Annotated in this window: 47 protein-coding genes and 3 pseudogenes (1 of these 50 cut by a window edge); 17 read left to right on the forward strand and 33 right to left on the reverse strand. The window is 75.3% G+C overall.

All coding sequences use genetic code 11. The features are described from left to right. The first annotated feature begins 47 nt into the window (after positions 1-47). A complete protein-coding gene (locus ACFVYI_RS31520) occupies positions 48-320 on the forward strand; it encodes a hypothetical protein (protein ID WP_387891909.1) in 273 nt (90 codons plus the stop codon). A gap of 121 nt (positions 321-441) precedes the next feature. Here ACFVYI_RS31520 and ACFVYI_RS31525 read toward each other — a convergent pair whose 3' ends face one another. The 6 genes from ACFVYI_RS31525 to ACFVYI_RS31550 are packed head-to-tail and all read right to left on the reverse strand — an operon-like array spanning position 442 to position 13,158. Continuing rightward, positions 442-4,701, reverse strand: coding sequence for a CHAT domain-containing protein (locus tag ACFVYI_RS31525; RefSeq protein WP_387891911.1), 4,260 nt, complete (start codon positions 4,699-4,701; stop codon positions 442-444). Beyond that, a complete protein-coding gene (locus ACFVYI_RS31530; RefSeq protein ID WP_387891912.1) occupies positions 4,701-8,228 on the reverse strand; it encodes a hypothetical protein in 3,528 nt (1,175 codons plus the stop codon). Before ACFVYI_RS31530 ends, ACFVYI_RS31525 begins: the two co-directional genes overlap by 1 nt. 29 nt (positions 8,229-8,257) lie before the next feature. After that, positions 8,258-8,863, reverse strand: coding sequence for an FHA domain-containing protein (locus ACFVYI_RS31535; protein WP_387891914.1), 606 nt, complete (start codon positions 8,861-8,863; stop codon positions 8,258-8,260). Then, positions 8,851-9,591, reverse strand: coding sequence for a 4Fe-4S cluster-binding domain-containing protein (locus ACFVYI_RS31540; protein WP_387891916.1), 741 nt, complete (start codon positions 9,589-9,591; stop codon positions 8,851-8,853). Before ACFVYI_RS31540 ends, ACFVYI_RS31535 begins: the two co-directional genes overlap by 13 nt. Then, entirely contained in the window at positions 9,588-11,759 is a 2,172-nt protein-coding gene (locus ACFVYI_RS31545) for an AAA family ATPase (RefSeq protein ID WP_387891918.1), read from the reverse strand. Before ACFVYI_RS31545 ends, ACFVYI_RS31540 begins: the two co-directional genes overlap by 4 nt. Further along, positions 11,749-13,158 (reverse strand): hypothetical protein, encoded by a 1,410-nt coding sequence (locus tag ACFVYI_RS31550; protein WP_387891920.1) that lies wholly within the window; start codon positions 13,156-13,158, stop codon positions 11,749-11,751. Before ACFVYI_RS31550 ends, ACFVYI_RS31545 begins: the two co-directional genes overlap by 11 nt. A gap of 276 nt (positions 13,159-13,434) precedes the next feature. Between ACFVYI_RS31550 and ACFVYI_RS31555 the strand changes: the two genes are divergently transcribed. Both ACFVYI_RS31555 and ACFVYI_RS31560 read left to right on the forward strand, forming a co-directional pair. Beyond that, positions 13,435-14,154, forward strand: coding sequence for a hypothetical protein (locus tag ACFVYI_RS31555; protein WP_387891922.1), 720 nt, complete (start codon positions 13,435-13,437; stop codon positions 14,152-14,154). A 3-nt stretch (positions 14,155-14,157) separates the two neighbouring features. Next, positions 14,158-14,823, forward strand: coding sequence for an RES family NAD+ phosphorylase (locus ACFVYI_RS31560; RefSeq protein ID WP_387891924.1), 666 nt, complete (start codon positions 14,158-14,160; stop codon positions 14,821-14,823). A 629-nt stretch (positions 14,824-15,452) separates the two neighbouring features. Here the strand turns inward: ACFVYI_RS31560 and ACFVYI_RS31565 are convergent. Both ACFVYI_RS31565 and ACFVYI_RS31570 read right to left on the reverse strand, forming a co-directional pair. Continuing rightward, positions 15,453-15,623, reverse strand: a pseudogene (locus ACFVYI_RS31565) (MerR family transcriptional regulator); the annotation flags it as partial. Next, positions 15,611-16,141, reverse strand: a pseudogene (locus tag ACFVYI_RS31570) (alpha/beta fold hydrolase); the annotation flags it as partial. The pseudogenes ACFVYI_RS31570 and ACFVYI_RS31565, both read right to left, overlap by 13 nt. A 328-nt stretch (positions 16,142-16,469) precedes the next feature. Here ACFVYI_RS31570 and ACFVYI_RS31575 point away from each other — a divergent pair. The 3 genes from ACFVYI_RS31575 to ACFVYI_RS31585 all read left to right on the forward strand — a co-directional run bounded on the left by ACFVYI_RS31575 (position 16,470) and on the right by ACFVYI_RS31585 (position 18,502). Beyond that, positions 16,470-17,057: a hypothetical protein gene (locus ACFVYI_RS31575; protein WP_387891926.1), complete on the forward strand. Its 588-nt coding sequence runs from the start codon at positions 16,470-16,472 to the stop codon at positions 17,055-17,057. A gap of 108 nt (positions 17,058-17,165) precedes the next feature. After that, entirely contained in the window at positions 17,166-17,744 is a 579-nt protein-coding gene (locus tag ACFVYI_RS31580) for a sigma-70 family RNA polymerase sigma factor (RefSeq protein ID WP_387891928.1), read from the forward strand. Continuing rightward, positions 17,741-18,502: an anti-sigma factor family protein gene (locus ACFVYI_RS31585; RefSeq protein ID WP_387891930.1), complete on the forward strand. Its 762-nt coding sequence runs from the start codon at positions 17,741-17,743 to the stop codon at positions 18,500-18,502. The genes ACFVYI_RS31580 and ACFVYI_RS31585 overlap by 4 nt, the downstream gene beginning before the upstream one ends. Before the next feature lie 239 nt (positions 18,503-18,741). Here the strand turns inward: ACFVYI_RS31585 and ACFVYI_RS31590 are convergent, their stop codons facing one another. The 6 genes from ACFVYI_RS31590 to ACFVYI_RS31615 form a co-directional block, all read right to left on the reverse strand. After that, positions 18,742-18,978 (reverse strand): hypothetical protein, encoded by a 237-nt coding sequence (locus tag ACFVYI_RS31590; protein WP_387891932.1) that lies wholly within the window; start codon positions 18,976-18,978, stop codon positions 18,742-18,744. 88 nt (positions 18,979-19,066) lie between these two features. Next, a complete protein-coding gene (locus ACFVYI_RS31595; protein ID WP_387891934.1) occupies positions 19,067-19,480 on the reverse strand; it encodes a hypothetical protein in 414 nt (137 codons plus the stop codon). A 188-nt stretch (positions 19,481-19,668) separates the two neighbouring features. Beyond that, positions 19,669-20,946, reverse strand: a complete 1,278-nt coding sequence (locus ACFVYI_RS31600) for a VWA-like domain-containing protein (protein ID WP_387891936.1) — start codon at positions 20,944-20,946, stop codon at positions 19,669-19,671. Continuing rightward, on the reverse strand, positions 20,943-22,205 hold the full coding sequence (locus ACFVYI_RS31605; protein WP_387891938.1) for an AAA family ATPase: 1,263 nt from the start codon (positions 22,203-22,205) through the stop codon (positions 20,943-20,945). The genes ACFVYI_RS31600 and ACFVYI_RS31605 overlap by 4 nt, the downstream gene beginning before the upstream one ends. 206 nt (positions 22,206-22,411) lie before the next feature. Then, positions 22,412-23,842: a hypothetical protein gene (locus ACFVYI_RS31610; RefSeq protein WP_387891940.1), complete on the reverse strand. Its 1,431-nt coding sequence runs from the start codon at positions 23,840-23,842 to the stop codon at positions 22,412-22,414. Positions 23,843-24,031: 189 nt separating this feature from the next. After that, a complete protein-coding gene (locus tag ACFVYI_RS31615) occupies positions 24,032-25,351 on the reverse strand; it encodes a hypothetical protein (RefSeq protein WP_387891942.1) in 1,320 nt (439 codons plus the stop codon). Between the two features lie 404 nt (positions 25,352-25,755). Here ACFVYI_RS31615 and ACFVYI_RS31620 point away from each other — a divergent pair, with 404 nt between their 5' ends. Then, positions 25,756-26,601 (forward strand): methyltransferase domain-containing protein, encoded by an 846-nt coding sequence (locus tag ACFVYI_RS31620; protein ID WP_387891944.1) that lies wholly within the window; start codon positions 25,756-25,758, stop codon positions 26,599-26,601. Positions 26,602-26,610: 9 nt separating this feature from the next. Here the strand turns inward: ACFVYI_RS31620 and ACFVYI_RS31625 are convergent, their stop codons facing one another. Next, a complete protein-coding gene (locus ACFVYI_RS31625; RefSeq protein WP_387891945.1) occupies positions 26,611-27,243 on the reverse strand; it encodes a TetR/AcrR family transcriptional regulator in 633 nt (210 codons plus the stop codon). Between the two features lie 196 nt (positions 27,244-27,439). Here ACFVYI_RS31625 and ACFVYI_RS31630 point away from each other — a divergent pair, with 196 nt between their 5' ends. Genes ACFVYI_RS31630 through ACFVYI_RS31640 form a run of 3 tightly spaced genes read left to right on the forward strand, consistent with a single transcriptional unit; the run spans position 27,440 to position 29,978 of the window. Continuing rightward, positions 27,440-28,198 (forward strand): SDR family oxidoreductase, encoded by a 759-nt coding sequence (locus ACFVYI_RS31630; RefSeq protein WP_387891946.1) that lies wholly within the window; start codon positions 27,440-27,442, stop codon positions 28,196-28,198. Positions 28,199-28,203: 5 nt separating this feature from the next. Beyond that, positions 28,204-29,010 (forward strand): SDR family NAD(P)-dependent oxidoreductase, encoded by an 807-nt coding sequence (locus ACFVYI_RS31635; protein WP_387891947.1) that lies wholly within the window; start codon positions 28,204-28,206, stop codon positions 29,008-29,010. Beyond that, positions 29,007-29,978 carry an NADPH:quinone oxidoreductase family protein gene (locus ACFVYI_RS31640; RefSeq protein WP_387891948.1) on the forward strand — a complete coding sequence of 324 codons (972 nt, stop codon included), beginning with the start codon at positions 29,007-29,009 and terminating at the stop codon, positions 29,976-29,978. Before ACFVYI_RS31635 ends, ACFVYI_RS31640 begins: the two co-directional genes overlap by 4 nt. A gap of 55 nt (positions 29,979-30,033) precedes the next feature. Here the strand turns inward: ACFVYI_RS31640 and ACFVYI_RS31645 are convergent, their stop codons facing one another. Next, positions 30,034-30,900, reverse strand: a complete 867-nt coding sequence (locus ACFVYI_RS31645) for an NAD(P)H-binding protein (RefSeq protein ID WP_387892006.1) — start codon at positions 30,898-30,900, stop codon at positions 30,034-30,036. Positions 30,901-30,995: 95 nt separating this feature from the next. Between ACFVYI_RS31645 and ACFVYI_RS31650 the strand changes: the two genes are divergently transcribed. From ACFVYI_RS31650 to ACFVYI_RS31670, 5 genes and pseudogenes are all read left to right on the forward strand, one after another. Next, the gene (locus ACFVYI_RS31650; protein WP_387891950.1) at positions 30,996-31,409 is read left to right on the forward strand and encodes a winged helix-turn-helix transcriptional regulator; all 414 of its coding nucleotides are present in this window, start codon (positions 30,996-30,998) and stop codon (positions 31,407-31,409) included. A 383-nt stretch (positions 31,410-31,792) separates the two neighbouring features. Next, positions 31,793-32,191 carry a hypothetical protein gene (locus tag ACFVYI_RS31655; protein ID WP_387891952.1) on the forward strand — a complete coding sequence of 133 codons (399 nt, stop codon included), beginning with the start codon at positions 31,793-31,795 and terminating at the stop codon, positions 32,189-32,191. Between the two features lie 175 nt (positions 32,192-32,366). Next, a pseudogene (locus ACFVYI_RS31660) lies at positions 32,367-32,882 on the forward strand (AAA family ATPase); the annotation flags it as partial. A 1,530-nt stretch (positions 32,883-34,412) separates the two neighbouring features. After that, positions 34,413-35,312: a LuxR C-terminal-related transcriptional regulator gene (locus ACFVYI_RS31665; RefSeq protein WP_387892007.1), complete on the forward strand. Its 900-nt coding sequence runs from the start codon at positions 34,413-34,415 to the stop codon at positions 35,310-35,312. 236 nt (positions 35,313-35,548) lie between these two features. Then, positions 35,549-35,710 (forward strand): hypothetical protein, encoded by a 162-nt coding sequence (locus tag ACFVYI_RS31670; RefSeq protein ID WP_387891954.1) that lies wholly within the window; start codon positions 35,549-35,551, stop codon positions 35,708-35,710. Positions 35,711-35,971: 261 nt separating this feature from the next. Here ACFVYI_RS31670 and ACFVYI_RS31675 read toward each other — a convergent pair whose 3' ends face one another. The 4 genes from ACFVYI_RS31675 to ACFVYI_RS31690 all read right to left on the reverse strand — a co-directional run bounded on the left by ACFVYI_RS31675 (position 35,972) and on the right by ACFVYI_RS31690 (position 40,403). Continuing rightward, positions 35,972-36,409, reverse strand: coding sequence for a hypothetical protein (locus ACFVYI_RS31675; RefSeq protein WP_387891956.1), 438 nt, complete (start codon positions 36,407-36,409; stop codon positions 35,972-35,974). A 279-nt stretch (positions 36,410-36,688) separates the two neighbouring features. Further along, a complete protein-coding gene (locus tag ACFVYI_RS31680; RefSeq protein WP_387891958.1) occupies positions 36,689-37,978 on the reverse strand; it encodes an alpha/beta hydrolase family protein in 1,290 nt (429 codons plus the stop codon). Between the two features lie 155 nt (positions 37,979-38,133). Beyond that, positions 38,134-39,375, reverse strand: a complete 1,242-nt coding sequence (locus ACFVYI_RS31685) for an acyl-CoA dehydrogenase family protein (RefSeq protein WP_387891960.1) — start codon at positions 39,373-39,375, stop codon at positions 38,134-38,136. After that, the gene (locus ACFVYI_RS31690) at positions 39,375-40,403 is read right to left on the reverse strand and encodes a phosphotransferase family protein (RefSeq protein WP_387891962.1); all 1,029 of its coding nucleotides are present in this window, start codon (positions 40,401-40,403) and stop codon (positions 39,375-39,377) included. Before ACFVYI_RS31690 ends, ACFVYI_RS31685 begins: the two co-directional genes overlap by 1 nt. A gap of 99 nt (positions 40,404-40,502) precedes the next feature. On the opposite strand from ACFVYI_RS31690, the gene ACFVYI_RS31695 reads away from it, so the two are divergent. Continuing rightward, entirely contained in the window at positions 40,503-41,594 is a 1,092-nt protein-coding gene (locus ACFVYI_RS31695) for a hypothetical protein (protein WP_387891964.1), read from the forward strand. A 42-nt stretch (positions 41,595-41,636) separates the two neighbouring features. Here the strand turns inward: ACFVYI_RS31695 and ACFVYI_RS31700 are convergent, their stop codons facing one another. The 13 genes from ACFVYI_RS31700 to ACFVYI_RS31760 form a co-directional block, all read right to left on the reverse strand. Next, positions 41,637-42,536, reverse strand: a complete 900-nt coding sequence (locus tag ACFVYI_RS31700; RefSeq protein WP_387891966.1) for a Gfo/Idh/MocA family protein — start codon at positions 42,534-42,536, stop codon at positions 41,637-41,639. A 52-nt stretch (positions 42,537-42,588) separates the two neighbouring features. Next, a complete protein-coding gene (locus tag ACFVYI_RS31705) occupies positions 42,589-43,257 on the reverse strand; it encodes an O-methyltransferase (protein WP_387891967.1) in 669 nt (222 codons plus the stop codon). A gap of 94 nt (positions 43,258-43,351) precedes the next feature. After that, positions 43,352-44,023: a DedA family protein gene (locus ACFVYI_RS31710; protein ID WP_387891969.1), complete on the reverse strand. Its 672-nt coding sequence runs from the start codon at positions 44,021-44,023 to the stop codon at positions 43,352-43,354. Between the two features lie 264 nt (positions 44,024-44,287). Continuing rightward, positions 44,288-47,395 (reverse strand): discoidin domain-containing protein, encoded by a 3,108-nt coding sequence (locus ACFVYI_RS31715; protein WP_387891971.1) that lies wholly within the window; start codon positions 47,393-47,395, stop codon positions 44,288-44,290. Between the two features lie 262 nt (positions 47,396-47,657). Next, on the reverse strand, positions 47,658-48,497 hold the full coding sequence (locus ACFVYI_RS31720) for a hypothetical protein (RefSeq protein WP_387891973.1): 840 nt from the start codon (positions 48,495-48,497) through the stop codon (positions 47,658-47,660). A 182-nt stretch (positions 48,498-48,679) separates the two neighbouring features. Then, positions 48,680-49,471, reverse strand: coding sequence for an ABC transporter permease (locus ACFVYI_RS31725; protein WP_387891975.1), 792 nt, complete (start codon positions 49,469-49,471; stop codon positions 48,680-48,682). Beyond that, the gene (locus ACFVYI_RS31730; RefSeq protein WP_387891976.1) at positions 49,468-50,454 is read right to left on the reverse strand and encodes an ATP-binding cassette domain-containing protein; all 987 of its coding nucleotides are present in this window, start codon (positions 50,452-50,454) and stop codon (positions 49,468-49,470) included. Before ACFVYI_RS31730 ends, ACFVYI_RS31725 begins: the two co-directional genes overlap by 4 nt. A 248-nt stretch (positions 50,455-50,702) precedes the next feature. Next, on the reverse strand, positions 50,703-51,071 hold the full coding sequence (locus tag ACFVYI_RS31735) for a DUF1048 domain-containing protein (RefSeq protein WP_387891978.1): 369 nt from the start codon (positions 51,069-51,071) through the stop codon (positions 50,703-50,705). 2 nt (positions 51,072-51,073) lie between these two features. Further along, a complete protein-coding gene (locus ACFVYI_RS31740; RefSeq protein ID WP_387891980.1) occupies positions 51,074-51,403 on the reverse strand; it encodes a PadR family transcriptional regulator in 330 nt (109 codons plus the stop codon). Between the two features lie 162 nt (positions 51,404-51,565). Then, a complete protein-coding gene (locus ACFVYI_RS31745) occupies positions 51,566-53,518 on the reverse strand; it encodes a serine/threonine-protein kinase (RefSeq protein WP_387891981.1) in 1,953 nt (650 codons plus the stop codon). Between the two features lie 183 nt (positions 53,519-53,701). Then, the gene (locus ACFVYI_RS31750; RefSeq protein WP_387891982.1) at positions 53,702-54,553 is read right to left on the reverse strand and encodes a class I SAM-dependent methyltransferase; all 852 of its coding nucleotides are present in this window, start codon (positions 54,551-54,553) and stop codon (positions 53,702-53,704) included. A gap of 148 nt (positions 54,554-54,701) precedes the next feature. After that, positions 54,702-55,496 (reverse strand): spermidine synthase, encoded by a 795-nt coding sequence (locus ACFVYI_RS31755; protein ID WP_387892008.1) that lies wholly within the window; start codon positions 55,494-55,496, stop codon positions 54,702-54,704. Between the two features lie 71 nt (positions 55,497-55,567). Further along, on the reverse strand, positions 55,568-56,524 hold the full coding sequence (locus ACFVYI_RS31760; RefSeq protein ID WP_387891984.1) for an alpha/beta hydrolase: 957 nt from the start codon (positions 56,522-56,524) through the stop codon (positions 55,568-55,570). 267 nt (positions 56,525-56,791) lie between these two features. Here ACFVYI_RS31760 and ACFVYI_RS31765 point away from each other — a divergent pair, with 267 nt between their 5' ends. Continuing rightward, positions 56,792-56,797, forward strand: the 5' end (the start) of a protein-coding gene (locus ACFVYI_RS31765; RefSeq protein WP_387891986.1) for a selenium-binding protein SBP56-related protein. 1,416 nt of this gene lie beyond the right edge of the window; 6 of the gene's 1,422 nt are visible here — the first part of the coding sequence; the start codon lies at positions 56,792-56,794; the stop codon falls past the right edge of the window.

Below are 56,797 nucleotides of genomic sequence, written 5' to 3' on the forward strand. Positions count from 1 at the left end.
CCCCCGACTCGCGGGGCGGCCGCCCGGGCCGACCAGGGGAGGCAGGAATGGCGGAGATCCTCGGAGCGGACGGGCGGACCGTCGATCTGACGGGCTACCGGGTGGAGGGCCCCGACGGCCGGATCGGCCGGGTGGACCGGCACTCGGACTTCGTCGACGAGCGGCACCTGGTCGTCGACACCGGTTTCTGGGTGTTCGGCCGGGAGGTGATGGTCCCGATGACCGCGGTCACCGCCGTCGACGAGGAGCGGCGCACCGTCTCGCTCTCGCTCTCGCACGCGGAGATCGACCGTCTGTACCGCGCGGAGACCTCCGGCTGACCGGGCTGCCCGCCGAGGACGCCCGGGACGGCGTGCGGCTCCCCGCCGCCGACGCACCGGCCCGCCGTGAGGCGCACCGGCCCTGCAAGGGCCCGCCGAGGACGCCCGGGACGGGGCCCGGTCAACCGCCCTGGTAGCCGAAGGCCGCCCAGACGTCGAGCCTGCCCGGATCGCCCCGCACCAGCGCGGCCAGCTCGGCCGGGGTGCCCTCGGGCAGCCGCCGGTCGGGGTCGAGCGCCCAGAGCTGGGTCCGCCGCAGTGCCTCCACCGGCGGGTCACCCGCCGTCAGCCGCCCGTGCAGGACGTACATCAGCAGGCCCACCATCGCGTCGTTCACCTCCCAGCGGGAGCCGATCACACCGGTCGCCCCGGCGGCGAGGAAGGCGGTGGAGAGGGTGAGCGCCTCGTCGAGGTCGCCGGCGGTGAGGTCGCTGACGCAGGCGTCCAGGACGACCAGCCCGCCCGGGGAGCCCGGCGGGCGGCCCTGGGCCTGCCGCAGGATGTCACCCACCGGAAGCCGCCCCGCGCCCCCGCCCCGCACCGCGCCCCGACCGGGGGCCAGGGCGAGGTACGCGTCGAGCGGCGACCGCCCCGACGGCAGCGCGTGGCAGGCGAGGTGCAGCACCGAGGCCCCGGCCCGCCCGGGTGCGGGCAGCGTGGCGAGCACCTCGCGCGGCGTCCCCTCGCCCTCCGCGCCCTCGACGTAGCCGAGCAGCGTCCCGTGCGGGTAGTGCACCTCGTGCAGGTACTCCGCCTCGATGTCGGCGAACAGCAGGTCCCTGGCCGGGTCACCGACGATCACCGGCCGCTCGCCGAGCGGCAGTCGGGGCCGCCCGACCACCTCGCAGAACTGGCGCGCGGAGGCCGCGTAGGAGAGCACCGCCCGCTCGACCGCGCGGACCGGCCGGCCGCCGTCGCGCAGCCCGCTGCTGAGCAGCGCGGCGTGCCAGGGCACCCCGCCGAACTCGCCGAACGGCACCAGCACCAGCCGGGGGTGGCGCCCCGCCGCCCGGAGCGCCGGGTGCCGCAACAGCGGCCGGACCACCGCGGCGCCGGCCCAGTCGCAGAGCTCGGCCAGCGCGGCCTGCCAGCGGCGCAGCGCGGCGACCCGGTCGGGGTGACGCTTCGGCAGGCCCGCTTCGAGGGTGGCCTGGCGGTCCCGGTGCGCCTGCCGGTAGGCCGTCAGCAGGCCCAGCGCGTCCGAGCGGACCAGGGTGAGGCGCTGCAGCTCCACGCCCCCGGCGGCGGTCACCAGCACCGCCTCGCCGCTGCGCCCGGCGCCCGGCGGCACCAGGTGGACGAGGGCGTCGGCGCCGGCCGCACGCAGGCTCCGGGCGATCTCCTCGACCGTCGGCGGCGCCATCAGCGCGGCGCCGGCCGGCGAACCGGCCAGCGCGGTCAGCGCCCGCCGCCGCAGGTCGTCGGGCATCGGGACGCCGGCGCCGCCCGGCAGCGAGCCGAGCAGCAGCCCGGGGGCGGGCAGGCCGAGCACCGCCGCCATGGGGCCGTCCTGCCCGTCCGTCCCGCCGGGCGCCGGGCGCAGCGGCGAGGCGGCCGCGCTGCCGCGGCCGTCCGGGTCGCCGCGCTGCCAGGCGTCGGCGAGGTCCTGGTGGCCGGCGCTGCGGAGCAGGTCGGGGACGTCGGTGGTGGCGGTGGAGGCGTGCAGCACCAGACCGCGGCCGAGTTCCAGCGCCTCGACGGCTGCGCACAGGTACGCCGCCGGGCCGTCGCCGCCGTCCGCGAACGCCGCCGGGCCGTCGTCCCCGGCCGCGTCCTTCGACGCCTCCTCCAGGTCGGCCAGGCACCAGCGGGCGATGACCAGGGCCCGGGCGGCGGTGTCCCGGGCCACCGTCAGCGCCGAGTCGGCGGCCGCCTGGAGCAGGGTGGCGGCGGCGGTCTCGCGCAGCCCGGCCAGGCCCACCTCCCGGCTGAGCGCACGGTCGCCGGGGCCGAGACGCGCGCGGTGGGCGTCGGCGAGCAGGGCGCTCACCGAGGCCAGCACCTGGGTGGGCGCGCCGCGCCGCAGCCGCTCCCGGACGGCCCCGGCCGTCGCCACCGCCTCGGCCGCGTCGGCCGCGCGCCCGGCGTGGCGGTAGCGCATCAACAGCAGGGTGGCGCGCATCAGGTGCCCGCGCGTCCCCTCCAGGCCGCCCGGGTCGGTGGTGGCGAGGAACTCCTCCAGGTAGCGCAGGGCGGCCTCAGCGCGGTGCTCCGAGAAGACCGGCACCAGGGCGAGCATGCCGAGCGCGGACGCGGCCCGCATGGCCAGCACAGGCTTGTGGAGGTGGTCGGCCGGCGTCTGCTCGGCTGCCTCCACCATCAGGCCGACGGCCCGCACCCGGCGGTCCACGTCCCCGGTGAACAGCGAGTGCGTCGCGGCGGCCGCACCGAAGTCGCCGAGCGCCATCAGCCGCTGCGGGTCGTCCGCCGGGATCGCCAGGACCAGCGGCTCCAGCCGCTCCACCACCCGCCCCATGGTGGCGGTGTCGCGCGCGGTCAGGGCGATGTGGAACTCCAGCATCAGCCGGGACCGCTCGAACATCGGGCGTTCGCGCAGCACCGGCACGATGCCGGCCATCTCCCGGCCGGGGCCGTCCACGACCGCCAGCAGTTCGTCGTAGTAGCGCAGGGCCGCCTCGACGTCCTGGTGGTCCCCGCCCAGTTGGAAGCGCTGGTGCAGGCTGGTGGCCAGGTTCTGGAGGTAGACCAGCCGGTTGGCGTCGTCCGGCGGGGCCGCGCGGAAGGCCGCGCGCTGGCTGCGGATCGCCGCGTCCAGGTCCTCCGGCGCGTTGGTGAGGGTGAACCGCTTGGCCAGCGCGGCCGCCAGCGCGCCGTGCACCTGCTGCTCGGCCCCGGGGGTGCTGGAGGGGCGGGCCTGCGACTCGCCGATCAGGTCGACCACCCGGTCCAGCGCCGCCCGGTCGGTGGTGAACTCGCCCTGCACGATCTCGGCGTGGGCGAGCTGACTGAGCACATCGCTGCGGGAAATCCCGTACTCCACCTCGCTCGTCATCAACTCCCGGGCCCGGCGCAGGTGGTGGACGGCCTCCTCGACGGTGTACAGCTCCGGTTCGTGCTCGCGCGCGGTGTTGGCCAGCATGCCGAGCAGGGCGTGCGCGGCGGCGCGTACCGGGGCGTCGGCGGCCATGCCGGCCAGGGCCTCGCGCAGCACGGCCACCGCCTCCCGCGACTCCGCCGTCGCCACGCCCCGGTCCAGGGGGGCGCGTTGGGCGAGGGCGGCGGCGAGCAGGAACCGGGCGCTGCCGCCGCTCCGGTGCTCCGGCGGGAGCAGCCGGCGCAGGTCGAGCAGCCGGGCGAGGTAGTGGTCGGCGTCCTCGGGCCGCACCTTGCCGCCGCCGAGCGCCTGGTAGGCGTCCACCAGGCGCAGCACGGCGCGCAGCCGGACGGCGCTGTCGGGGCCGGTGGTCGCGGCCAGCAGTTCCAGGTGGTGGACGGCCTGTTCGGTGTACCCGTGCCGCTCGTCGCCGTCGGCCCGCTCGGCGGCTTTCAGCAGCAGGGTGACGAGCCGCTCCCGGGCGTCCTGCTCGACGGAGTCGGCGGCCCCGTCCGGGCCGGCCACCCCGTCCGGACCGGCGGCGTCGTCGGGACCGGGTCGCGGCGGCGGTCCGCCGGGGTCGGTCGGGGGGAGCGGGCGGTGGTCGACGGCCAGGCCGCTCAGGACGGCCGCCGCCGCGGCCAGGTCCGCCGCGGCGCCGTCGCGGTCGTAGCGGTCGGCGAGGGCGCAGCCGAGGGTGACCGCCGCCACCCGGCCCCGCTCGTCCGTTCCGAGCCGGGCGGCGTCGCCGGCCCCACCTGCACCGGCCCCGCCCTGACCGGCACCGTCGGGACCAGCCCCGCCGAGCGCCGCCCAGGCACCGGGCGACAGTGCGTCCGGGCGGGCGACCAGGAGGGCGTCGATCGCCCGGTCCACGTCGTCCGGCCGCGCGGCCGGGTCGGGCGCCCCGCCGGTGACGCCTTCCTCGTGCCGGGCGTGCAGCAGCAGGCCGAGCCGGAGGGCGGCGTCGGCCCGCTCCGAGCGGTCCGGGTCGAGCAGCGCCGTCGCGAGCGCCAACAGCTCGACGGCCTCGGCCCGTTCGGCCAGGATGCCGCGCCGGAACTCCTCGTCCTCGGCGATCTCGGCCGTGCCGTGGGCCTGCCAGTACCGCACCGACAGCGTGAGGCCGAGCAGGAACCTGACCTGCGCCCGCTCGGCCGGGGCCGCCGCCGGCCCGGCGTCCTCCAGCAGGCCGCGGGCGGTAACGAAGGCGCTGAGCGCGCCGGACAGCGCCCGGGCACCGGCGGGCGACCCGGCCCGGTCCTCGTACTCGGCCAGCAGCGCCCGCCCCCGGGCGACCAGCGCGTCCGCCTGCACCCCGGTCATCAGCCCGCCGACCGCCGCACCGCCCAGAGCCCCAGGTAGCCGGCCGCCGGCAGCGCGACCAGGACGGCGGCCCAGAACGCCGCATGCCCCCAGAGCTGCGCGAGCGAGCCGAACCAGCCCTCCAGCACCGGGATCCGCAGCGCCTCCAACGGGCCGAGCGGCGGCGGCCAGGCCCCGAGCACGACCGTGCCCAGCGCCCAGAGGCCGAACAGCCTGCGGGCCGCCCGGGGCGCGGCCGTCGCGGCCAGGCCGGACAGCACGGCCAGCAGCAGCAGGAAGCCGGCCTGGTAGGCGGCACCGCTCCGGCCGGTGCCCCAGGACTCCGGGGTCGGGTGCTGTTCGGTGACGGCCAGCCGGATCTCGACCGCCGCCCAGAGCAGCGCGGTCAGGGCGAGGGTGGCGCCGAGCACGAAGAGCAGCCGGTCGCGCCCGCCGTCGCGGCCGGTGCGCCACCGCTGCGGTGCGCCGTTCCCCCGCCGCTGACGGCGGTCGGCCAGCCGGCGCCGGTCACCGGCGGCCTGCTCCTCGGCCTCGCGGGCGGGGGTGAGCAGCCAGGTGTCGGCACGGTTGTTGAGGACCAGGGCCATCAGGACGGCGGCCACCGAGGCGATCCCGGCCCACGATCCCAGGCCGCCCTCGAACAGCACCACCCGGTCGACCACCTCCTGCGGCGGCCTGAGCACCGTCATGGGCGGCCCCAGCCGCAGGTAGCCGATCGCGAAGACGGCCGCGACGACCAGGGCGAGCACCCGTCGGCCGATCCGGGCCGGGAAGCCCGCCACCGCCGCGGCGACGGCCAGCATCGCGCCGAGCTGCCCGACGGTCTGGCGCGCGGCCAGCTCGCCGGCGGTCTTCAGCGGGCCACCGAACACCCCGTTGGGCAGCACGGCCGCCCCGGCTCCCGCGTCCACGGCGAGCCGCCAGACGGCGCCCGACCAGAGCACCGGCGCCAGAGCGACCGTCAGCAGCACCGCCGCCAGCGCCCGCCGGGGCAGTGCCCGGCGGGCGGCCGTCCACCGGGTGCGCGTGCGGACCTTCTGGGCACCGCCCCGGCGGCCCTTGTCCGTACCGGCGGCGCGCAGGCTCCGTACGTGCAGGACGGCGGCCGCCACCAGGACGGCGCGGCCGTCGGTCGTCCCGGGGTCGGCGGCCAGGGCGCGGCGGCGCAGCGCCGACCAGTTCCGCCGGAAGCCGCTCCGGGCCGTGCGACGCGCCCGCCCCCGGACCGCTGCGGCCGCGTCGGTCGCCGCGGCGGAGGCGGTGTGCACGCCCGCCGGCAGCCCGCCCAGCGCGGGCGGCAGCGGCGAGAACCGCCCCACCAGCGTGCGGCGCTGCCGGGGCTGGACGGTCAGCAGCAGGGCGAGGCGCCGCGCGGTGGTCCGCTCCTCGGCGCTGAGCCGGCTGTCGCCGCTCCCGCCGCCGAGCGCCCGGGCCTCCCGGTCGACGGCGTTCAGCACCGTGTCCAGCTCGGTGAGCGCCCGCAGCCGGGCGCAGTTCCCCTGCGCGCAGTCGGGGTGGCCGCAGTGGAAGCGGGCGGCGAGCGCGGGCGCTCCGGCGGCGACCAGTTCCCTGACGAAGTCGGCTCCGGCCCCGTCGTCGGCGAGCCGGGCCAGGCCGGCCGTGTCGATCGGCCGGCCCCGGTACGCCGGGACGGCCTCCGGCGCGAACACCGCGCCGACGGCGAGCACCGCGAGCGCCGCCGCCTTCGTCCGGTCGGCCGGCCGGGCCCGCTCGACGGCGGCCAGCCGCTCCGGCTCCAGCGGGTTGTCCTTCACCTCGTCGCGCAGCCAGTCGCGCAGCCGCCGGGCCCCGCCGTTCTCCAGCCAGGCCGCCGCCTCCACCGACCGCGCGAGCAGCGCGACCGCCAGCATCACCGGGTCGTGGAACTCCTGGGCGCCGAAGACGATCGGCTCGTGCGCGGGCCCGGCCGGGGCGGCGACCGGGTCCGCGACCCGGCTGCGCACCACCTCGGGGCTGCCGCCGCCCAGCCACTCGCGGACCTGTACGGCGGTCCAGCGGTCGGCCGGGTCCTTGGTGAACAGCCCCTGGAGCAGCAGCCGGCGGCGCTCGTCGGTGACGGGTGCGAGGTCGACCTCCGCGTCGATCACCAGCCGCTGCTGCAGCGCCTCGTCGCTGATCAGCCCGCCGTCCTCGCGGTGAAAGCGGGTCCGGCCGGTGAACAGCTCGAACAGGATGGTGCCCAGCGCCCACCACGGACCGGCCCGGTGGTTCTGGCCGGCGAGCTGCTCGGGCGCCATGTAGGCGACGGTCACCTGCATGTCGGGCGAGAAGCGCCGGCTGGCGGTGAGCTTGGCGACACCGCCGAAGTCCGCCACCACGAACTCGGCCGCCGCCGACCGGCCCCGCCCGGCCCGGCGGACCAGGATGTTGGCCGGCTTGAAGTCCACCGGGTTGCGACGGACCTCGCTCTGCCAGAAGTCGAGCAGCGCGACCAGCTCCCGGACGATCCGCTCGGTCTCCCCGGGACGGCCCAGCCGGCCCCGCGTGCGCAGGCTCGCGACGTGGTCGGCGAGGGTCACCGGGAGGTACTCCATCGCCATCCAGTCGAGGAGCACCCCCGCGTGCTCGACCCTCCCGTGCCCCAGGACCTCCGGGACGTGCCGGTGGAACGCCGGGTCGCTCAGGTGCTCCAGCAGCTCGGTGTCGGCGCGCACTCCGGGGTTTCCGACCTTCACCGCGGCGTCGCCGCCGCCGTCGGTCCGGGCCGCGTGCCAGACGGTGCCCTCGCTGCCGGAACCCGCGACGCCGTAGGGCAGGAAACGGTCCAGCAGGGCCGGGGGGAAGCCGCCGGTCGCCTCCGCGGCGGTTCCTCCTGTCCCTGCGCCGCCGCCGGCCGGAGCTGAGGACGGTGCCGGGGCCGGCGGTTGGCGGCGGGTCCGGGCGTCGGGCGGCGGGTCGGTGCGACTGCTCTGGAGGCGGGTCCGCGGGCTCGGGACGGCGGCGGGGCCCGGGCGGCCGGGCCGCTCGCCCTGCCGACGCGTCGGCGGGCTCGCGTTCGCGGCGTCCGTCCGGTCGGCCTGCTGCGCCTTGCCCCGCTTCGCCTCCGTGGCCGTACTGTCGGCCGGTGCGCGCCGGGCGTCGCCGGGGGTCTGCCCGGCGCGCTCCTCCGGGGTGCCCGCACCCCGCCGCCCGCCCTGCAACCGGGTCGGCGGGCTCGCACCGGCACCGCGCCCGGCGTCCCCGCCGGCCGGCCCGCCGCTCGCCCGGTCGCCCGGCGCCTGCCCACCGGTCGCCTGCCCACCCCTCGACCGCGCCGGGTCGGCCCGGTCGCCGCCCGGCTGCCCGCCGCCGTTCGCGCCCGCGCCCGCGCCGCCGCGCTGGAGGCGGGTGCGCGGGCTCTCGTCGCCCGCCGGCCCAGCTCCCCGATCCGCACCGGCCCGACGCTCGCCGCGCGGGACCGGGGGACGTCCCGCGCCCTGGCCGCCCGAACCCCGCGCCGGATCCGGAGCGGACCCCGGCGCCTGCCGGCGGGTGGGCGGACTCGGCTCCGCAGGTTGGTCGGCCATCGCGCCGCTCTCCTCCTCGCTCCCTCGGCTCACCGGGGAGCGCCGAACTCGTCGATCTCGATCACCTGGACGTCGATGTCCTCCGCGAACCGCAGCCGATCGCCGGGCCCGACCCTGGTCGGCCCGGCGACGCGGCGGTCCTCGACGAACGTGCCGTTGGTCGAGCCCGCGTCCTCGACGTACAGCACGCCGTCGATCCAGCGCAGCCGGGCGTGGTGCCGCGAGAGCTGGTCGAGGCCGGCCAGGCCGGGGATCGCCGCGCAGTCGGGTTCGTCGCGGCCGATCGCCAGCCCACCGCCCCCGCGCAGGTGCTCACCGCGCACCGGCAGCAGCGCACCGCCGATCACCAGGGCCAGCCGGACCACCGGCCGCGCCGCCGGCCCGGGCCCGGGCGACTGACGCCCGGAGCGCACCGGACGGGTCGCCGCCTCGGCCACGCGAGGACCGTCCCGGCCTGCCGCCGGTCCTGCCGCCCGACCTGGCTCCCGACCTGGAGCCGCGGTCACGACGGCCTCCTCGGCCGGGTCGTACCGCTCCAGCTGCTGGAACACGTGGACGGGGCAGTAGCCCCGGCCGGCGGAGGTCGGGCACTCGCCCGGCGCGCCCACCGGGCAGCGGTAGATCACGGTCGCCACGACGTCTCCCGCAGGGTCACACCGCGGCCGACGAGGTCGCGTTCGATCCGGCCGAGGTCGCCCGGGCGCGGCACCCCGACCACCCGGACCTCACCCTCGGTGACCATCACCTGGAGCTCGGGCCGCTCCGGCCGGTGGGTCAGATAGGGCGTGTAGCGCTCGCGGCCGAGGGCCGTCCGCGGTTCGAGCCGCTGGTTGGCCGAACCGCGCCAGACCAGCCGGGTCGGCTGCCCGGCCCGGTAGCGACCGGTGATGACCGCGTCGGCGCCGGTCAGCGCGGCCGCGGCGGCCGGGTCGGCGGCCAATTCCTCGGGCTCCCAGCCGGTGTACACCAGCAGGTCAGCGGCCCGACCGGCCCGGCGGCGCTCCTCGTCGGCGACGGCCAGCAGGGCGGCAAGGGCCTGCGGCTGCTCCAGCGGCTCGCCGCCGCTGACCGTGAGGCCGTCGATGCCGTCGGCCAGCGCCGCCCGCCAGAGCAGGGCGAAGCGCTCGGCCGTCAACTCCCGCCCGCCCGAAGGCGCCCAGGTGTGCCGGGACATGCAGCCGGGACAGGCCAGCGTGCAGCCCTGGAACCAGACGCCCAGCCGCCGACCGGGCCCGAGCGAGGTCACCGGGCGGTACACCTGACTGACCCGGGCCCCGGGCCGCTCACCCGCTCCGGCGCCCGACGGCTCGCTCACCCGGGCACCCGGCCGCGCGCCCGCCGCGCCGCCCGAAGGCTCGCTCATCCGGGCCAACGGTTCACCTCCACCGTGTAACCCTCGCCGTCCCCCTCGCCCTCCACCGCGGTGACCTCGATGCGCTCACCGCGCTTCGGCGGCGTCCGGAAGATCTCCTTGGCCAGCGGGTTGACCAGCGCGGACTCGACGGCGGTCAGCACGCCGCGGCCGCCGTGGTCGAGCCGCCGCTCCGCCTCCACCCTGAGCACCTCCCACGCGTCGTCGCCGACCGTCAGTTCGGCGCCGTGCACCTCGCGGATCCGGCCGGCCACCGAGGCGATCGCCTTGTCGAGGATCTTCGGCACCCACTTGTTCTGCATGAAGTCCATGGGGATGAAGTTGTCACCGAAGCGGTTGCGCAGCTCGGGGCGCTTGATCTGCTCGTTGAAGAACAGGTCGAAGGCCTCCCGCAGGGCCTGCCGGACGGTCACCGGGTCGTCGTGCCGGTTGAGCTGACGCCGTCGACCGCGCCCGCCCTGGTCGGCCTGCTCCCGGTCCGTGCCCGCCGCACCGCCCTGGGGCTGCTCCGCCTCGGCGGCCCCCCGGCCCTTCGGCTCCTCGCCGACGACCGTCGCCGCGACCCCCAGGTTGGAGGTGAAGATCAGCACGCACTCGGTGAAGTAGACGGTGGCGCCGCGCCCGTCGGTGAGCCGGCCGTCCTCCAGGATCTGCAGGAAGAGGTCGAACAGCCGGGGGTTGGCCTTGTCGATCTCGTCGAAGAGCAACACGCTCATCGGGTTGGCCCGGACGGCGTTGGTCAGTTCACCGCCCGCGTCGTGCCCGACGAAGCCGGGCGGCGCGCCGATCAGACGGTCCCGCGCGTGCTTCTCGGCGAACTCGCTCATGTCGAAGCGGATCGGCCGGGCGTCCTTGCCGAGGATCATCTCCGCGACGCCCTTGGCCAGTTCGGTCTTGCCGACACCGGTCGGCCCGGACAGGAACAGCGTGCCGCGCGGCCGGTTCGGCGAGCTGGAGGACTGTGCGCCGTTGAGTCCGGCCGCCGAGCGCATGAAGATCTCCAGCGTGCGGCGGACGGCGTGCGGCTGTCCGATCACCTGGCCGTTGAGGAAGCGCTCGCCGTCGGCGATCCGCTCGCGCAGGGCCGCGCCGGCCCACGGATTGTCGAGCACGCCGATCCGGTACAGCCGGGCCGCCTCGTCCAGCCGCTCGACCGGAAGCCCCCGGTCCAACGCCATCCGGCCGATCGCCATCACCTCGGAGCTGCCCATGCCGTGCGAGGAGTCGGCCAGCGCCTTGGCCGCGGCCGTGGCCTCCGTCGCGGCCAACTCCGCTCCTCCGGTGGCCGCCTGGTGGCGGGCCAGGCCGCCGACCACGTGGCGGGCGGCGGCGAGCCGCTGGTCGTGCGGGGGCGGCGGGACGCTGATCACCCGCACCGCCCGACTGCCGACCGCGAACTCCATCGGCAGGTCCTCCTGCCGCTCCACCACCCAGAACACCGTGTTGTACGGCGTCACCGCGCTCTTGCCGGACACCGGCCGGGCGGTGTGGCCCAGTTCCTCGGCGGCCGCGAACAACCGGGCGGCCTCCCCGGCGACGGGGGCGCGGGCCGAGCCCAGCCGGGCCGCGTACGGGATGACCAGGCCGATCGGCGGGCCCGGGTGGCGGACCACGGCGACCATGGTGTCGCGCAGCCGGTCCGTCATCGACGGCTCGTCCTCGTCGTCCCCGCCCTCGCGCCGCCACCGCTCGTCGCGCGCCGAGAACTCGCGGACCGCCTCGGGGATCTGCTCGCGCGTCGCGCCGAGCTGGAGCGTCACGATCTGCTCGCTGACCTGGTCCACGAGGGCGAGCGCGCCGAAGCCCCGGGCCACGCAGACCGACTCGATCACCTCGGTCAGCGTGTACGGGGCCGACGTCTCGCTGCGGCCGGCGGCGTGGTCGGACGGGAGCAGGTACTGGTCGCGGACGTTGCCCGTGAGGAGGACCTGCGGGTAGACGGTGAGCGCCATGTCCAGCTCGCGGATCCAACTGGGCGCCGGCGGACAGTCGGTGTCCCCCTCGTCGGCCTCGGAGGCGCCTGCCGGCGCAGCGCCCGCCCCCGGCACGGCCGCCCCGGGAGCGCCGAACCCCGAGGGGCCGGTCTTCGGGCCGCCCGCCCCCGCGGCCCCGTCCGCCGGCCGGTCGCCGGTGCCCCCCGCCGTGGTCCTATCGCTCACGCTGTCGCTCCCGCTGCTCGTAGGGTGCGGCGCTCTTCGAGCCGTCGCCCCGCCGCTTCTTCGCCCCGCGCGGAGTGGCGGCCGACGGCGGCTGCGGCCAGGACCCGCCCGGCACCGCACCGGCCGCCATCGTGCCCGGGGCCATCGCCGAGGTCCGCTCCAGCCGCACGCCCTGTCGGCGGACGCCCTCCTCGATCGCGGGCAACTGCTCGTCGCAGAACCAGCGCTGGACCAGCTCGTCCTGGCCGTCCTGGTCCTCCTGGCCCTGCTGCTCCCACGGCCCGTCCCCGTCGGAGCGCCGGTCCTGTTCACCGGAACGCCGGACCACCGAGGTGGACAGCGCCGCCCGGTCCGCCGAGAGCGCCACCCGCAGGCCGTAGCCGACCACCGGCGCCGCACCGTCCGCGGCCGTGCCCTCCGGGCCGCCACCCGCGCCGTCGAACGGGACGACCACCGCGCCCTCCTCGGCCAGCAGGTCGACGAAGTCCTCCCCCACCAGGTAGTTCCGCTCGCGCAGCACCTCCGCCAGCGCCGCCGCCACCGGCACCCGGTGGCGGTGTGCGTCCGCCCGGGCCACCGCGGCCTCCACGGCGGGGCGCAGCAGGGCCGGGTCCTCGGCCGCCGCGAGCTCCTCGGTCAGCCGGTCCCGGTCCGCCGGATCGGCCTCCGCGGCCAGCTCCAGCAGGCCGGCGCGGAGCACGGCCCGCTCCTCCTCGCGGGTTCGGCCCCGCACCGAGTGCTGGACCAGTGCGGCCAGGTCGGTGAGCGTGGTCCGCACCTCGGAGACCGTCCCGGCCGCCTTCAACGAGCGGACCAGCCCGGCGACCCGTACCAGGTCGGCCGGGTCGCACCGGGGCACGTCCCGGGCCAGCATCGCCTCGGCCTCGGCGAGCGCACCGGCCCGCACCCGGTCGATCCGGGCCGCCGCCTCCGCCTGCGCCGCCGCCTGCGCCCGCTCGCGCCCGGCGGCCTCGGCCGCCCGCGCCGCGCGGGTCTCCTGCGCCGTCCGCGCCGGTTCGGCGACGGCCTCGGGCACCAGCGTCGTCCAGACGTCCGACACCGCTTCGGCCAGCTCCTTCGCCGCGCGGGTGTTGGACTCCCGGGCCCGCTCGATCGCCCGGGTCAGCTCCGCCTCGTCGGCGCCGGCGGGGACGGCGACCGCCGGCACGTGCACCTTCGCCGTCCGGTACGCGCGCCGGACCTGCTTCGCCTCACCGCGCAGGCCCTGCGCCTGCTCGGCCAGCTCGCCCAGCCGGGCGCGCAGCTCCGCCCGCCGCTCCTCGGCCCGCCGCAGCGCCTCGGCCCGCTGCGCCTCGGCCGCGAGCTGTGCCCGCAGCCGGCGCCGCGCCTCGGCCTCCCTGTCCACGTAGGACCACCCGTATCCCGCGGAACTGCTCACCGGCCGCCTTCCGAGCGCGAGTTGGACGTGCGTGGAGTGCGGACCGGGACATGACCACCGGTCGGACACCCTGCGCGCCGTCGGGGCCGGTGCGGATCGGACCACGCGCGAACCGGCACCGCCCCCGCGATGCTGACTGCCCATCATGCCGCAGAACACCGACACCCGTTCCCGCTTTGCCGAAATCGTGATCACCGCACACCGCCCCGGCGCAGCCGCTAGATTGGCACCCGGGCGACCGGCCCGTTCGGTCCGGACGGAGGTGATGATGCGGTGATGCCGACCGAGGTGCTCGATGCCCTGCAGGAACACTTCGGCGAGATCTGGCCCCTGCTCGACGAGCCGGAGCGGGACAGGCTCCGGACACTGCTGACCACGCGGTCCGACGATCCGGAACGGACCGCCCGCAAGATCGTCCGGCTGGTACTGGCCGCCCTCCCGGACGACCATCCGGTCCGCGAGGTGTTCGAGGACTCCGTCCGCTTCGCGGGCGGCGACTCCGGTCCGGACACCGACGCATGGCACGCCACCGTCGTGAACGCGATGGACAATCTCCGCCGGTGGACCGGGCAGCGGGCGGCGCCCGCCGCCGAACCGCCGCCCCCACCGGAGCACCCTGGCCCGGAGCACCCCGCCCCGGAAAGCTCCACCCCGCCCGAGGGCGCCGACGACTGGCTGCTGGCCGCCGACAGCCGCACCGCCGCCGAGTGCGCGGCCGACGGAAGCGACCCGATGGGCCCGGACCTCATCCGGCTGACCGGTCGCGACGGCACCGTCCGCCTCCCGTCCTTCCAGTTCGACACCGCCTCCGGCCGCCCGCTGCCGACGGTCGTCGCCGTCAACCGGCTGCTCGACGCCTCCGACGACCCGCGCGGCGTCGCCGACTGGTGGCTCGGCGCGAACGCCTGGTTGGACGCCGTCCCCGCCCGGTTGCTCGGCACCCCCGACGAGCACTCACTCCTCCCCGCGGCCCGTGCCGAGATCGCGCAGTGGTGACCGATGCCTGATGTGAAGGTCCCCGCCGCCACAGTGCGCGCCACCCCGCACCGGTTCGTCCTGCCCGCCGGCACCACCCTGTGGCGGGTCCACTCCGCCGCCCACCCCGTCACCTCGTTCAACCCCTACCCCGCCGACACCCACTACGAGGGCGGCCGGTTCTGCTCCTACGAGGGCGACGGCGAACACCTGCCCTACCTCTACGCCGGCTTCTCCGAGCGGACGGCCCTGATGGAGACCCTCGTCCGCAGCCTGCCGTTCGCCGAGGGCGGCTGGCGGTGGATCAAGCGTGCCGCCGTCCGGGGCAAGGTGCTCTCGCGGATCGAGACCACCTGTGACATCCCCCTCGTCGAGCTGGTGGGGATGGAGCGGCTCGCCGCCGTCCACCAGGACGAGTGGCTGATCCAGTCACCGCCCCGCGACTACCCGAACACCCGCCGTTGGGCCGCCTGGATCCGTGGCCAGGCGCCCTGGTCGCAGGGGCTGAGGTGGCCGTCCAAGCGCGACCTGGACGGCCTGGCCTGCATCCTCTACGAGCGCGGCGGCGCGACCGGGCTGGTCAAGCCGGCGGACGCCGAGCCGGTCCCGCTGGACACCGCCGCCGGGGCCGTGCTGCTCAACCGCCTCCTGGCCCCCTTGCGGATCACGATCGACCCACCGGGGCAGTAGCCCCGGGGAACACCGGCCGTGGTCGGCGCGGCGGTGCCGACGGGAGCGTCAGCCGTCGGACGTGACCGCGCCACCGGCCTCGGCAGCCGGGCCGGCGGCCCGGCGGCCCGGCGCCGCAGGGCACGGTGGGCGAGCGCGTCCAGGACGCGTTGCCACGCCGGTGACGCCTCGGAGATCCGGGACGTGACCAGCTTCAGGTACTTCCCCTCACCGCTGTCCCGTGCGTGCGCGGTCCCCCAGGCGTCCAGGTCGTCGATGAGGCGGTCCAGGCGTGGATCGCGCGGGTCCCAGTCGACCGCCTGATCGCAGGCGAGGTACAGGCGCGTCGTCTCGGGGTCGTCGAAGGCGGCGTTCTTGTCCCGGATCCGCTGCGGCACGACGTGCGGCTCCAGTGCCCGCATCAGGATCCACGCGTCGCGTTCCACGCGTACCCTCCGTTCGCTGACCCCGAGACCGCGCATCCGGTCGAGGACGGCGACCACCTCGGGCGGCGGGACGAGCTCTTCGCCGGCGGCCAGTTCGGCGATCCGGCGGCGGTGGTCCCCGAGCCGGTCGATCTTGCGCCGCAGTTCGGCGTCGATGTCGGCGATGGCCGAGGCGAACTCGGTCGGCCGGGCGTGCAGCAGCGCGTCGATGCGGGCCAGCGGTACACCGGCGTCGGCGAGGGTCCTGATCCGGATGAGGTCCACCGCCGCCTGCGCACCGTAGCGGCGGTAGCCGGAGGCATCGCGCTCGGGCTCGGGCAACAGGCCGACGTGGTGGTAGTGGCGACCGGGTAGTCCGCGAGCAGCTCGACCCACAGCTCGCGCAGGGCCGGGCGCAGCTGTCGGAGCTGGTCGAGATCGGGCGCCGTCCGCTCGAACGCGGCGAGTTGCGCGGCGGGCGGCAGGAAGGCGTCCCAGTCGCGCTGGAGGCCGTCCAACCAGACCAGCCCCGCCACGTCCTGCGGGTACAGCTGCGCGAACCGGTGTGCGTAGAGGCCGCCGAGGGAGTGCGGCACGAGAACGTACGGGGCGGCGATGTCCTGGGCGCGCAGCAGCTCGTGCAGTTCCGTGGCGACCGCGGCGGCGGTGCGCGGCAGCGGGAGGGGATCGCTGTGGCCCGTGCCGCCGCGGTCGTACACCACGGCGGTGGTGAACTGCGAAACGCCCTGCTGCACACCGAAGTAGTCCAGGCCGACCGCGCCGGCGCCCGCCAGGAACACGACGGCCGGTCCGCCGCTGCCCGACCGGTGCACGAAAACACGGCGGCCGTCGATCTCCTGGAACCCGCCGACCGGCGGAGCGGGCCGAGCCGGGGAAGTGATGTCATTCGTCATGCGAGAAGACTCCAACCCTGACGCAGGGTCAGGGTCAATCCCCTCCGCCACCGGAGCCGGCTCGTTGCGCGGCGGCAGTGCCCCGGTTGCCCGTCGCCCCCACCGGCGCACGGCACGTCAGGTCGCAGCACCGGCCGCCCGCCGAGCCCGTGGAAGGCCTCCCCGCCCGGCGCGCGGCCGCCCGGCGCGGATCGGCGAAAGAATTCCTCCGAGGCGTTGAGCACATCGGCCGCCCCCTCCGTACTGAAGGGCGACGGACGGGATCCGCGGCTTCGGCGGCGGCGAGCGTCCGACCCGACCGAACGTCACGTCCTTGGGGGAGAAACCCATGCATGCTCTGCGCCGTACCGCCGCCTTCGCCGCCGCCGCGGCGGCCGTCGTCCTGCTCGCCACCGCGTGCGACTCCGACGCGGACACCGCCGCCCCGCCCGCGAGCAGCCCGAGCGCACCGGCCAAGACCGGCGCGACGGGCGCACCGACCGCTACCGGCGCGACGGGTGCACCGAGCGGGAACCAGGCCGCGCTGAAGGGCTCGCTGGCCACCGTCACCTCGCCGCAGTTCGGGCCGATCGTCGTCGACGGCCTGAACTACACGCTGTACCGCTTCGACAAGGACACCGCCCAGCCCTCCGCCTCCAACTGCAACGACGCCTGCGCCGTGAAGTGGCCGCCGGTGCCGGTGAGCGAGCAGGCCACCGTCAAGGGCGTGGACTCCAAGCTGGTCGGCGCGGTGACCAGGGCCGACGGGACCAAGCAGCTGACCCTCAACGGCTGGCCGCTGTACCGGTTCGCCGACGACAAGGCCCCGGGCGAGACCAAGGGCCAGGGGGTCGGGGGCACCTGGTTCATCAGCACCCCGGAGGGCAAGAAGGCCCAGGCGGCCGCCCAGCCCACCGGCGGCGGCTCCGGCTACTGACGGACCGTGGGCGACGCCGCCCGCCCTCGCCCCGCCCCGCCCGTTGGTCGACCGCCGACCGCCGGGCGGGGCGGGGCCTCCCACCGCGGCCTCGACGGGGAGGGACCGATGCGTCACGATACGGCCGTGAGCGAATACCCTCCGGCCGAGGCCGGGCGACCACCCGGTGCCGGCGCCGACACCGATCCCGGCGAGGAACTGATCCGCGCCCTGCACCGGGACCACGCCGCCCCGCTGCTGCGGTTCGTCCTCCACCTGGTCGGCGGGGACCGCCGCCGGGCCGAGTCCGTGGTGCAGGCGACCCTCCTGCGGGCCTGGCAGAACATCCACCGACTGGACCACCGGGAGGGCTCGCTGCGCCCGTGGCTGGTCAGCACGGCCCGTCGCATCGCCGTCGACGAGCGGTCCGGCTCCCCCGCGCAGCCGCGCGGAGGCGGCGGCGCCGTCGAACTGCTGCCGACCGCCGAGGACCTCGACACCGCGCTGCGGCTGATGGCGATGTCCGACGCGATGGAGGCGCTCGGCGACGCACACCGCGAGGTACTGGCCGAGACCTACCTCAAGGGCCGCACGGTGAACGAGGCCGCCGTGGTGCTCGGCGTCCCGCCCGCCACCGTGCGGTCCCGGGTCTACTACGCGCTGCGCTCGCTCAGGATCGCGCTCGACGAACGAGGAGTGGCACTGTGACCGTCCCGGAAGGAACGCACCTGGACGTGGGCGCCTACGTCCTCGGGCTGCTCGAACCCCGGGAGCGCGCGGAGTTCGAGGCCCATCTCGAAGGCTGTGCCCGGTGCGCCGACGAGGCGGCGGAGCTCTCCGGTCTGGAGCCGCTGCTCGCCGAGTTCGCCGCGGCGACCGCGCCGGCCGGCGGCTCGCGGGAGGCCGGGAGCACCGACGACGCCGACCCGCTGCCCAGGCCGGGCCCGGAGCTGCTCGACCGCCTGGTGGGCCGGGTGACGGCCGCCCGGCGGACGGCCCGCACCCGCCGGCTGTTCCTGGTGGCGGCGGCCGTGGCGGTGCTGATCGGCGGTCCGCTGCTCGGTGCGGCCGTGAGCGGCGGCGGCACCGCGGTGGCGGACCACCATCCGTCGAGCCCCGCCTCCTGGCTGATGGACTCCGGCGAGCAGCACAGCGCCACCGACGCACGGACGGGCGCGGTGGCGACGGTCTCGCTGGAGGACAAGAAGTGGGGCACCCACGTGGCGTTGCGGCTCGGCAACGTCCAGGGGCCGCTGCGCTGTTCCCTGATCGCCGTCACCCGCTCCGGCGCGGAGCAGGCCGTCACCGGCTGGGCCGTCCCGGCGCCCGGCTACGGCGTGCCCGGGGCGGCCGACCCACTGGTCACCCACGGCGGGGTGGGGTACCCGGCCACCGAGATCGACCACTTCGAGGTCCGCACCGACGACGGCAGGGAGCTCGTGGCCATCCCCGTGCGGCCGGCCTGACGCGGGCTGGGCCCCGGGCCCGGTCCGCACCCGACGGTCCGTGTCCGACCCGGCCCCGGCCCCGGCCACCCTCCGGGGCGCACTCCACCTCGGCGCCTGCGGCTGCGGCTACGGCTACGGCTACGGCTACGGCTACGGCTACGGCTACGGCAGTCGAACCGGCCGCCACCGCCTCCGACCAGGCACCCGGGGTGGCAGCCGTCCCGGCCCGCGGCCGCCACCCGGGCCCGCGCGGCGGCTCAGCCCAGCCGGGCGGCGAGCCGGCGCAGGGCGGACGGCAGGGCGGCCAGCCGACGCGGGGCGGCGGACGGGTGCTGCGCCCGGTCGGCGGCGCGTGCCACGGGTTCCTCCCCGAACTCGGGGGAACCGGCGGGCAGGTGCGCCGTCGGCGGGGCGGCGGCCCCGACGGGCGTGACGGTGCGGCTGGCCTCGGCGCGCACCAGCGCGCCCATGGCGGTGTAGACGTCGAAGGGCATGACGGACCTCCTGCGGTGTGGACCTGACGGTGGGCACGGCGGCAGCGGCGCCCGGGGCCGGAACCCCGGAACGCGGCCCCGGGGCCTGTCAGCAGCGCAGGACGGTGCCCCGCCCGGCCCCGTCGGGGCGGGCGGGATCGGTGCCCGGCCGGGCCGCGGCGCCACCGGGCGGGGCACCGGCCGCGAGGCCGACCACCGTCCGGGGCGCCGGCGGGAGCAGCCCCGGCAGCGGGGCGCGGGGGTGGCCGACCCGGTGGGTGGAGGCGGCGCCCGGAGCGCTCCCGTGGTCGCGGCGGCGTTCGGCGGGCTCCGGGCAGTCGTCCGCGTCGAACGGTTCGGCGGGGGCGGCGGGGAACTCCTGGACCGTCACGCAGCGGTCGAGGGCGAGACGGTGGAGCGAGTCGGCGGTGCCGGCCCCGGTCAGCAGGGCGAGGACGGCGGCCAGCAGCACCGCGAGGGCGCAGTGGGTCGCGAGGTCACCCTGCCGAGCCGTACGCCCCATGCGCACCCTTCCGACGAACGTCGCTGTCCAGCTAACCGCGCACTCCCCCCGACACCCGCCCGGCCCACCCGATGGGGTGAAGGACTTCACTCCTCCGGGCGCCCGGACAGGCGAGTGCCCCGGACAGACGGACAGGCGAGCGGGCAGCCGACGCCGACGGTCGCTGCCGCTGACGCTCCCGACCGCGCCTACCCGATGGTGACCACCCGGGCCCAGTCCGGCGGGGTGTCCGGTTCGTAGTCGGGATCGTCCTCGTCGTGCGACCCGGTGACCGGTTGCCGGGGGAAGAGGCCGACCACCGTGCGGCACGGCGGCCGGGAGTCCGGCCAGGGCGTCTGTCCGTCGGTCAGGACCACGATGACGTCCGGCCGGGGCCGGGCCCGCAGCGCCCTGGCGAAGCCCGTTCGCAGGTCCGTGCCCCCACCGCCCACCAGCGGGATCCCCTCGGCGCGGCAGAGCGGGTGCGCGACCCGGGCCGCCGCGTCGCACGGGAGCACGGTGACCAGGTCGCGGCGACCGCCCACGGCCCGGGAGATCGCGGTCACTTCGAGCAGCGCGCTGCCCAGTTCGGCGTCGCTGACCGACCCGGAGGTGTCGATCACCACGGCGACCCGGGGCGGTCGGCGCCGCAGGCTCGGCAGCACGACGCCGGGCAGCCCGGCCGAGCGCCGCGACGGCCGGCCGTAGGTGTAGTCCTCGCCCACCCCCGAGCCGGCCGCCGCCGTCCGGACCGCCGCGCCCAGCAACTCCCGCCACGCCTGCGGCGGGTGGAACGCCTCCTCCGCCCACCGCTGCCACGCCCGCGGGGCGCTGCCCGGCCGGCCGTTGATGCCCTGGGCCACCCGGAACCGCACCGCGTCCCGTTCCTGCGCGCTGAGGCCGTGCGCGCCGTCCGGTCCGAGCTCCCACTCCCGCTCCAGTCCGTCGGCACCGCTGCCGCAGTCCAGCCAGGCCAGGTCCCGCGTCAGCGGCCCGAGGCTGAACAGGCGCAGGTAGTCCTCCATCAACTGCCCCTCGGGAAGCCCCAGGGAGGTCGGCCGGACGGCGCCTTCGGGCGCGACCAGCCCGTCGCCGAACACGTCGTCGTTGATCTCGAAGTCGGCGGCGATGTTCATCCGCAGCCGCTCGCCCGGGCCGGTCAGCCCGCGCTCCCGGGCGACCCGGTCGCTGCGCCCGTGGTGGTCGCGCAGCAGGTGCGAGACCTCGTGGACCCAGACCCCGGCCAGTTCTTCCACCGGCGTGCGCTCCACGAAGTACGGCGAGACGTAGCACCGCCAGTGCCGGTCCACGGCCATCGTCGGGATGCTCCGCGACTCCACGGTGTGCAGGGCGAACAGGGCCGTCGCCAGATAGGGCCGGACCTTGGCGGCGTGCAGCCGGGCGGCGAACAGCTTGTCGAGGTCCAGCGCCCGGGGGGTGTCCGGCGCCGCCGCCGCGTCCGGCAGCCCCGCCCCGTCCCGGGTCACCGGCCGGCCTTGGCCGCGACCCGGGCCACCGACCGGTCGGCCCGGGTGGACAGCGAGACCACCCCGGCGAGGCGCTCGATCGCGGCCGGGACGTCCCAGTCCGGTCGGCGCAGCGAGGCGAGGGTGGTCGCGGGGACGACGACCAGGTCCGGGGCACCGGTCTCGGTCGCCCGGACCAGCAGCGTCCACGCCGCGTCCCAGCGGGACTTCTCCGGGCGCTTGCGGACGGCGTCCACCACACCGTCGAGCACGGCCTGGCGCAGGTCGCCGCGCTCGGGCAGTTCGGCGCCCGCCGGGTCGGCGAGCAGCTCCTCCGGGTCCGGGAGGTCCATCCGGTCCAGGCTCGCCAGCAGCTCCAGTCCCGGTCCGTCCCCCACCGTGCCCCTGACCAGCAGGGAGAGGACGTCCCGCGAGGAGCCGGCCGCGGTCGCGAAGGCGATCAGGCACAGGGCCGTCTCCCAGCTCCGGGGCGACGGCCAGGCACCGCCCCGGCGGGCCTCGTTGGAGGGCAGTCGGTGGACGAGACCGGGGCGGGCGGTGAGCAGACCGCAGACCGCGCGGCGGGCGAAGGCGACGGACTCCGCCAGCCGCCGCGGGTCGAGCCTCGGCAGGACGGCCCGGGGCCACGTCCCGCCCAGGCCGCGGACCACCACGTCGTGTTCGTGGACCCACTGGAGGTGGACGAAGCGGTTGGCCAGCGGCGCACTCAGCTCCCAGCCGTCGGCCGCCGACGAGCGCGGGTTGGCGGCGGCCACGATGCGGACCTCGGGCGGCAGTTGCAGGGCCCCGATGCGCCGTTCCAGGACGAGGCGGAGCAGGGCGGCCTGGACGGCCGGCGGCGCGGTGGACAGCTCGTCGAGGAAGAGCAGGCCCCGGCCGGCCCGGACCAGGCGCACGGCCCAGTCCGGCGGGGCCATCGGGACGCCCTGCTCCGCCGGATCGTCCCCGACGACGGGCAGCCCCGAGAAGTCGGACGGCTCGTGCACGCTGGCGATCACCGTGGTCAGCGGCAGGTCCAGGGTCGCGGCCAGCTGGGTCAGGGCGGCGGTCTTGCCGATGCCCGGCTCGCCCCACAGCAGGACGGGGCGGTCGGCGGCCACCGCCAGGGTCAGCGCCTCCAGTTGGGCGTCGGGGCGCGGCTCGGTGGTGGACTCGCGCAGCAGGGCCAGCAACGCGCCGGCGACGTCGAGCTGGGAGGCGTGGGCCGGTTCGGCGCCGCCGCCGGCCGCGGCGAGCGGCGCGGACGTGGGCGCAGGCATGGACGTAAACGTGGACGTGGACATGTTCGATCACCTCGGGTGTGGTGGAGCGGACTGTGGCGGAGGGATGTGCGGTGGAGCCGGACGGCCGGCGGGGCGCCGGAAGTCACCGGGCCGGTGCAAGGGGACAGCACGAGGGAGCAGCACGAGGAGGTAGCACGGAGGGGGCAGCGCACGGCGGCGGCGCAAGCCCGCCCCGCACCGGGTCAGCGGACGGTCGCCCCACGGGCACTTGAGCGGCGGGCGCGCGGGCGGCGGCGGTCCGGGCCGGGGCTGTGCTCGACCAGGCCCGCCCTGAACAGCCCGTAGGTGATCCGCCGCTGCGCGGCCGCCTCCAGCTCGTCCCGCAGCGCGCCGCCGCGCAGCAGTGCGTCGGGGCCCAGCAGGCCCTCGACGACCGCCAGCGCACCGGCGGTGTCGCCGTGGTCCAGCCGTTCGCGGACGCCCCGGAGGCCGGCCGGGCGGCGGTGCGCCTCGTCGATGGCCTGCAGGCAGGGCAGCGGCGTGCCGGTCAGTGCGACCAGCAGCTCCTCCCGGCGGATCTCGGCCGGGTCGTGGTCCAGCGCCGCCAGCACGCCGTCGACCAGGCCGATCCGGTGCCGGGCACCGCGGCAGTCCACCGGGCGCGGCTGCCCGGCCCGCTCCGGGAGCGGGGCGGGCCGGGCCGGCAGCCGGCCCGGGACCAGGGCCGAGGCGACCAGCGGATGCAGCCGGTCGGCCTCGATCGCCCCGCTGCGGAGCAGTTCGAGGTCGGGGAGCGTCCAGGTCGCCGCGTCGGGCAGGACGGGCAGCGCGGGGTCGCCGCCGCCGGTGGGCGCGACGACGATCCGCCGGGCGGGCGACCCCGGGCCGTCGCGGTCCGCGGCCGGTTCCAGGATCAGCCGGTGCCGCGCCCCGAGGCGGACGCCCACCGGGCCGGTGGAGCGCCCTTCGGCGGTCAGCAGGATCTCGGCCTCGGCCGCCCAGCGGTCGACGGCGCAGCGGCGCTCCGGCGGGAGCACGGCGGCGGGCACCGCCCCCTGCGGGTCGGGCCCCGTCGGGGCGGGCACCGCCCCCAGCGGGTCGGGCCCCGTCGACGGGTGGCGGTCGGCTCCGCTCCGGAGCCGCAGTTCGCCGCTGCGGTGCGCGTCCCACAGGTGACGGTGCAGGTCGAGGCGGAAGCGCCGGTCGGGGCGGGGGTGCGGGTACCGGGCGGCACCGGCCTCGCGGTGGGAGGCGTCCCACAGGGCGAGGCTGATCCGCTGGCCGGCGTCCGCCCAGGCCGGCGGGGTCCGGGCCACGAGCTGCACCGGGTGCCCGTCGTCACTCTCGGAGGTGTCGTACCGGGCCAGCGCGACCGTCAGGCCCGGGCGCAGCAGGCCGTCCGGGGCGATCCTCGGCAGGTGCCAGCGCAGCAGGTCGGGGGCCAGTCGGCGGAGGTCGGCGCGGATCCTGGCGGCGAGGTCCCGGCCGTGGGTGCGCGCCACGGCGCGCAGGTCGAGGTCGACATCGATGTTCGCGGCGGCGCAGGCCCCGGCCCAGTCGCCGAGGTGACGGCGGGCGGTCGCGGTCTCGATCATGGACGGCGACACGGCGAACTCGCGCACGCGCAGCCAGAGGGAAAGACGGGAGCCACTGTTCGCGGTCGAAGTGAGCATCAGCACTCACCTTGCGCGGACGGGGCCCCCAATCCGAATGCGGAATGAGTAGTCATCGCGGGGAGCCTAGCGCCGTGCTCCCGGTCTGTCAGGTGCTTTTGTGCCACCGCCTCTTCACCGCGCCCGGTCCCCGGCGCGCCGGGCCGCGACCTTCCGCGGGGAAGGTCGCGGCCGGACGGCCCCGGCCGTCTACGGCACCTTGGCGTCGGGCAGCCGCTCGGCCTTCACCAGGCAGTCGCGGAACTCGTACCAGGGCGCGGGGCCGGTCCACCGCAGGAAGCCGGTGCTCCCGGTGCCCGCCTCCTTGGTGGCGAACCGGCTGCCGTCGTACAGCAGCTTGCCCGCGGTGGTCGCGGTGCCGGAGGTCACCTGGTGCGAGCCCAGCAGGGCGCAGTCCTGGTAGCGGATCACCGGTCCGCGCGAGGGGTTGACGGCGTCGAAGCGGTACACGTGGGGCACCGCCTTGTCGGTCAGGGCCCAGGGCTCGAACGCGCGCGCCGTGTCGTCGCAGGACACGAAGGTGATGGTGCCCTTGTACCAGGCGGAGTCGATCACCTTGTGGCCGACGCCCCGGATCTCGAAGCGGATGCCCTGGGCGTACAGGCGCATGACCGAGTCGGCGCGCGGCGAGTTGGCGCCCAGCTTGAAGAAGGTGCCGGTCGACTTGGCGTCGACGAGGATGTACGACCCGCCGATGAAGTTCATCGAGCCGCCGCGCTCGTTGCGCACGAAGGTGCCCGACTGGAACTCCACCTTGCAGTCGCGGAACGAGAAGTTGAGGAACTGGTCCTGCTGCTGCTCGGTGGGGATCCCTCCCATCACCAGGAACGCGTCCGCGTAGGAGCCGCTGATCTGGCAGTGGTCCCAGCCCATCTCGCTGTTGAGATTGGACTCGGACCCGGGGCCGTCGAGGACGATGCCGGCCTTCCAGGTGCCGCGCCAGTCGACGTCGGTGTACCAGGTGTCCTGCACGCCGAAGGTCTTGGAGGAGAACGAGTAGTTGAAGGTCGCGGTGGCGTCCCGGCTCTCGAAGGTCAGGCCGCTGATCCGGATGTTCCGGTAGCGGTCCATGTTCCGCCAGAGCACGGTGTCGCGGACCGTCGGCGCGTACACGATGCGGGAGAGGCGCTTGCCGAACCCGGTGATCGAGATGCCGTCGATGACGCTCTGCGTCGCGCGGTCGGTGTTCTGGGTGGCCGGCAGCAGGCTGTCGGGCTGGGTGAGCAGATAGGTGCCCGGCGGAATCAGCAGGACCTTCTTCGGGGTGACCCCGGTCTCCGGCGCACCGCCGAGCACCTCCGCCACGGCGTCCCGGAAGGCGTCGTCGCTCGGCGTGACGCCGGTCGGGTCGGCGCCCTTGGCGACGACGTCGACCACGTACCCGCCGGCGCCGGCCGCCACCGCGGCGGGCGCGGCGGCGGCGCTGTGGCCGCCGAGCGCCAGGCTGCCGGCCGCGGCGCCCGCTCCGGTCAGGCCGGCGAGCAGGGCGCGCCGGCCCGGCCGGCGCACCGGCTCACCGTCGCCGGCGGACCCGGACCCGGACCCGGACCCTGACCCGGACCGCGTGCTGTGCGTGGAATGTGTGGACATCGCCAACCCCCGTCGATGAGAACCGCGTCAGAGCCGCGACCCATGAATGGATCATGACCGAACATCGTGATCATCTGGCATGTCCCGGCCCCGGCACAAGGGTCCGTGCCGTCCGGCCCGGGCCGGACCGCTCCGCCCCGCGGCCCGGGCCGCTCCGCCCCGGGCCGGTGCGGAACGCGGCGCCCGCCCCCGGGCCCCGGACCGGCCGGGAACACCCGGGCGGACGCACCGGACGGCGCGGGCCGTGGCGCGTCGGTAGCTTGGGCGGGACGGCGGCACGGAGCAGCGGGGCCGCGCGGCAGCGGAAGACCGGGCAGGTTCAGATGGTCAGTGGCGAGCTCGACCTCACCGGGCTCCGGCGGGTCTACGGCCGGCCGGGAAGCAAGCTCTTCTACACGCTCGTCTGCCGCAACGCCCGGCACTGGGGCTGGACCGAACCGGGCCAGTCGAAGTGGCGGTGCTGGCAGGCGCAGCGCCGGCTCGAAGGCGTCCTCGGCCGGAAGCTGGCGCTGCCCGCCGGGTCGCGGGTGCTGGACGCCGGTTGCGGTGCGGGGGTGGTGGCGCGGGAGATGGCCTCCCGGTTCGGCCTGCGGATCACCGGCATCGACGTGCTGGACTTCCACGTCCGCGAGGCCCGCCGGCTCAGCGCCCGCGCGGCACTGGAGGAGCGGACCAGTTTCTCCTGGGGGGACTACCACGACCTGGAGTTCCCCGACGACTCCTTCGACGGCGTGTACTCGATGGAGACCCTGGTGCACGCCTACGACCCCGAGCGGGCGCTGGCGGAGTTCCACCGCGTGCTGCGGCCGGGCGGTCGCCTGGTGGTGCTCGGCCCAGTGGGCGCGCCGCCGGAGGAGCTGAGCCCCGAGGGCCGGGCGGTGCTGGATCCGTACCTCGACGCGATGGTCTTCCCCGGGGCCAGGCGGTACGACTCGCAGAGCCTGGGCCGGCTGCTCACCGAGGCGGGCTTCCGGGTCGAGGAGGCCCTCGACGCCACCGACCGGTACCGGCCGACCTCGGACGCGCTCTACGCCTACTTCCGGGTGCCGTACGCGCTGTTGCGCCTGTTCGGCCCGGCGGAGAAGTGGCTCGGCCTGCGGTCGGTGGTGGAGATGTACCAGGTGCGGGACTACGTGAAGTGGTTCGTGCACACCGCCGTCAAGCCGTAGCGCCGGGCCTCAGCCGACCTGCGCGCCCAGCATCCGCAGCACCAACTCGCCGTAGCGGCGGCCGAGTTCCTCCGGGGTCTCGCTGCTGCGGTCGGTGTACCAGCGGGACACGTCGATCCCCAGGGAGGTGACGGCGCGGGCCGCCGTGCGGACCTCGGCGACCTGGAAGGCGCCGGTCGCGACACCCGCCTCGATGAGGGCGCTGACCTCGCGCTCGATGTCCAGCCGCAGGGCCGCGACCACCGTGTAGGCGTCCGCCGGCAGCGCGTGCAGCTCGTAGTTGACCACCCGGCCGACCGTCCGCGCCCGGGCGTGCCAGGCCGTGAACTCCTCCACCAGGCGCCGCATCCGGGCCACCGGGTCGCCCCCGCCCGCCACCGCGCCCCGGACCAGCGTCAGGGTGGCCGCGTGGCCGGCCCGGCTGATCTCGGCCAGCAGGGCGGCCTTGGACGGGTAGTGGATGTACAGCGCGGCCGGGCTCATCCCGGCACCGGTGGCGATGTCCCGGGTGGTGGTCGCGTGGAAGCCGCGCTCCGCGAACGACTCGACGGCGGCCTGGAGCAGCCGGAACGCCGCCTCGGGGCGGTCGTCGGCGACGCCGGGCAGGGCGGGCCAGAGCTCGGCGATGGGCGTGCTGGTCATGGCGCCATCCTCCCAGATAAGTCGTACCGGAATTCCGGCCGCGCGGGCCGGGGAGGGCCCGACCGACTGTTGACAGGGTCCCGCACCGACAGCATGCTAAGCAAGCGCTTAGTCACGAGCCCGGGCCGTGCGGCCGACCGGCGGCCGACACCGCGGTACCGGACAGCTCCCGCAGAACCGCGCGAAAGGACCCTCCGTGGTGCACTCCTTCAAGGGCCAGGTGGCCGTCGTCACCGGATCCAGCCGGGGCATCGGCCTCGGGATCGCGCGCGAACTGATCGCCCGCGGCGCCCGGGTCTGCCTGACCGCCCGCACCCCCGAGCCGCTCGCCGAGGCCGTCCGCGACCTGGGCGGCCCCGAGGTCGCCATCGGCGTCGCGGGCAAGGCGGACGACCCGGCTCACCAGGACGAAGCGGTGGCCCGCACGATGGAGGCCTTCGGCCGGCTCGACCACCTGGTCAACAACACCGGCATCAACCCCGTCTTCGGCCCGGTGCTGGATACCGACGAGGCGGCCGCCGCCAAGATCCTCGCCGTCAACGTGCTCGCCCCGCTCGCCTGGACCCGCCGCGCGCACGCCGCCTGGATGGGCGAGCACGGCGGCTCGGTGGTCAACGTCGCCTCCGTCTCGGGCATCCGCGCCTCGCTGGGCATCGGCATGTACGGGGTCTCCAAGGCCGCCCTGATCCGGCTCACCACCGAGCTGGCCGCCGAACTCGGCGGCCAGGGCATCCGGGTGAACGCCGTGGCCCCGGCCGTGGTCAAGACCAGGTTCGCCGAGGCGCTCTACGAGGGCCGCGAGGAGCAGGTCGCCGCCGCGTACCCGCTGGGCCGCCTCGGCGTCCCGGAGGACGTCGCGGGCGCGGTCGCCTTCCTGCTCTCCTCCGACGCCTCCTGGATCACCGGCCAGACCCTGGTCGTCGACGGCGGCGTCACCCTCGGCGGCGGGATGTGAGCGCCGTGGCGGACGCGCACGGGAACCGGGACGGCGAGTACGCGGGCCAGGGCGTGGTGGTCACCGGCGCGGGCCGGGGCATCGGTGCCGCGCTGGCCCGCGCCTTCGCGGCGGCCGGCGCCCGGGTGGTCGTCAACGACCTCGACGCCTCGGCGGCCGCCACGGTGGCGGCCGCGTGCGGCGGCACCGCCGTTCCCGGCGACGCGGCCTCGGCCGAGGGCGTCGCCGCACTGGTCGACCGGGCCCGGGAGGCGCTCGGCGACATCGACGTCTGGTGCGCCAACGCCGGCGTCGCCCCGGTCGGCGGGGCGGGCGCACCGGCCGCCGCCTGGGCGAGTGCCTGGGAGGTCAACGTGCTCGCCCACGTCCGGGCCGCCGACCTGCTGCTCCCCCGCTGGCTGGAGCGCGGCCGCGGGCGGTTCGTGGCCACCGTCTCGGCCGCCGGCGTCCTCACCATGCTCGGCTCGGCCCCGTACGCCGTCACCAAGCACGGCGCGCTCGCCTTCGCCGAGTGGCTCGCCGCCACGTACCGCCACCGGGGCGTGCGGGTGCACGCGCTCTGCCCGCAGGGGGTGCGCACCGACATGCTCGCCTCGACCGGCGCGGTCGGCGAGGCGCTGCTGGCACCGACCGCGCTGGACCCGGAGGACGTCGCCGGCGCCCTGCTGGCCGGGCTGCGCGAGGAGCGCTTCCTGGTCCTGCCGCACCCCGAGGTCGCCGAGTACTACGCGGCGCGGGCCACCGACCCGGACCGCTGGCTCGGCGGGATGAACCGGCTCCAGCGGGAGCTCGAAAGGAGCGAGGCGCTGTGAGGGCCTGGCAGGTCACCGAGTTGGGCGAGCCGCGCGAGGTGCTGCGGCTGGCCGGGGACGTACCGCGGCCGACCCCCGGGCCGGGCCACCTGCTCGTCCGGGTCAGGGCCGCCGCGGTCAACTTCCCGGACGCGCTGATGGTGCGCGGCCACTACCAGGTCCGCCCGCCGCTGCCGTTCACCCCCGGGGTCGAGCTCTGCGGCGAGGTCGTGGCGGGGGAGCGCGCGGGCGAGCGGGTGATCGGCACCCCGGTGCTGCCCGGCGGCGCCTTCGCCGAGTACGCCCTGCTGGACGCCGCGGCGGCCTTCCGGGCCCCGGCGGTGCTGGACGACGCGGAGGCGGCCGCGCTGCACATCGGTCACCAGACCGCGTGGTTCGCCCTGCACCGGCGGGCCGGGCTGCGGGCCGGCGAGACGCTGCTGGTGCACGCGGCGGCGGGCGGGGTCGGCAGCGCGGCGGTCCAGCTCGGCCGGGCGGCCGGCGCGCGGGTGATCGCCGTCGTCGGCGGCGCCGACAAGGCGGCCGTCGCCCGCGAGCTCGGCGCCGACCTGGTGGTGGACCGGACCGCCGAGGACTTCACCGCGGCGGTCAAGGAGGCCACCGGCGGCCGCGGCGCGGACGTGGTCTTCGACCCGGTCGGCGGCGCGGCCTACACCGGGTCCACCCGGTGCGTCGCCTTCGAGGGCCGGATCGTGGTGGTCGGCTTCGCCGCCGGCGAGATCCCGGCGCCCGCGCTGAACCACGCGCTGGTGAAGAACTACAGCATCCTCGGGCTGCACTGGGGTCTCTACAACACCCGCGACCCGCAGGCCGTGCTGGCCGCCCACGAGGAACTGACCCGGCTGGCCGAGGCCGGCGTGGTCCGCCCGCTGGTGAGCGCCCGCCTGCCGCTCAGCGGCGCGGCCGAGGCCGTCCAGCGCGTCGCGGACGGCCGCAGCACCGGGCGGCTGGTGGTCCTCGGGCAGTAGCACCGCCGCCCGGGCCCGGCGTACCGGGCGGCCGCGCCCGGTACGCGGCTCCGCGTCACCCGGCCGCGCCCGCGCCCCGGGCGATCACGTCCAGGGCCGGGCGGGGCGGGCGGCCGAGCAGGGCGGCGAGGTCCCCCGCCTTGCCCGGCCCCGCCAGGAAGCCGTGGGCGATCGCCGAGTAGGTGCCGGCCACCATCGGCACCTGGAACGCCTGGGCGCCGGAGACGGCGACCGCCGCCCGCGCCTCGGCCAGCGTGCCGGGCCGGTACTCGACGGGCTTCCCGCCGGCCCGGGACAGCGCCGCCGCGATGTCCGCGCCGCCCACCGCCTGCTCCCCGACCAGTTCGTAGACCCGCCCGGCGTGCTCGGCCGGGGCCAGCGCCACCGTGACCGCGACCTCGGCGAGGTCCGCCCGGGCGACCGCCGCCAGCCGGCCGTCGCCGAGCGGCGCGGTGATCACGCCGTCCCCGTCCGGCGTGGCCAGCGAGCCCAGCAGTTCGGCGTAGAGGCCGTTGCGCAGGATCGTCCAGCGCAGCGTCGTGGACTCGCGCAGCCGCCGCTCGGTCCAGCGGTGCGCCAGCGCGTACGCCAGGTGGTCGCCGTCACCGGAGAGGCTGGTGTAGATCACGTGCTCGACGCCGGCCCGCTCGGCGGCCTCGACGGCGGCCCGGTGACGGGCGATCACCACGTCGTCCTCGCCGTAGCCGGCCGAGATCAGCAGCAGCGTCCGCACCCCGGCGAAGGCGTCCGCCAGGGTCTGCGGCCGGTCGAAGTCCACCGTCCGGACGGGGGCGCCGAGCGCCGGGGCCCGCTCCGGGGTGCGACTGCCGATCAGCACTCCGTCGAGCCCACCGGGCAGGGCGGCCAGCCGCTCCAGCACCAGAGAGCCGAGTCCGCCGTTGACGCCGGTGACGAGAAGCACCACTACCTCCAGGGTCGATTCCGGGCCCGCGGCTCTCCGCGCTGCCCCGTGACCATCCTCGGTACGCTGAGCGTTCGGCGTAAGGAGGCACTTCGATGTCAGTGGGGCACACCGCGGTAACCACCCCCCGGCCGGTGGTCTGGTGCGAGGACGGCGTGGACTGCGGGATCCGCGGACTGCTGGACCGGCTCGGTGACAAGTGGTCGGTCCTGGTGGTGGTCGAACTCGCCCAGGGCGTCCGGCGGTTCCGCGAGCTCCAGCGCGCCGTGCCGGGCATCTCGCAGCGGATGCTGACGCTCACGGTGCGCCGGCTGGAGCGCGACGGCCTGGTGTCGCGGACCGTCCACCCGACCGTCCCGCCGCAGGTGGACTACGAGCTGACCGCGATCGGCCACAGCCTGACCCACCTGATCCGGGCGATGGCGGACTGGTCCTACGACCACCACGACGCGATCCTGGACTCCCGGCGGAGCTGGGACGCCGCCAACCCGGGCTCCGAGATCCGCTAGGGCGTCGTATCGAGTCGTGATCGTCCAGGAGGAGTCGCTCTCGTCCCGGGGACCGATCCGGTAGGGCGTCGTGCACGACGGCACGGGAGGACGGGCGCTCCTGCGGGCGGACGGGGGCCGGACGCCGACGCGGCGGGGCGGACGGCGCCGTGCTCCGGCGGGCCGCCGAACGGGGCGCGGGGCGAGAGATGGGTAGTACCCCGCATTGTTCCCCGCACCGTTGCCGAGGTCCGCTTGGACCATCGGCCCGGAGCCAGCACACGAGCCGCAGCGGCCACCGGGGCACCGACGGGCATCGCGCCCGGTGCGACCGTCCCGTCACGCCGAGCTCCACGACAGGCTCCCGCGCAAGGCTCCACGACAAGCAAGGCCAGGTGAACGGCATGGACGACGCCCACACGCCGGTGAGATCGGTGCGACGACCCGCGATGTACCTGCGGTGCCACCCGTACGACACCCGCGAGGCGGAGTACGTGCGCTCCGCCATGGAGATCATGGCCGTCCGGCTGGGGCTGCCCTTTCCGGACGTCTACGCCGATCACGGCCGGTCCGCCAGGGGCCCGCTGCCCGCCCTGGAGAACCTGCTGACGGCGGCCGAGCACGGGTGGACGGACGTCGTCCTGGTTCCCGGACCGTTCGTGTTCTCGCTCGACGACCGCGCCGCCGCGGCGATCGTCGCCCGGCTGGCACGGGCGGGCTGCGAGGTCGTCGAGACACCGGGCCGCGTCGTGCGGCCCGTGGACCGGTTCCTCGACGGCGTCCCGGCCGGCCTGCCCGGCTAGACCGGAGCCGTGCCCGACCGGCCCGCGAGCAGCACCGTCACGGCCGGCGGCGGGCGACCACGGACGCCGGCGACCACCGCGCCGGGCCCGCCCGCTCGGGGCAGAGGCATCATAGGGACATGCCCGCCCAGACCGGATACGCCGTCCGCCACGACCGTCCCAAGGCAGCGCGGCGATGAGCCGGCCTCAGCCGCCGACCGCCCACGGCGCCGGATTCGCGCTCGTGGGCCGCGACCACGAACTCGCGCGCGCACGGGAGGCGCTGTCCCACCCGCCGGCCGTGCTCGTCGTCGAGGGCGAGGCCGGCATCGGCAAGTCACGCCTGGTGGCCGAAGCCGTCGCGGCCCAGGCCGGGCCGGGGCGGACCGCACTCAGCGGCCTCTGCCACCCGCTGCGCGAACCCCTGCCGTTCGGCCCGGTGGTCGACGCGCTGCGGGACGCCGCCGCCCAGCTGCCCCCGCCCGAGGACCTCCCGCCCAGCGCCGGGGCGCTCCGCTGGGTGCTGCCCGACCTCGCACCGTCCCTGCCCCCCGCGCCGTCCGGCGGCGAGGGCCTGCTCTCCCGGCGCAATCTGCTGGTCCAGGGCCTGCGCGCACTGCTCGGTGCGCTCGGCGACGTGATCCTGGTGATCGAGGACCTGCACTGGGCCGACGACGCGACGCGCGACCTGCTGCTCCAGCTGGCCCGCGACATGCCGCCGCGGCTCGCCCTGGCGGTCACCTACCGCGCCGAGGACATGCCGCCCGACGCCCCGGCGTTCGGCGCGGCCTACCGGCGCCCGACCGGCGTGGCCGGTGCGCTGATCCGGCTGGGCCCGCTGACCGAGCCGGACGTCCACGAGCTGGCCCGCGCCGCGCTCGGCCCGCGCGCCACGTCCGACCTCGCCCGGGTGCTCTTCGACCGCAGCCAGGGACTGCCCCTGACCGCCGAGGAGGATCTGCTCGCCATCGCCGAGCGGCCCCGGGCCGAGGCCCGGACCGGAAGCCGTCCGAGCGGTGCCGACCAGAGCGCCGACCTGGCCGCCGCACTGGCCCGGCGCGAGGTGCCGCAGGGGCTGCGGGACGCCGTCACCGAACGGCTCGCCCGTCTCAGCGGCGACGGCGACGCCGTCGTCGCTGCCGCCGCCGTGCTCGCCGTCCCCGCGGACGAGGACCTGCTGACCGCCGTCGCCGGGCTGGACGCCGGCGCCGGCGCGAACGGCCTGACGGAGGCCCTGCACGCGGCCGTCCTCCAGGAGAGCGCCCCCGACCGCTACGCCTTCCGCCACGTGCTGGCCCAGCAGGTGGCCTACCAGCGCGTTCCCGGTCCGCAGCGCCGGATGCTGCACCGCAGGGCGGTCGAGGACCTGGACACGCGCGTCCCCCGGCCGCTGGTCCAGATCGCCCACCACACGCTGGCCATGGGCGACCGCCGGGCCTGGCAGGACCTCGCCCAGGCCGCCGCCGACCAGGCCGTGGCCCTCGGTGACCCGGGCAGCGCCCGGACGATGCTGCGCGGCCTCCTCGACGAACCGGGCCTCGACCCGCAGCGGCGCGGCCGGGCCGCCCTCGCCCTGGCCCGGATCGCGGCCGACGACGTCGACCCGGCGGCCAGCATCCAGGTCCTGAGCGGCATGATCGCCGACCCCCGGCTGCCGGTCGCCGACCGCGGCGAGATCCGCCTCGCGCTCGGTTTCCTCACCGCCGTCCACAGCGGCAACCGGGCCGGGTTCGACCGGATCCGCGAAGCCCTGGACGAGCTGGAGGAGCGCCCCACCCGAGCGGCCCGGGCCATGGTCGCCATCGCCATGGACGAACGCGACGGCGCCGGCCGGCACGCGGCGGCCTGGCTGTCGCGGGCGGACGGCCTGCTGGCGACCAGTCCGGACGAGGACGTGGCCGCGGCGGTACGGGCCACCTCCCTCACCTTCCTCGCCCGGGACGGCGACCCGGCGGTGTGGGACCGGCTGGACGAACTGCCCCGGTCCTCCGAACGCCCCGAGGTCATGCGGCAGACCACCCGCGCGCTGTACAACACGGGTGAGATCGCCATCGAGCTCGGCTACGACCGCCGGGCCTCCCACCTGTTGGCGGAGAGCCGGCGGCTGGCCCGGCAGGCGGCCATCCCGTACCTGGAGTGCTACAGCCGCCTCGCGCTGATCCGGCTGGACATGCTGGCCGGCCGCTGGCAGGGGCTGGAGCAGCGCTTCGACACCCTGGGTGCGGAGTTCGACGACCTGGCGATGGCCGGGGCCGAGCGCTCCCTCCTGTTCGGACGCCTGGCCGCCGCCCGCGGCCGACTGGCCCTGGCGCGCGAGGAGTTCGAGATCGCCGGCCGGTACGGCCAGCGGGAGTCCCAGGTCACCGCCGCCCTGCGCGCGGCGGCCGGGCTCGCGGGCCTGCAACTGCTGGAGGGCGACGCCGTCGCGGCCGCCGCCACGGTCGACCCCGCCCTCACCACCGCGCGCCAGGCCGGCGCCTGGGCCCGTACCGCCGAACTGCTGCCGGTCGCCGTCGAGGCGCTCATCGCCACCGGCGGCCACGCCCTGGCGGCCGCCGTCACCGAGGAGGCCGCGGACGCCCTCACCGGCCGGGACGCACCCGCCGTGTCGGCGGCCCTCGACCTCGCCCGGGGGCTGCTGCTGACCGCCGCCGGGGAGCCCGGCGCCGACCAGGCGTTCACCCGGGCCCGGGACCAGTGGCACGACATCGGCCGACCGTACGAGGCGGCGCGCGCCGACGAGCGGATCGCCGCCGCGCTCGCCCCGCACGACCGCGCCCGGGCCACCGAACGGATCGCCGCCGCGGAGCGGGTCTACCTCGCCGTGGCGGCGACCTCCGACATCGCCCGCTGCCAGAAGCTCCGCCGCGACCTGGACCTCGGCAACACCGGCTCGCCGGGGCGCCGCGGCTACGGCAAGCGGCTGTCACCGCGCGAGCGGCAGGTCGCCGAACTCCTCGCGCAGGGCGCCGGCAACCAGGACATCGCCCAGGCCCTGTTCCTCTCCCCCCGGACCGTCGAGCACCACGTGGCGAACGTGCTCCACAAGCTGGGTACGAGCCGTGCCGAGACGGCGCGGGCGCTCGCGAAGGCGGACGCGGAGGAGGCCGGGAACGGCGCGGCGGACGGGACACCGGTCTGACCTGCGGCCCGTCCGGCCGGCGGCGGGCGACGGCGGGGCGATGCGGCCGACCGCGTCGGCGGGCGGGCGGACGGGCGGCCCCCGCGGGCCGGACTCGTCCGTTCACGGACGCTTCACCCAGCATTCGCGCACGCCGATAGGTAGTCCCCCGCATTGATCCGGCCGGTCCGGACCGGTTCCCTGGAGTTGCCGGCGAGAACGGCCGCCGCGCCCCCGACCAGGAAGGCTCCGACGACATGAGTGCACGTCACCACTCGCTGAACCCGCCCACCGCGTTGCCGGGCGCCCCGGAGCGGACCCGCGCCACGGTGAGGATCTCCCCCTCCCCCCGCAAGGCCGCCCACGCCCCGCTCGCCCTGGTGCGGCTGGCCAGGTTGAGCCGTCCCGCCTCGGCCTGACCCGCCGCCTCGACGGACCGGCGGGACGACCTCCCGCGCCCGAGCCGGTGGCGCGCCCCGACTGTAGTGCCTGCGCCCGTCGCCACCCTCGCCGACAGCGCCGCCCTGCCCGTCACCGCCCTGCTCGTCGCCACCCTCGACCGATGCCGGCGGGACGACGCCCGGCCTCCGGCCGCGCACGGTGTGCGCGGCCGGAGGCCGGGTCGGGGCCGGGCGGACGAGCCCTGCCCGAGGGGGCAGGCCCTTCCCCGCCCGAGGGGATCAGCAGTTCACCGGCACGACGAGGGTCGCGGTCGACGGCGGCCAGCCCCACGTGGTGGCCTCGAACGCGGCCTCGACGGTGGAACCGCACGGGGCGACAGCGGAGATCCTGCCCACCTCGGTCGTGAAGCGCTGGACCACGGGGGCCGGGTTCTCGGCGCCGAGCTGGGGGCCGCCGACCACCGAGGCGGTGAAGCGGAACGAGACGGCCCGCGGCGTCCACGTGAAACTGGTCGGGGTGGCCGTTCCGGTGAACGTGACCTGGTCGCCGTAGACATCGGCGCAGAGTTCGTTGACCACGACGCCACGGTAGCTGCTGGCGCAGGTCCTCGTGAGACCGGCGGACGCGGCCTCGTCGGAGGCCTGGGCGGAGGCCTGGGCGACGCCGGTGACGGTCAGGAGGGTGCTGCCGGCCAGAATGGCGAGGAGCCGATTCATCGGATGCTTCCCGTTCGTAGGTGTGGATGAGTGAAGCCATGTGACATTTCACGCTTCACGCCGCACATACTGCCATGGATTCAACCGGAATATTTGATTCCAACCTTCATTTCAAAGCCCACATCTGATTTCAGCCTTCATCTGTCCGAATTCCGCCGCTCCGACACATTCGTGTGACACCCCGTTTCCCTCCGCGCTGGTATCGGCACATCAGCCGGCCATCCTCGCCCGCGCCCTCCTCGCCGCGCCGACCACCGACGGCGGGCCGTCAGCGGGCCGTCAGCGGGCGAACCCCATCTCCGGGAAGCGCGGCGAGGCACCGTCCAGCAGGTGGTCGTCGTGCCCGCGCAGCCACCGGTCGAAGAACGAGGCGACGTACGCCCGGGTGGCGAGCACGGCCCGCTCCGGGCGGACGTCGCCGACGTCCGCCCGCAGCACGTCGCCCGCCACCGCGCCCTGCCGGGCGAGCTGCGGCAGCAGCGACTGCGCGTCGGTGTACGAGCCGTGCTGGGAGCCGGCCAGGGTGACGTCGGCGTGCCAGCCCCGGCTGTGCTGCCACAGGGCGTCCCAACCGGACTGGTGGTGGTAGTCGCCGGAGTCCGCGCTGCCGGTGCCCATCAGCAGGAACGGGCGGTCCAGGCCGTCCTCGGCGACGCTGCTGAGGAAGACGCCCTCGCCGGTGGGCCCGGGGAAGTGCAGCTGGCCGTCCAGGTTGACGCCGGCGGTGATGCGCGGGTCGTCGTGCATGGTCTGGACGGCGGTGAAACCGCCGGCGGAGTGCCCCGCCATGCCGATCCGGGTCAGGTCCAGCGAGCTCCCGAGGCCGGCCGGGAGCCGCCCGTCGGTGCGCAGCGCGCCGAGCTCGTCCAGGACGAAGCGGGTGTCGTCGACCCGGGTCTGCAGGGCCTTGCGCAGCAGGGCGCCGATGTCCAGGTCGGGCGTGCCGAGCATGGCCGGGAAGACGGACGTGGCCAGACTGCCGTCCGGGAAGGCCACCTCGGACGCGTCGTAGGTGTGGTCGACGGTGACCACCACGTAGCCGCGCGAGGCGAGGTCCTCGACCAGACCGGTGCCCCAGGTACGGGGGTCGCCGAGCCCGGCCGAGTAGAGCACCACCGGGCGCGGGCGGCCGCCCGGCAGTGCGGGCGCGTCCTGGCGGGCGTGGGTGCGGACCGCCGACCAGTCCGTCCGGTCGCTCAGCGTGCGGTAGTTGAAGACGCCGGCGCCGTCCGCGCTCCCGAAGTGCTCGGCGGCCCCGGGCTCCATGTAGCGGGCCCGCTCGTCGCCGACCGCGGGGCGGGCGGTGGGGTACCAGAGGCTGATCATCAGCTCGCGGTCCCGACCAGGCCGCCACGGGTCCTGCCGCCCGGTGTCGGTGAGGTGCAACGAGGTGGTGCCGACCGGGTAGGGCCCGGTGGGCTGCGGCAGCCAGGCCTGCGCCCGGCGCTCCGCCACGGCCGGGGCCGCCGCCGCCGCGGCCGGCACGACCGCCGTACCGAGCACCGCCGTGGCCGCCAGCAGTGCGGCGATCCCCGTCCGCACGCCCTGACCGTGTCCCCGCTTGCGCATGACTCCCCCAGCTCCTCGCCGTCTACGCCGCCGTCCACCGGCCGGCCCGTACCGTGACCGTACGGGCCGGGGCGGTGCACGAACGTCATACCGCGGAGCCAACTGCGGTCGTACTACTCCGGTATGACACGCCCGGGCGGGGACCCGGACGGGGCCTAGCGATCACCCGACCGGTGGCGCTTGAGCTCGTTCCGGGCCAACGAGCGCTTGTGCACCTCGTCCGGTCCGTCGGCCAGGCGCAGCGTGCGGTTGCCGGCCCAGAGCTGGGCGAGCGGGGTGTCCTGGCTGACGCCGGCCGCGCCGTGGGCCTGGACGGCCTTGTCGAGGATCCATTCGACGGTGCGCGGGGTCGCGATCTTGATGGCCTGGATCTCGGTGTGCGCGCCGCGGTTGCCGACGGTGTCCATCAGCCAGGCGGTCTTGAGCACCAGCAGCCTCAACTGCTCGATCCTGACCCGGGATTCGGCGATCCAGTCCTGCACCACGCCCTGCTCGGCGAGCGGGCGCCCGAAGGCCACCCGGTCCAGCGCCCGGCGGCACATCAGCTCGACGGCGCGCTCGGCGATGCCGATGGCCCGCATGCAGTGGTGGATCCGGCCGGGCCCGAGCCGGGCCTGGGCGATGGCGAAACCGGAGCCCTCGGTGCCGATCAGGTGGCCGGCCGGGACGCGGACGCCGTCGAAGTGGACCTCGGCGTGGCCGCCGTGGTCGGCGTCGTCGTAGCCGAAGACCTTCATGCCCCGCCGGACGGTGACCCCGGGGGTGTCGCGCGGGACGAGGATCATGCTCTGCCGGCGGTGCGGTTCGGCGTCGGGGTCGGTCTTGCCCATCACGATGAAGATCCGGCACTGCGGGTTCATCGCCCCGGTGATGTACCACTTGCGGCCGGTGACGACGTACTCGTCGCCGTCGCGCTCGATCCGGGTGGCGATGTTGGTGGCGTCCGAGGACGCGACGTCGGGCTCGGTCATCGCGAAGGCGGAGCGGATCTCGGCGTTCAGCAGGGGCCGCAGCCACCGCTCGCGCTGCTCGGCGGAGCCGAACTGGGCGAGCAGCTCCATGTTGCCGGTGTCCGGGGCGGCGCAGTTGAGGGCGGGCGGCGCGAGCTGGGGGCTGCGTCCGGTGATCTCGGCGAGCGGCGCGTACTGCAGGTTGGTCAGGCCGGCGCCGCCCTCCCCCGGCAGGCCCTGCCGGTCCGTCAGGAAGAGGTTCCACAGGCCCTGCTTTCGGGCCTCGGCCTGGAGCTCGGCGACGATCGGCGGGACGCTCCAGGCGGCACGGCCGGGGTCGGCCAGCTGGGCGTCCAGGACGGGTTCGGCCGGGTGGACGTGCTCGTCCATGAAGGCCAGCAGCCGCTCGCGGAGCTCTTCGGTCCGGGCGTCGTAGGCGAAGTCCATCAGTGGTCCTTGAGGGTGGTCAGGCCGTGTTCGGCGAGGACGGGTGCGATCTCGCCGGCCCGCTCGAAGCCGGCGCCGAGGGTGCGGCCCTGCCGGAAGCGGAAGTGGATGCCCTCGGCGACGACGGCGAGCTTGAACGAGGCGAAGGCCACGTACCAGTCGAGGTCGGCGGCCTCGCGCCCGGTGAGTTCGGCGTACCGGGCGACGAGTTCGCCGGCGGCGGGGAAGCCGGGGGCGGTGGCGGCGGAGGGGATGATGCCGCCGCCGACACCGGCGAGTTCGGTGTACATCACCAGCAGGCCGACGTCGGTGAGCGGGTCGCCGAGGGTGGACATCTCCCAGTCCAGGACGGCGGTGATGGCGTCGTGCTCGTCGACGAGCACGTTGTCCAGCCGGTAGTCGCCGTGGACGAGCGCGGGCGCCGGGGAGACGGGCAGCCGGGCGGCGAGCAGCCCGTGCAGCCGGTCGACGCCGGGCAGGTCGCGGCTGCGGGAGGCGGCGAGCTGGGTGGACCAGCGGCGCAGCTGGCGTTCCAGGTAGCCCTCCGGGCGGCCGAAGTCGGCGAGGCCGACGGCGGCCGGGTCGATCCGGTGCAGGTCGGCGAGGGTGTCGACCAGCTGCCCGCCTAGCGCGTGGACGCGGCGCTCGCCGAGGGCGGCGAGCGGGCCGGCGTCGCGGTGCGCGGTGCCGGGGACGTACTCCATCAGGTACCAGGGCGCGCCGAGGACGTCCGTGCCGACGTCGAGCAGCAGGGTCGCGGGGACGGGCACGCCGGTGCCCCGCAGGGCGGTCATCACCCGGTGCTCGCGGCCCATGTCGTGGGCGGTGGCCAGGACGTGCCCGAGCGGCGGGCGGCGCAGCACCCAGCGGGAGGCGCCGTCGGTCAGCACATAGGTGAGGTTGGAGCGGCCGCCCTCGATCAGCTCGGCCCGCAGCACGCCCCGGACGGCACCGGGCAGCTCGCGGTCCAGGTGGGCGCGGAGCCGGTAGAGGTCCAGGCCGGGTGGGTCGGCGGGGGTGTCGGGCATGGGCTCACTCTCCTGGTCGGCGATCCTGACTAAGCGCTTGCTTAGCATTCAACCGAGGACCGTGCACTGTCAATGCCGCCGTACCGCCACAATGTCGCCATGAGGTTGATCCACACCGTGGCCGGTGTGCTGCTGCTGCTCCTGACCGTCGCCAGCGTCCTGCGCACGCTGGTCGTCCCGCGCGGGCTGTACTCGTCGCTGGTCCACCGGCTCTGGCGGGTCCTGCGGACGCTGCTGCGGTGGTCGGCCGCGCCGTTCGACACCTACCGCGCGCAGGACCGGGCGCAGACCTGGCTGGCACCGCTGATCCTGGTCGGCATGCTCGGGGTGTGGCTCGGCAGCATGCTGCTCGCGTACACCCTGCTGCTGCACGGCACCTCGCGACTGGACTGGGCGGTCTCCTTCCGGGAGGCCGGCTCCAGCCTGTTCACCCTCGGCTTCGCCAGCGGGGACCGGCTCCACCTGTCGGTGATCGACTTCATGGCCGCCGCCAGCGGCCCGCTGGTGATCGCCCTGCAGATCGCCTACCTGCCCACCCTGTACAGCGCCTACAACCGCCGCGAGGTGGAGGTGACGCTCCTGAAGTCCCGGGCCGGCGAGCCCGCCTGGGGCCCGGAGCTGCTGGCCCGGCAGTCCCTGGTGGACACCGAGACCGCACTGCCCGAGCTCTACCGCGACTGGGAACGGCTCGCCGCCGACATCGGCGAGAGCCACTCCAACTACCCCGTACTGCTCTCCTTCCGCTCCCCGCAGCCGAACCGCAGCTGGGTGGTGGGCCTGATCGCCGTCATGGACGCCGCGGCCATCCACCTGGCGATCAACCCGCACTCGGCCCCGCCCGAAGCCCGCCTCGTCCTGCGCGCCGGCTTCACCGCGCTGCGCGACATCGGCGGCTCACTGCGCGTCGACTTCGACCCGGACCCGACGCCGGAGAGCCCGATCCGCCTCAGCTACACGGAGTTCGACGCGGCGGTCGCGATGATCACCGCCGCCGGCTTCCCCCGCGAACGCGCCGCCGCCGACGCCTGGCCCCACTTCCACGGCTGGCGCGTCAACTACGAGGCCCTGGCCTACGAACTCGCCCGCCGCAGCGACGCCGTCCCCGCCCTGTGGACCGGCCCGCGCGACTTCCCCGCCCCGCCCATCCCCCCGGCCCGCCCGGCCGACCGCCGACCGGAGGCCGCGGGGTAGCGTCCCATCAGGCTGTCCACAGGCCTCAGCCCACGGGCGTACTCAGAGTTCGACCGGGCCGCCCGCGGCCAGTGAGCGCTCCGCGGCGGCCAGGATCTCGACCACCCGCAGGCCGAAGGCCGCGCCGCAGGGGTGGGGCTCGCCGGTGCGGGCGGAGTCGCGGAGGGCGTCCAGGGCGCGGTGGAGCGCGGCGAGCGGGCCCTCACCGCGCTCGGGGAGGTGGACGACGCCCGACTCGCCGCGCAGCTCCATGCCCGTGCCGCCGCCCGCGAGCGGGGTGGTCAGGCTCAGCGCGAGCGTGCTGGACGCGCCGCCGGCGTGCCGCAGGACGAGGTGGACGGTGTCCCGGGGGCCTGCCACCGCCGTCACCTGGACGGCGTCGCCCAGCACCGGGAGCAGGACCGAGAGCGCGTGCGGGCCGACGTCCCAGAGCGCGCCCTTCTCCTGCCGCCAGGGCGAGGCCGCGTACGGGCTGGTGCTGTCGGCGGCGAAGACCGAGCCGAGCCAGTCGGAGCGGCCGGTGAACCAGCCCCCAGTGGCGGCCTGCTTCTCGATCCACGGCAGTTGGTCGCCGCCGAAGCGGACGGTGAAGAAGACCACCGAGGCGACGTCGTGCGCCTGGGTGGCCTGGAGGACGCGCCGGGCATCGGGGACGGTCAGTGCGACCGGCTTGTCCAGCAGCAGGTGGCAGCCGGCCTCGGCGGCGCGCACCGCGAGGTCCGCCTGGACGGTCGGCGGCAGCGCGATGGAGACCGCGTCCACCTCGGCGAGCAGCCGGTCGAGGTCCTGGTGGCCGGGCACGCCGTGCGCCTCGCCGAGTGCGGCGGCCGCCTCGGGCCGGCGGCCCCAGACGCCCGCGAACTCGAAGTCGGGGTGCTCCGCCAGTACGGGCGCGTGCACCCGCTCCGCCCAGGGGCCGGTGCCCAGCAGTCCGATCCGCATGCTCTCTCTTCTTCCTTGCTCGTAGCTGCCCGGCGCCGACGTGCTGTACCGCTCAGCGCTGCACGCGGGCCAGGGTGAAACCGTCGTAGCCCTTGCTGCCGACCGTCTGCACGGAGGTCGCGGACACCCGTGGCTCGGCGGCGATCAGGTCGTGCAGCCGGCGGGTGGCGACCACCGCCGGGTCGGTGCTGTCCGGGTCGGCGACGGCGCCGCCGCGCACCACGTTGTCGACCACGATCAGCGAGCCCGGCGCGGTGAGCTCCAGCGCCCGGGCGAAGTACTCGGGGTTGCTCGGCTTGTCCGCGTCGATGAAGACCAGGTCGAACGGCTCGGCGCCGTCGGCCACCAGCGCGGCCAGCGAGTCGGCGGCGCGGCCGAGCCGGACCTCGGCGACCTTCTCCAGGCCCGCGCGGGCGAGGTTCGCCCGGGCGACCGCGGCGTGCGCCGGGTCGATCTCCAGGGTGATCAGGGTGCCGTCGGCGGGCAGCGCCCGGGCCAGCCAGATCGCGCTGTAGCCGCCGAGCGTGCCGACCTCCAGGATGCGCCGCGCACCCTGCGTGAGGGCCAGCAGGTGCAGCAGCTTGCCCTGGTTGGGCGCGACCGCGATGGGCGGCAGCCCCGCCGCTTCGGCGGCGGCCGCCGCGGCCTCCAGCACCGGGTCGTGGCCGACCAGGCGCTCGGAGAAGTACGCGTCCACCGCGTCCCACGTCTGCTCCGCCACAACGCCCTCCACCTGCTGTTTTACATGCCACCGCCGGGGTAGCCCGATGCTACCCCGGCGGGACGACGGCTCCGCGGGAACGCTCCGGTGGAGGTCAGTCCACCGCGGGGGCGCCCACCGCGGGCTCGGTGGCGGCGGCCGCCGCGTCCTCGGCCTCGCGGGCCTCGGCGGCCTTGGTGGCCCGGCGCTTCATCAGCCAGGCCGAGAAGGCGCCGCCGACCGCGGCCAGCAGCAGACCCACCCAGGAGAAGCGCGACAGCCACTGCTCGGCCACCTTGCCCACCTGGTACACGAGCAGGGTGGTGCCGCCGGCCCAGACCACGCCGCCGAGCACGTTGGCGATCAGGAACTTCCAGTACGGCATCTTCAGCGCGCCCGCCAGCGGACCGGCGAAGATCCGCAGCAGCGCGATGAAGCGGCCGAAGAAGACCGCCCACATGCCCCACTTCTGGAACGAGCGCTCGGCGCTGGCCAGGTGGTCCGGCCCGAAGTGCCTGGGGAACTTCCGCCCGAGCTTCTCGAACAGCGGCTTGCCGCCCTTGCGCCCGATCGAGTAGCCGATCGAGTCGCCGATGATCGCCCCGAGGATCGCGCAGACCGCCACCCAGACCGGGCTGACCACGCCGCGGGCGGACAGCAGCGCCGCCGACACCAGCGCGATCTCGCCGGGCAGCGGGATGCCCAGGGACTCCAGCCCGATGATCAGGGCGACCAGGGCGTACACCGCACCCGGTGGGACGCTCTCGATCCAGGCGTCGATGTGCAAGGCCGTACCTCCGTGGCAGAACGAGACCCGCTCGTGGGACGGGCAGCGCCCGCTCCGGTGGTCCCGACGTCGATCCGATGGCGGCACCAGGCCGCTCCCCGAAAGGGCAGCCTAACGTGCCGGGCGGCCTGTCCCCCCGGCCGATCACCCCCGATAACGACGTACGACGCGCCGCCGTGGTTCCGGCCCGGGCCGACTCCACCGGGAACGGAGGCGGGCGGAGGACCGACCGGTCCTCCGCCCGCCCACCGGGAGTCCTCGGCGTCAGCCGACCGCGATCTCACCGAGCTGGAGGTAGTACGCGCCGAACTGGTCGGCGCTCAGCCGGGTGGCCGCGACCTTCACGTACCGGGCCACCACGGGGGTGAAGTCGAACCCCTGCGGTGCGGCGCCCGGGCGCGGCCGGCCGGTGCGGTCCACCACCGTGGTCCAGTGCACGTCGTCCGAGGACACCTGCACCGTGAAGTCGACGGGGAAGCCGAGACCGGTGTTGGCGCCGTCGGTGCGGGCGGTCAGGTCGACCCGGCGGATCAGGCTGGGCCCCTGGAGGTCGACGGTGACCCACTCGGGCCCGGTCGCGGCCGGGGCAGCCTGGCTGCTCCACCCCATCGAGTGGCCGAGGCCGGAGTTCACGACCCCGTCGGTCGCGGCGGCGCGGACCCAGCCCGCCGCGGTGTTCTCCACCGAGCTGGACGCCGTCACCGGCCGGCCGAGCGCGAGGTTGCCGCCGCCCGCCTCGATCTCGGCGAGCTGCAGGTAGCGGTCGCCGAACTGGTCGGCGCCGAGCTTCGTCCCGGTGACCTTGACGTACCGGGCGTCGACGCTCGCGAACGGGAAGGACTGCGCTCCCGCACCGGGCCTCGGGTAGCCGGTCCGCGATGCCACGGTCGTCCAGGCGGCGCCGTCCGCCGACACCTGGACGGTGAAGTCGACGGGGAAGCCGAGGCCGGTGTTGGCACCGTCCGAGCGCGGGAACAGGTCGATCCGGGAGAGCGGGCGCACCGAACCGAGGTCGGTGGTGATCCACTCGGTGCGGTCGGCCGGGCCGCTCGCGCTGCTCCAGCCCTTCGAGACCGCGTCCGAGCCGCGCCGGCCGTCCACGGCGGCCCGGGCGTGCCAGCCGTCCGCCTGGTAGCTGCTGGAGACCGTGACGGCGGCGTCCTCCACCAGGTTCACCCCGGGGTTGATCCGCACGTTGTCGAAGCGCGCGGTCGCGCCACCGGTGGCGAGCCCGATGGCGCCCGCCGCGTACCCGGTGTCGGTCACCTCGATCAGCGGCTGCGCGGTCGAGCCGGCGTACACCCGCAGGCTGCTGCCCCGGGCGACGACGCGCAGGTTGACCGGCCCGCCCGGGGTGTAGCCCGGCAGCACGGCCTCCTTCAGGAGGCTGCCGCTGCGGTTGAGGAACACCCGGCCGTCGTTGCGGACCCCGACCAGGTAGCCGGAGTCGAGGTCGAGCGGCGTCTGGCTCCGCAGGGTCAGGCCGGCCCAGTTGGAGTCACCGCCCTCCTCCGTCTTCACGCCGGTGATCGTGAGGTCGACCGAGGCCGCGGCGTCGCCGTACGCCCGCCCGGCCACCGCCGACACCACGTCCCAGCCGAGGCCGCGCTGCTCGTAGGCGCCGTCCGCGGTGCGGGCCCAGCTGCCCGTGGCCTGGCTCCAGTCCGACTCGACGCCGGCCGAGAAGTCGTCCTTGAACGGGAACCTCGCGTCGCCGGCCGGCGCCACCAGGGCGTCCAGGATCTGCTTGTGCCGCTGTTCCAGGTCGGCGCCGGAGCGGGTGTGGGTGGAGGAGTTGGCGACCAGCGAGTTCACCAGCGCCCGCGCGAGCACCGGCTTGCCGACGGAGAGCTGCCGCAGCAGCTCGTAGTCCTGGAGACCGTGCAACTGCGCCTCGCTGCGCAGGCTGTCGTAGACGCCGTAGGTCGCGCGGTTCGGGCGCACCAGCATGGCGGAGCCGCTCGCCGAGCCGTCGAAGGTGTCGAGCGGCGTGTACTCGGGGCCGTTGTTCTGCGACCAGATGTTCCAGCCCCAGTGCAGGTAGCCGTCGGCCCCGGCGCTCGCCGCCACCCACGGCAGCAGCCGCGCGTCCGAGAGCGGGTAGCTGAGCATGCGGTTGACGTGGCCGTCCTTCGGGTCCCCGGTCTGGTAGAACCAGAGGTCCTTCCCGGCGATCCGCTGTTCCTGGTAGTAGCCGACGTGCCGGTCGTAGTTCTGGCCGTCCAGCATCGGGGTGAGCGTGGTCAGCTTGGCGTGGTCGCCCGGCTGGTGGCTCCACTGGGCCTCGTTGGTGAGCCCGTTCCCGAACTTGTCGAGGAACAGCCCGTAGACCCAGTTGGCGTTCTCGACGGCCGCGGGATCGTTCGGCTCGTCGACGGCGCTCATGTAGAAGACGTCCGACCAGCGCCGCCCCTGGGCGCAGGCACCCGGGCCGGGATCGAGGCACTTGCCGTCCAGGTGCGTCTTCAACGCGCCGAACACGAGGGCGAGGTAGTCGCTCGCCTCCGTGGTGCGGGTCGGCACGGTGACGTTGGTGACCTTGCCGTCCACCGCCTGGAGCCTCGTCAACCCGTGCTCGCCGATCAGGTGCGGGGTGGCGATGTACTGCAGCGCACCGGCGTCGACGAAGGTCTGCACGAAGCGGTCGAAGGTGGCCCACCCGAAGTGGAACGTCCCGGCCGCGTCGACGGTGGTGTCCGGAATCAGCAGGGCCTGGAAGTCCGTGTGGATGACGTTGTTGCGGTGCTTGGCGTGGTCGGCGGCGAAATTGCCGATCACCCGCCACCAGTTGTCGCTGAAGGGCGTCACACCGTACTGCGCGGGCAGGCCCGACTGGGCCCAGCCGTAGTCCCAGCCGACCGAGCTGAACCAGTTGTCCATCTTGAACGAGGACTTGTCGGCCGGCGGCATCGTCACGTCGTACACGACGACGGTGACCGGCACGGTCAGCCGCGCCGCACCGCTCCACACGACGGCGTTGCCGGTGTACGTCCCGGGTGCCTGGCCGGCCGGCACGGTGACGCTGTAGTAGTACGGCTGCGTCTCGTTCGCCGGTACGGTGTACGGCACGTTCTCGACCAGCGCGTCGTAGTACCGGTTCCCGTTGTCCGGGGCCTTTTCGGTGCCCTGGTACCCGGTCTCGACATTCGGGTGGTCGTACTCGCGGGACACCGTGATCGCCGGGAGCGGGATGCGCGCCCCACCCGGGCCCACCAGCTCCTCCGGGGCGACCACCGTCGAGGCCGCGACCCCCGAGCGAACGGCGATCTGGGCCGCCTGGTTCTCACCCCGCGCGGCGTACAGGGTGATCGCGCCCGGGGCCCCGGCCGGGCGGGTGCTGGAGGAGAACACCCGGTCGGAACCGTTCTGCACCCATATTTCCGAGCCGGCGGCGCGAGCCGACAACGGGGTCAGCGCCGTGAACAGCAGAGCGAATATCAGGAATATGCCTGTTTGGGAAAGCCTTTTGGACATGGGACCCGTTCTCGGTCGACAACTGCCGATTTCCCCCCACGCGGGCCATCAGCCGGACGACGGGATCCTATGAGACCCACCCGACGGTCCGTCAAGAACAATTCTTTCGCTACCGAACCAGCGGAAGCATTCGGTGAACTCAACCGTCCCGGGGCGTTCGTCAGGGGCGTTCGAAGAACTGCAGGACGCCGCCGACCGAGAAGCACGCCGCACCGACGAGGGTTCCCCAGTTGGCGATGTCGACGTTGATCAGGCTGCCGGTCTCCGGGCGGGTGAAGGCGGCCAGCGCCGACACCAGGAAGAGCACGGACCCGAACTGGTTGACCGCGACGATCCACCAGCCGAGGCTGCGCGAGCGCCAGCACGGCCGGCCGTGGCAGACCTCGACCAGCGCGAGGTGCCCCGAGACCAGGAACAGCACGCACCCGACGATGTCGGGGGCCCAGATCAGCCGGTTCTCCTGCTGGGCCGAGAGCCCCTGGAGGAAGGAGTCCAACAGGTTGACGCCGAACACGAGCGTCCCGAGGAACAGGACGAAGGTGCTCAGCCAGTCGATCCGCGCGGGCTCGTAACTCCACCACCGCCAGCCGCGCGTCACCAGCGAGTCCGTCGCACCGGAACGGCGCGGGGCGTTGATCGCCTGGAGCAGCGAGGTGTAGCCGCCGGTGTTGAAGAACAGCCCTCCCGCGAAGTAGATCGAGGCGATCCCCGTCGCGGAGACAGATCCGGCCTGGGCAACGGCGGCGCCCAGCGCGAACAGGGCTCCGCCGATCGTGAAGGCGAAGGCGGCGAGGGCGTTGAGCGTGCGCAGCCGGCGCAGGGCCGCCTCGTCCGCACTGCGCGGTGGGGCCTCGGCCCCTCCCTCGGCGCGGACCCTGAGCGCCCCGCGCTTGCGGGCCAGGCGCGACTCCCAGACGGCCGAACCGCCCTCGGCCAACCGCCAGGTGAGCCGGGTCGTGAACGGTCCGGCGCCTTCGGCGCGCTCGTCGGGGCGAACCACGGCGCCAGCCTAACGCCGCACGCACCGCCCGGCACGGCACCGGCGCCGTGTCGCGGCCGCTCATCCAGTCCCAGCCGGCGTGGTCGCAGCCCCGGCCTGAGCCGACGGGGCGGCGTACGCCGACGTGGTGTCGGAGTGCGCCGCCCCGGAGCGGGACGGGCTGCGGGAGGCAGCCCACGCGCTCATTTCGGGTCGCGGTTGAACTGGGCCGTCGACCAGCGGTAGCCGAGCGCGGTCAGGCCGACGCACCAGGCGATCGCGAGCCAGCCGTTGTTGCCGATCCCGGTGCCGAGCAGCAGACCGCGCAGCGTCTCGATGGCGGGGGTGAAGGGCTGGTACTCGGCAACCGGCTGGAACCAGCCCGGCATCGTGTCGGCCGGGATGAAGGCGCTGGAGATGAGCGGGAGGAGGATCAGCGGCTGTGCACTGTTGGCGGCCGCCTCGGCGTTCGGGCTGGCCATGCCGATGCCGACCGCGATCCAGGTGAACGCCAGGGCGAACAGCACGAGCAGCCCGAACGCCGCCAGCCACTCCAAGGCGGTGGCGTCCGTGGACCGGAAGCCGATGGCCACCGCGACGGCGCCGACGAGGACCACGCTGGCGACGCACTGCAGCACGCTGCCGACGACGTGCCCGATGATCACGGAGCCGCGGTGGATCGCCATCGTCCGGAAGCGGGCGATGAGGCCCTCGCTCATGTCCATGGAGATGTAGACCGCGGCCCCGATCACGGTGCTGCCGATGGTCATCATCAGAATTCCCGGGACGATGTAGGCGATGTACTCGGAGCGGTCGGCGCCGCCACCGCCGATGCCCGCGCTCATCACGTCGCCGAAGATGTAGACGAAGAGCAGCAACAGCATGATCGGCGCGAGCAACAGGTTCAGGGTGGCGGACGGGTAGCGCCGGGCGTGCAGGAGGTTGCGGCGCAGCATCGTGGTGGAGTCGCGCACGGCGAGGGAGAGGGTGCTCATCGGACGGTCTCCTCGGTCTGGTGGGGGACGTGGGCCGGGCCGGTGAGGGCGAAGAACACGTCGTCGAGGTCGGGGGTGTGGACGGTGAGTTCGTCGGCCTCGATGCCGGCGGAGTCCAGCGAGTCGAGGACGGTGCGCAGGTCGCGCTGGCTGCCGTCGCTGGGGATCCGCAGGGTCAGCGCCTGGTCGTCGCGGGTGCTCTCGGGCAGGGCGGCGGTGGCGCCGCGGTAGGCGGCCGGGTCGGTGAAGCGGAGCCGGACGTGTCCGCCGGGGATCAGCCGCTTGAGCTCCTCGGCGGTGCCCTCGGCGGCGATCCTGCCGTCGTTGAGCACGGCGATGCGGTCGGCGAGTTCGTCGGCCTCGTCCAGGTACTGGGTGGTGAGGAAGACGGTGACGCCGTCGGCGACGAGCTCGCGGATGATCCCCCACATGGTGTGGCGACTGCGCGGGTCGAGGCCGGTGGTCGGCTCGTCGAGGAAGATGATCCGCGGGTTGCCGACCAGGGTCATGGCGATGTCCAGGCGGCGCTTCATGCCGCCGGAGTAGGTGGAGGCGGGCTTCTTCGCCGCCTCGACCAGGTCGAACCGCTCCAGCAGCTCGGCGGTGACCCGTCGCCCCTCGCGCCTGGACAGGTGGTGGAGGTCGGCCATGAGGAGCATGTTCTCCTCGCCGGTGATCAGGCCGTCGACGGCGGAGAACTGCCCGGTGACGCCGATCGCGGCCCGCACCCCGTCGGGTGAGGCGGCGACGTCGTGGCCCGCCACCTGGGCCTGACCGCCGTCGGCGCCGATGAGGGTGGAGAGGATCTTGACGACGGTGGTCTTGCCGGCGCCGTTCGGCCCGAGCAGCGCGAACACGGACCCGGCCGGGATGTACAGATCGATGCCGTCGAGGACGGTCTTGTCGCCGTAGGACTTGCACAGGCCGACGGCGGAGACGGCGGCGGGCACCTGCGGAGCGCCGCCCTTTCCGGATGTGGGCATGACAGATGGACCCATGGAACTCTCCCGTTCGAGGGCTGAAGGGACTGCGGTGAATGAGTCGAGGACGGTTCGTCCGGAGTCAGGACCGGGCTCGGCGAACGTCGATGTGGCCGTGCCACGCCCGTGGCCGCCGGCCGGTCGGATGGGCAGCCCAGCCCCGTGGTCCGGGCTGCCCGTCCGACGCAGTGACGGTCGGCGTGAACGGTGACTCCCGGACCTCGCCGGTCCGGGAGTCGTGCGCACGGACGTCAGCCGACCGCGCCCTCGGCGCGTGCGATGTCGTCGGTCAGCTGCTTCCGCGCGCGGGCGGGGACGTAGCCGCCCTCCGAGTAGTTCTCGGCGAACGCGTTGACGAACTCCACCGGGTCCTCCCCGACGATGTCGCGGATCGGCGTTCCGTCGGCCGCGGCCTGCTCGAACAGGTCGGCGAGGTCTTCGAACATCGACGCGTTGCTGTCGCCGTCGATCGGCACGAAGTGCATCAGGTACCGCTCGATCGCGCCGACCGCCGCGCGGTGGTTCCCGGGGAGCTCCTTGACGCGCGCCTTGTACGCCCTCCAGCGCTTCTTGGGTCCGATCACCTTCGCGATGAAGCCGCCGTTTTCGACATCGGACATGGCTACTTGCCCCCTTCGCGGAGCTGTTCCAGTCGTCCCGTGAGGAAGCTCCACGTCCTCCAGAACTCTTCGAGGTACTCCCGTCCCTGAGCATTGAGGGAGTGCACCTTGCGTGGCGGCCCCTTCTCGGAGGGGACCTTCTCCACGTCGACGAGACCGCGCTTCTCCATCCTGAGGAGCAGCGCGTAGATGGTCCCTTCGGCGATGTCCGAGAAACCTTGTTCCCGCAGCCGCGCCGTGATCTCGTAGCCGTAGGCGGGCCGGCCGGACAGGGACGCGAGGATGATGCCCTCCAGCGTGCCCTTGAGCATCTCCGTCAGCAGCTTGGCCATGGACGCCTCCTCTCCCTGAGCTAGTCAGCGTTAGTGAGTACTGGTACACCGTAACGCTGACTACCGGTACTCAGCAAGACCGAGTAGTTGAGGTGTGTGCCGGCACGCCGGCGAACCGGTCGGCGGACCGGGACCGACGGGCCGGATCTGCGGGACACGTCCTCAGCCGCCGGACTTCGCGGGCGGGTCTCGTCGGAGCGCCTCCTCGATCGCTCGCTTGAGCTCCTCCTGATCGACAGCGGGGTGCGTCACGGAGGACCGCCCGAGACCGTCGGTCCAGACGGCCGGCAACCGGGCTCCGGCGAGGACCCGGCCGTCTCCGGCCGGGGGGAGCTGGACGATCTCCAGATCGGCTGCGGTGATCTCGTCCCCCTGGCGTCCGGGCTCCAGGTCCACGCACAGGTGGTACTCGCGTGACTCGCCGTCCGCGATGTCGATGGCGTACTCGACGGCTCCCGGACCGACGCGGTCCCCGCGGTTCGACAGGTCCTCCACCCCGGGCGAGACCTGCTTGAAGTAGCGCACCCGGCCGCGGGCGTACGTGGTGACCCGCAGGGCGAGATCACGGACGACGGTCTGTCGCGTCCGGTCGAGCAGCGCGGCCAGCTCCTCGGCAAGACCGGGCTTCCCGCCGGGGGACGCGGGCGCGCGAACGATGTTCATGGTGCCGCCCAGCGCCGAGGTGATCGACCGGATCTGTGCCACCGACCAGTCGGTGCCGATGCCACGGGCGTGGCAGGAGAAACGACCCGCGCAGGAGGCCAGCGCGGCGGCCAGTTCGTCGCCGCTCTCCGCCCGCGCCTCGATGTCGGTCAGCAGGATCGCGGTGCGCACCGCGTCCGCGTGGCCCGCGAACAGCCGGTCGGCGAGCCGGATCCACCGGCCGAACGCCGCCGCCTCGACGGGCTCCAGCCCCGCCAGGGCCGCCCGCGCCCCGGCCTTGGCGGCCTCGGTCGCCCGGATCAGCCGCTGGGTGGCGGGGTAGAGCATCGTCGCGTACTCCGCCCCCGCGACGACGGCGAAGGAGACGTCTTCGTCCAGACCGTCGACGGCGGCGGCCACCGTCGTCCTGACCGCCCGGAGATCCGCTGCGGGCAGCTCCGTGGACAGACCGAGCAGGAAGACGAGCGCACGGGGCACGGCCGCCACCGGACCGCCCGGCGCCGCGCCGGCGCCCCCGCCCGTCACCGTGACGATCGTGTGGACTTCGGTGGCACCCGGCGCCAGGAACTCGTTGTGGTGCAGCTCCAGGCCGACCACCGCGGGTGCCGCAGGCGCCCGGAGCGCGGGGGCAGGTCGGCCGCGGCCCACGTTCCGGAGCCGCTCCGCCACCGTCGCGGCGTCGGCGGGGCGACCTGCGGGGTCCTTGCCGAGCAGCTCCGACACGAGACGGTCGAGGTCCTCGGGGATGTCCGGTCGGAGCGAACCGAGCTGCGGGGGCGGGGTCTGGAGGTGATGTGCCATCGCCACCCAGAGGCCACCACCCGTCGCGAACGGCGGTCGGCCGGTGAGGAGGGCGAAGAGCACGCAACCGAGCGCGTAGAGGTCGGCCCGTCCGTCGACCCGCGGACTCCGCCACTGCTCGGGCGCCATGTAGTCGGGCGTCCCGACGAAGCTGCCCTCCCGGGTGAGACCGGAGTCGGCCCGGACGTAACCGGCGATCCCGAAGTCGCACACCTTGATCCGGTCTCCCGGGACCAGCATCAGGTTGGCGGGCTTGACGTCCCGGTGGACGATCCCCGTCCCGTGGGCGTACGCCAGGGCATCGGCCACCTGGGCGGCGAGGTCCACCGCCTGCCGAACGGGCAGTCCCGCCGGCTGCTCGCGCAGCACCTCCGCCAGGTTGCGCCCCCTGATCAGCTCCATGACCAGGTAGAGCTGCCCGCCCTGAGCCCCGCTGTCGAAGACCTGGGCGATCCCCTGATGCTGCAACCCGGCGGTGACCCGGCCCTCCCGGCGGAACCTCTCCAGGGCCCTGCCCCCGGCATCCGGGTGGGCCCGGAGGAACTTGATGGCGACCTCGCGGTCCAACTGCGGGTCATGGGCCCGCCAGACCTCGCCCATCCCGCCGCGCCCGAGCGGCACCTCCAACCGGTACCGGTCGGCGACCCGCATCCCCGGAACGTTCACAGCCCCCCGCAATCCGCCGGGCGCCCGCCACCTCCACGGCCGCCCCCAGGCCCTGACGGTTCGGCATCCTACCGAGTGCCCGCCGCCAGCCTCCGGACTTCGCGTCCTGCCACGTCAGCACCGATCCGACCAGCCGGCCGGCTCTTCCTCCCCTGCTGGGGCCACCGTCTACGCCGGCTCGGGCCGCTCGGCGAAGTCCAGGACGGTGACCGAGGGGCGACGGGTGGCCAGTGGCGGAACGGTCAGCGCGAGCGGCAGCAGGGCGCCCACCGGCCCCCGCCCGCCGGTCGGCCGGACGTCCCGCACCGAGGCCACCGCCGGACTCGCGGTGCGGAGCTTGGCCCGCTCGTCCGCGTCCATCGCCCACGGCATCGGGGGCGCCTCGTACTCGTGCGCACGCATCCTGCCGCTCAAGGTGATCCGGCTGAACCAGCGCGGCACGGCGTCCAGGACGAGCGAGCCTCCCGGGAACCGCTCGGCGCAGCCCGCGATCAGGGCCCGCACCCGCATCGGTGGCAGGTACATCAGCAGGCCTTGTGCGGTGACCAGTACGCCATGGTCACGGTCCACCTCGTCGGCCCAGCCGAACGTGGTGGCGTCGGCGGCCAGGTAGCGCTGCCGCGGGCCGGGCGGCAGCAGCCGCTCGCGCAGCGCCACCGACTCGGGCAGGTCCACGGTGAGCCACCGGGCCCGCCCGTTGTCGACCCGCCAGTACTGCGTCTCCAGGCCCTCCCCCAGACAGACCACGGTGCCGCGCGGCTCCCGGGCGAGGAAGTCCGCCACCTCGCGGTCGAAGCAGGCCACCCGCAGCGCCTGCAGCTGGGCCTGGGTGCCACTGGTCCCGAACCGCTCGGCGAAGGGGTAGTCGATCCGGTCGACCAGCTCGACGGCCTTGGGATCGCGCAGCACCCCGTCCGGCCTGCGGGCCTCGACGGCACGCTGGTAGAGCGTCCAGAGCGCGGTCTCGGGCACGGCACCGAGCTGGGCCGGCAACGGTGCCGACGGTTCGTCAGCGGTCACCTGGGTCTCCTCGGGAACATCGGGGTCAACGGGTTCAACAGGAACGGCGGAACTGGCGGGACGGCGGCACCGGACACGGTGAGGTCGCCGAGCGGGCTCGGCGGAGGCCCTCCGGACAGTCTGGCACCGGCCCGTGCCGTCGGCCCGCTCAGCCGACGCTGAACGCGCCGTCGGGGGGCGGCGGGGAGTCCGTCGCCCCGGCGTCCGTGACCGGCGCCGTCCGGCCGGTGAACGCGGCCAGGTCGGCGCCCTCGGTGAGCCGGGCGGGGAAGATGTCCGCGGCGAGGCGACGCGAGAGGTCGGCCAGCGGGAGCGGACCCGTGGAGCCGACCAGCAGGATGTTGCCGTAGCGGCGGCCGCGCAGCACCGGGGCCTCGGCGATCAGGCAGACCTCCGGGAAGACCGCGCGCACCGTCGCCGCCTGGGCGCGGGCGAAGGCGAGCGGCGGACCGTCCGCGAGGTTGGCGGCGTAGCACCCGCCGGGGCGCAGCGCGGCGGCCGCCAGCCGCAGGAACTCCACCGAGGTGAGGTGCGCCGGGGTGCGCGAGCCGTGGAAGACGTCGGCGACGACGAGGTCCAGCGAGCCGGCCGGGACCGCCGCCAGTTCGGCCCGCGCGTCACCGACCGTCGCCGTGATGTCCGCCCCCGGGCCCCGCCACGGCAGGTGCTCCTCGACCAGCGCGAGCAGCGGGCCGTCGACCTCGGCCACCCGCTGGCGCGAGCCGGGGCGGGTGGCGGCGAGGTAGCGGGGCAGGGTGAGGGCGCCGCCGCCGAGGTGGAGCGCGTCGAGCGGCTGCCCGGCGGGGGCCAGGGCGTCGACGAGGTGGCCGATCCGCCGGGTGTACTCGAACTCCAGGTGGGTCGGATCCCCCAGGTCGACGTAGGACTGCGGGGTGTCGTCGAGGGTGAGCAGCCAGCCGCCGTCGTGGTCGATGTCGGGCATCAGCTTGGCCCACCCGAGGTCGGTCCGGCGCCCGACCGGGAGCGGCTCCGCGTCGTACGGGGCCGGCTCGGTCACGAGGACTCCGGCAGGTAGGCGCCGAGCCAGCGGTCGAGCTCGGTGAAGAGCTGGGCGCGGGCGGCCTCGCCGGAGAGGACGAGGTCGTGCATGCCGCCCTCGATCCGGACGATCGTGACGTGCCGGCCCAGTTTCGGGCCCTCGGCGGCGATGTCGTCGGCGCGCAGCACGGCGTCGGCGTGGTGCAGCTTGGCCTGCCAGGTGGTGGTGGCGATCGAGGCGGTGGAGGCCATCAGCAGCACGGGGACGTCGATGCCGAGTCCGCGCCGGACCCGGCGCTGGCCGCGGTGGATGGCGGCCAGCCAGCCGGCGTAGAGCGGGAAGCCCTCGGCCGGCTTGAGGCTCAGGTCGAAGTCCCACTCGCCGCGGTGGTCGCGGTGCAGGCTGTGCACGTAGTGCGGGTTGAGCGTGGACGGCAGCTTGCGGGTGGCGGCGAAGCGGCCGAGCGCCTCCACGGCGGGCCCGCCGAGGGTGCGGACGGCCGGGGCGGCGGGCATCGAGAGGAACGGGCTGTTGAGGAACAGCCCGTCGACCAGGCCCCGCCCGGCCCGGCGCCCGGCCCACAGTGCGGTGACCAGGCCACCGGTGGAGTGACCGTTGACCAGCAGCTCCCGGTGCCCGTCGGTCTCCCGGATGATCCGCACCGCGGCGTCCAGCTCCTCGTCGTAGGCGGCGAGGTCGCGGACGAAGTTCGGCGACTGGTGCGGGCGCAGCGAGCGGCCGTACTTGCGCAGGTCGAGGGCGTAGAAGGAGAAGCCGCGCTCGACGAAGTGGTCGGCGAGGTGGGTCTGGAAGAAGTAGTCCACGTACCCGTGGACGTAGAGGACGGCGCGTTCGCTGCCCGGGACGAGCCGGCGCACCAGGGTGGCGCTGACGGCGCCCTCCTCGTCGGGGGCGAGCGGAAGCTCGACCGCCTCGTAGGGGGCACCCAGGATGTCTTCTCGGAACTCCATGTCCGCCGTACCCATTCTCTGCTCCGCCTGCCGTGGTGGCAGGGACCGCCGATCCGGAGCACCGACGATACCGGCCGGTAGCTCCGCCGTGCTCGGCGGACCTCGGTCGGCGGCGAGCCGCGCCCGTGGGCGGCAGCGGCCGATCCCGGCGGCGGGCGGGGCGGCCCGCTCCGCTCCCCGTGCGCCTGCTGTGCGCCCGCGGTTCTGTGGAACGCTACCCGGGCCACTGTCACTTCCCTTGCCCATGAGGCGAGTTGAGGAGCAAGAATGCCG

It is taken from the genome of Kitasatospora sp. NPDC058218, from assembly GCF_042882445.1.
GTDB lineage: Bacteria > Actinomycetota > Actinomycetes > Streptomycetales > Streptomycetaceae > Kitasatospora.

Bases quoted from the DNA above. Each gene is read 5' to 3' on its own strand.
- ACFVYI_RS31520 (WP_387891909.1), top strand. From the start codon at position 48: ATGGCGGAGATCCTCGGAGCGGACGGGCGGACCGTCGATCTGACGGGC.
- ACFVYI_RS31525 (WP_387891911.1), bottom strand. From the start codon at position 4,701: ATGACCGGGGTGCAGGCGGACGCGCTGGTCGCCCGGGGGCGGGCGCTG.
- ACFVYI_RS31530 (WP_387891912.1), bottom strand. From the start codon at position 8,228: ATGGCCGACCAACCTGCGGAGCCGAGTCCGCCCACCCGCCGGCAGGCG.
- ACFVYI_RS31540 (WP_387891916.1), bottom strand. From the start codon at position 9,591: ATGAGCGAGCCTTCGGGCGGCGCGGCGGGCGCGCGGCCGGGTGCCCGG.
- ACFVYI_RS31555 (WP_387891922.1), top strand. From the start codon at position 13,435: ATGCCGACCGAGGTGCTCGATGCCCTGCAGGAACACTTCGGCGAGATC.
- ACFVYI_RS31560 (WP_387891924.1), top strand. From the start codon at position 14,158: ATGCCTGATGTGAAGGTCCCCGCCGCCACAGTGCGCGCCACCCCGCAC.
- ACFVYI_RS31575 (WP_387891926.1), top strand. From the start codon at position 16,470: ATGCATGCTCTGCGCCGTACCGCCGCCTTCGCCGCCGCCGCGGCGGCC.
- ACFVYI_RS31580 (WP_387891928.1), top strand. From the start codon at position 17,166: ATGCGTCACGATACGGCCGTGAGCGAATACCCTCCGGCCGAGGCCGGG.
- ACFVYI_RS31590 (WP_387891932.1), bottom strand. From the start codon at position 18,978: ATGCCCTTCGACGTCTACACCGCCATGGGCGCGCTGGTGCGCGCCGAG.
- ACFVYI_RS31595 (WP_387891934.1), bottom strand. From the start codon at position 19,480: ATGGGGCGTACGGCTCGGCAGGGTGACCTCGCGACCCACTGCGCCCTC.
- ACFVYI_RS31605 (WP_387891938.1), bottom strand. From the start codon at position 22,205: ATGCCTGCGCCCACGTCCGCGCCGCTCGCCGCGGCCGGCGGCGGCGCC.
- ACFVYI_RS31610 (WP_387891940.1), bottom strand. From the start codon at position 23,842: ATGCTCACTTCGACCGCGAACAGTGGCTCCCGTCTTTCCCTCTGGCTG.
- ACFVYI_RS31620 (WP_387891944.1), top strand. From the start codon at position 25,756: ATGGTCAGTGGCGAGCTCGACCTCACCGGGCTCCGGCGGGTCTACGGC.
- ACFVYI_RS31625 (WP_387891945.1), bottom strand. From the start codon at position 27,243: ATGACCAGCACGCCCATCGCCGAGCTCTGGCCCGCCCTGCCCGGCGTC.
- ACFVYI_RS31650 (WP_387891950.1), top strand. From the start codon at position 30,996: ATGTCAGTGGGGCACACCGCGGTAACCACCCCCCGGCCGGTGGTCTGG.
- ACFVYI_RS31655 (WP_387891952.1), top strand. From the start codon at position 31,793: ATGGACGACGCCCACACGCCGGTGAGATCGGTGCGACGACCCGCGATG.
- ACFVYI_RS31665 (WP_387892007.1), top strand. From the start codon at position 34,413: ATGGCCGGGGCCGAGCGCTCCCTCCTGTTCGGACGCCTGGCCGCCGCC.
- ACFVYI_RS31670 (WP_387891954.1), top strand. From the start codon at position 35,549: ATGAGTGCACGTCACCACTCGCTGAACCCGCCCACCGCGTTGCCGGGC.
- ACFVYI_RS31675 (WP_387891956.1), bottom strand. From the start codon at position 36,409: ATGAATCGGCTCCTCGCCATTCTGGCCGGCAGCACCCTCCTGACCGTC.
- ACFVYI_RS31680 (WP_387891958.1), bottom strand. From the start codon at position 37,978: ATGCGCAAGCGGGGACACGGTCAGGGCGTGCGGACGGGGATCGCCGCA.
- ACFVYI_RS31685 (WP_387891960.1), bottom strand. From the start codon at position 39,375: ATGGACTTCGCCTACGACGCCCGGACCGAAGAGCTCCGCGAGCGGCTG.
- ACFVYI_RS31690 (WP_387891962.1), bottom strand. From the start codon at position 40,403: ATGCCCGACACCCCCGCCGACCCACCCGGCCTGGACCTCTACCGGCTC.
- ACFVYI_RS31695 (WP_387891964.1), top strand. From the start codon at position 40,503: ATGAGGTTGATCCACACCGTGGCCGGTGTGCTGCTGCTGCTCCTGACC.
- ACFVYI_RS31700 (WP_387891966.1), bottom strand. From the start codon at position 42,536: ATGCGGATCGGACTGCTGGGCACCGGCCCCTGGGCGGAGCGGGTGCAC.
- ACFVYI_RS31725 (WP_387891975.1), bottom strand. From the start codon at position 49,471: ATGAGCACCCTCTCCCTCGCCGTGCGCGACTCCACCACGATGCTGCGC.
- ACFVYI_RS31730 (WP_387891976.1), bottom strand. From the start codon at position 50,454: ATGCCCACATCCGGAAAGGGCGGCGCTCCGCAGGTGCCCGCCGCCGTC.
- ACFVYI_RS31735 (WP_387891978.1), bottom strand. From the start codon at position 51,071: ATGTCCGATGTCGAAAACGGCGGCTTCATCGCGAAGGTGATCGGACCC.
- ACFVYI_RS31740 (WP_387891980.1), bottom strand. From the start codon at position 51,403: ATGGCCAAGCTGCTGACGGAGATGCTCAAGGGCACGCTGGAGGGCATC.
- ACFVYI_RS31745 (WP_387891981.1), bottom strand. From the start codon at position 53,518: ATGCGGGTCGCCGACCGGTACCGGTTGGAGGTGCCGCTCGGGCGCGGC.
- ACFVYI_RS31755 (WP_387892008.1), bottom strand. From the start codon at position 55,496: ATGCCCGACATCGACCACGACGGCGGCTGGCTGCTCACCCTCGACGAC.
- ACFVYI_RS31760 (WP_387891984.1), bottom strand. From the start codon at position 56,524: ATGGAGTTCCGAGAAGACATCCTGGGTGCCCCCTACGAGGCGGTCGAG.